Origin of the sequence: Psychrobacillus sp. BL-248-WT-3 (assembly GCF_012843435.1) — a bacterium.
GTDB lineage: Bacteria > Bacillota > Bacilli > Bacillales_A > Planococcaceae > Psychrobacillus.
In genome coordinates this window covers 1-54,916 of sequence record NZ_JABAFC010000025.1, presented here as the reverse complement: position 1 = coordinate 54,916, position 54,916 = coordinate 1, and the positions used below count along the sequence as shown (strand labels likewise).

Below are 54,916 nucleotides of genomic sequence, written 5' to 3'. Positions count from 1 at the left end.
TTCATTCCGGACACGTCCTCTCTATTTATAGGATAGAGACTTAACTAACTTGTGTCCATACATCCATACTAGCATCAAGAGTTAGGCTTATGGATAGTACTTATGGAAGGAATGTTTGGGGCAGGGGTAAAGGTCACTTCTTTCCAGTCCAGTCAATGGAAAGCCATAACTTTCGGTAGTGGGATTAGAACAGAACTCTTTCCTAAAGTATACTTAGACCCTAACAATCTATGGGTAGAAGAATATGAAGAGTTAATTGGAACAACAATCAATTCGGATACTTTTGAGACCCTTGAAGGGATGAAAGTCTCGCTAATTGAAGAAAACGTGGGAGAAAATATAAAGTACCATGCGTACGCAAATGGTTTAATCATTAAAGAAACAATGGATGGTGGAAAATCTAGCTATGAAGTTGTCTCCGAAGTAATATATAAAGAAAACGATCAAGCCGATGAACCGCAGGAAAATAAAGTCCTCGATGGTATTCAGTTGGGATTAGATATATTAGGACTGATACCAGTTGTGGGAGAAGTAGCGGATGGTGTAAACGGGATAATCTATACCGCTAGAGGAGATATGCTAAATGCAGGACTTTCCTTTGGATCGATGATTCCATTCGTGGGTTGGGGCACTACTGGAGCTAGATTTGCAATAAAAGGAGGCCGAGCAATAGAAGATGCTCGAGACGTCAATCGAGTTACGGAAAATGTTAAACCGGGATCTCAGGGGATGGATGACACTACATCATACTTTAGGGTTCAAGGTGGAGAAATGCCAAATGCAAGCCAAGTAAGGATTCAAGTCGACAATAATGGAAGAATGATCATTCCTAACAAGGATGCAAACTTAAACGTTAGCGCAGGGACTAGGGAACATGCCGAATATTTCTTGGAGAAAAGAGGCGCTGGTGCTGAAATTGTAGAGATTGAAGTGCCAAGATGGTTTGACGATTTTGTGCAAGAAAGCGCAATACCACAGTTTAGATATAAAAACAATCCACTTAATCAGGGAGGGACAGCATCAAAAGTGGTTGACCCTAGTACACCGGGAACATCATTTGAATTTCCCTCACCATGGATTGAGTGGCTTGAGGAATATGGTAAGATAAAGAAATAAAATACGAAACACTTAATACAACTGGGAGATGATACATTGTTTAACAAACCCAAATATGCTGAAAACATAATAGTTTTAGTTAAATACAACACATCATATAGATGGTTTGTTACAGATAAGGAAATATGGTTTCTAGATTTAAATAAATTAATATCTTCTTATCTGGAGAAAGGATTTGAAATTCCTAATCCTGATGACTTTTCTGACAGGTTTGATATGGCAGTAGTAAATGAAGATAATGTGGAAGATTTTCTACATGAAATCAGAGAATTAGAAGTAAGTAATGAAGAGTTAAGAAAAAGTTTAGTGCATAGAGAATATAGTCATATTTCAGATATGATACCTTCTTTATATGTTGATTTTGATGATAAGAAGCTTACTTCTTTTTATCCAGAACCGGCATCCTATGAATTATATGTACCGAATGGGTGGCTAGGGAAGTATGAACAATTCATGGAAAACATTCCGGTAGACTATCAATATTGGATAATCACTGGCGAAAATTTATTTCAAAAGGAGAATGACGATGAATAAAACAGAAACCTTTACTATAATGAAAGAAATGTTTGGGAAAGAGGGAAGTGAGGAGCAAGTAGAAGGGCTTACACTTATAATTGATGGTAAGCTGAAAGAAGTCTTTGATACTATCATCGATAAATCAGATGACTACAATAATTATACTGACGTACTTAGTAGTATAGTTGTACACGGGGTAAATGGAATTATTAATGAGCTAAAATAATTGCATGCTATAAGAGTTTATTGGGTCAAGTTGAAAAATAGTTAATAAATGAGATTATACAAAGAAACAAATAGCAGGGTGATTATGGTCAAATACCATCATTATCAATCTGCTTTTTTTTCTTTTTCTTCCATGGATTTAGAAAGATAAGGAATTATAAAGTTTAAAGATCATAAAATAAAACCTTGATCAGCCAAAGCTTTTCAAGGTTTCTTCCTTCTATTTATGCCTTTCTATTTGCAAAGTTAATTGGACTGCTACTTACCCTAAATTCTTTCAGCCTTCTTTTCGAAATACCAATGTAATCGATATTCACAAATCTCCCTCGTCCAATTAAAGATGATTTCATTCACATGTTTACTCACATCAAAGTTTAGAGCAAATTCTCCATCTACATATCGAATTTTCCCTTTTGAAGAATTACTCCATTTGGTCATAGGCATGCGACCAATTAAGGAAGCCGTTTTTTTATGATCTGGTACAATGGAATCGATTTTTCTTCTATATTCCTTAGTGGTTAGAAAATCAATAAAGTAGGGAGCAACAGTCTCTGCAGTGACTGGCTCAAACCAGTGATTTACCCCACGCGATAACATGTAGCTCAGGAGTACCATCTTATAGCTTTTAGTCATAGCTGTTTTTTCTACTTCTTCAACCCATTCCTGATAAAGGTTATACGCCTTTAGTTCTTGTTCGGTTAACTCCTCAGCATCCTTCAACATACCTACATAGGAGCCAAACTCACTTTTGACTTGGGTTGTTATGATTCCTGATTTTAAATGGTATTCTAGGTAGGAAGGACGGGTTCCTAGTTCCTCTTTTAATCGGAAGTATTCATAAATCATTCGTTGCTTGTGGCTAGCAGCTTTTTTCTCCATTTCTTTAATAAGGTCAATGATCTCCGTTTCTAATTCGATAGAGCAATATTCAGGTATAGCAGCTTGTATTGTATACAGGTTTGGTTTATCCATTTGCTCTGCTGAAAAGATAGACAGCTTCGTGTCTGCATTCCTATAATTTCCTATTAAATCAATAATGACACAATGCGTTTTTCCGTCAGCAAGACGCAAGCCTCGACCAATCTGTTGCGTGAATACTGCAACAGATTCAGTGGGACGGATAAAAAGAAGAGTATCAACTGTGGGAATATCCACTCCCTCATTAAATAAGTCTACGGTAAAGATGATATCTAATAATCCATTCTCCAGTTCTTTCCTCGCATTTATACGTTCCTCTCGAGGAGTAGCACCGCTTAAGGCAACTGAATTATATCCTGCTCCAGAAAAATAATTGCTTAAGAAATTAGCTTGTCTTACAGAAGAACAAAATCCAATCGTTTTACTTTGTTTACGGAGCTTCCAGGCCTCTAATATTTTCTTAGCCATTTCTTCACGTAATTGAAAGCGAGCTAATTCGTCCTCATCGTATCTATTTCCTAGCCAACGAATTTGAGAATAGTCCGTTTCATCATAGACCCCATAATATCGGAAGGGAGCTAACCAGTCCCGCTCTATCGCATCAATGAATGGAATGCGAATGGCTACATTTCCATCACAAATACTGTAGACATCCTTATTATCTAAACGGTCTGGAGTAGCTGTGATACCTAATAAAAATTTGGGATTAAAATATTCGATAACCCGCTCATAGCTTGGTGCAGCAGCATGATGAAATTCATCGACAACGATTAAATCAAAGTCATTTGAGCTGAATTGATCGAGGTGATACTGCTGGGAAAGCGTATGAATAGAAGCAAAAATAAAATCTGCATGTACATTCTTTTCAACTGCGTTGTACATGCCGGCTGACTGGTTAGGGTGGACATGTAGAAAAGAGTTTTTTGCTTGGTATAATATTTCCTCTCGATGTGCGATGAAAAGTACCCGTTTAAACTGTTCTGCGAAAAAAGCAGCCAAATAGGTCTTGCCTAAACCAGTAGCTAGAACGACAAGAGCCTTGTCATAATCATCTTCTATCGTTTTCTTTAGCGCTTGCAGTGCCAATACCTGAGCGGGGCGAGGAGTAAGCTTACTTGGCCCAGTCGTGTATTCTTCTTTGGGATCAATAACCATCGACTCTCCATTAACTGTACCGAACATGATCTCCTGTTCCTCATTTGCTGACCAGGTATTACTAATCGCTAAATCCTTGTTCACTTTGTTATAGGCCTCTTGGTAGCCTGATAAAGTTTCTGTGTTTAAGGGAATAGTGGAGGCTGAATAAAAAAGCTTCATAAATTCATTTGTTGCTTCCTCAAAAACGGTTCCACTTACTACGGCAGGGGCGTAAAGATTCCATTCTATCCCATTATGTAACGCAGAGGAGGATAAATTAGAGGAGCCAACAATCAGGTGACTATCTTCATTGGAACGAAACATATAAGCCTTTGGATGAAAGGAAATTCCATTACTTCTATAGATTCTAATCTCTGCATGATGAAGTTCCTCTAGTAAGAGCTTCAGTGCTTCGGGCTGAGTAATGTATAAATAGTCACCAACTAGTAGCTTAAGCTCTGCTCCACGTAAACCTGCCTCCTTTAAAGAAGGGAGTACATGCCTAACGCCTGATTTCATAGCAAATGCAGTAATCCAGTAAATACTAGTCGCATCGAGAGTAAGACTCTTCAAGTCCTCAATAAGATTAGATGTGATCAGCCTTAGCCTACTCATCCTCAACCTCTATTAAATAGATTCCTTCTTTAAATCCTCCGCGCTTCTCTTTTTTGGCAAGACGGATTTGCTCAAGCTCCTCATATGTAGCTTCATGAATAGGAAGAGCTGCATGGATTAATTCTAGTATATCTGCAAGCTCTTCAAGTGCGTCTTTGCGGTTATCCGTTGCTTCAAATTCCTTCACTTCTTCATATAATTTGTTTTTTATTTCGGTTAAATGCTCGGATTTATCTAAAATGCGCGTGGAAAACTTACTTCCAGATTTCTCGATTACCTGAGGGATTAGGTCACGTACTAGCTTGTTGTATACTGGCATAATTGTTCCTCCTTACTATTGATTTAGTTTGCTGCTGTTGATATTAATCTTAAACCTTTCGTCTATATCTTTACAAATGAATTATATAGTAGAGGTCTCCTTAACCTATTACCTGCTGCCTGTAATAGGACGGGCTAATATTATGATTGGCCTTAAACAGCTTAGAAAAGTAGTTGGCGTCATTAAAGCCACTTTTTGCTGCTATTTCGTTGATAGTTAGGTTGGTCTCCTGAAGTAGCTGCATGGCATGGTTGAGTCGCTTCTTAGTAACGTATTGCTTGAAGGTCAAAGCGTTTGTTTTCGAGAAAAGCATACTTATATAACTAGGACTGATTCCTAGAAAATTTGCGAGTTGGTCAAGGCTAAGCTTATCGTCTGTATAATGGAGGTCGATGAAGTCCAGTGCGGCATTTACATAGTCGAACTGGCCTTTTTCTTTTTGTTTTTCCACCTGATTCATTATGTCCTGACAGAGGAGGACGATTTCCTGGATAATCGTGTAAAGGACTGGATGATTTAGAATGAGTTCAAAGAGTTGGTTGTAGCGATGTTCCAAATCTATTCGTTTTTCCATTTGGTATTTAAGCATGAATCTCCGTATTTGTGCGAGAATGCTAGTCAAATGGATGCGTATAGTGTCTGGATGATAATACGTTTTAATGGTAGAGATGCTATATAAAAAATGCTTGATTGTCTGTACGTCATTTTGCTCTAGGCTCGATATCCAAAGTCGTTGCTGTTCCATTGTTAAAAATGGGTCCAAACTTTGAAAGGTAGGAAGTTCGCTCACAAGAAAAACCTGCCCAAAGCCATGCTGAAAACGTAGCTTCAGGGTTTCCTTTATAGCTTGGTACATGTCCTTTACGGATTTTCTCGGTAGATCATAGATAGCTATATTTAAGTTGGTATTCTGTGTGTTAGACCATTCCCTTATAATTGCCTTTGTTTTTTTACGAAGCTCCTCGAGTGTTTCTTCTGTTGAGAATGCCACAATACGCTTAGAAAGGGGAAAGAGAGTCAAATGATTTAGGGATTCTAGCCAATGGAAAAGCTGTTCATTCTGTTCCAAAATCTCAGCCTCCAACATCAGACAAAATGTAAACTCTTGCTCTATCTCATATTGATCTAAAAATAAGGAAGGATAAATCGAATGCTCTCCTATTAAAGGTAGACTCTCTTGTTGCACTCTTAATTCATTTCTAACTGCATGAGTTAAATATTGTTTAAGCAAGCTTAAGTCTATTGGTTTAACCAGGAGAGTGAGCGCTCGCATGGAAAGTGCTTCTAAAGCATGCTTAAAAAGTGGCTCTGCAGTGATCCCAATGATGTGATGGGAATTTAGCGATAATGCTTTTCTTAATCGTTTGGAATCACTCTGAGCAAGCAACTCCATTTCGAGTAAAATAACCTCTGGGTTCTCGGCCTCGATTTGCTCCACTGCCTCGTTAAAATTTCCTGCCTCTAAAACAGTCATAACATCCAACTGATATCGCTTGATAAACCACTGGATACCATTTCTTTCCGTTTGATCCCTGTCAATAATTAAGAGCTTCAATCTGTTACACCCCCTACTAGTTGTACTTATTTAACTTTGAATTAACATTGAGGTATTTTCTTATCATTTTATTCATTGATTCATAAAATCATAAATTATTCCCTGTTTATCTTTATAAAATTCCACCTTATCTAATAAAATTCCTTTATTTTAAACCTGGATTATATATATCTTATTTTTTCTAAATTTTATAATTGGTAAAACAGAGGGATGTGTTTAAAAGACCCCTTTCATTAAGCGTATTTTTATCATATTAAAGGGAGTGTTGTGTGATGGAACATGTTATGCAAAATATTAAAGCACCAACAGGAAATCAGCTTTCCTGTAAAGGATGGACGCAAGAGGCTGCTATGCGTATGCTCATGAATAATTTGGACCCCGAGGTTGCTGAAAATCCGGATGAGCTAGTGGTGTACGGGGGAATAGGAAAGGCAGCTCGAAACTGGGCGAGCTATGCGCAAATAATCGAGTCGCTGAAAAAGCTAGAAAACGATGAAACGCTACTGATCCAGTCTGGTAAGCCGGTAGCTGTGTTTCGAACGTATGAGCATTCACCACGTGTTCTCATTGCAAACTCTAACTTAGTTCCAGCTTGGGCTAACTGGGAGCATTTTTATGAGCTAGAGGACAAGGATTTGATGATGTATGGCCAAATGACTGCAGGTAGCTGGATATATATTGGTGCTCAAGGAATTTTACAGGGTACTTATTTGAGTTTTGTAGAGGCAGGTAAAAAAGTGTTTGGTAGTGCAGACCTCCGCGGAAAACTAATTTTAACAGGTGGTATGGGTGGTATGAGTGGTGCTCAGCCCCTTGCCGGGAAGATGGCAGGAGCAGTCATTCTTGTTGTAGAGGTAGACAAGAAACGCATTGAAAGAAAAATAAAAGAAGGCTATTGTGATTACTTAGTAGAAGATTTAGATGATGCCTTAAAAATGGTGAAACAGTTGCAGAACAAGAAAGAACCAGCATCCATCGGGTTAGTTGGAAACTGTGCGGATATTTATAGAGAGATATATGAGCGTGGAATCGTTCCAGATCTAGTGACAGATCAAACAAGCGCACATGATCCGCTAAATGGATATATCCCAAATCATATGTCTTTGGAGGAGGCACTAAAGCTTCGCAAGGAAGATCCGAAGGCATATGAGCATAAGGCGAAACAGGCTATGGCTGATCATGTTCAAGCGATGCTCGATTTCCAAAAAGTTGGATCAGAGGTATTTGATTATGGTAACAACATTCGGAAGTATGCACAGGAGATGGGTGTAGCGAATGCCTTCGACTTCCCCGGTTTTGTTCCAGCGTACATTAGACCATTGTTCTGCGAAGGAAAAGGCCCGTTCCGCTGGGCTGCATTGTCCGGGGATCCAGAGGATATTTTAAAGACAGATGCACTGGCAAAGGAAATGTTTGCAAAAGACGAGGCGCTTGTAAATTGGATTGATATGGCTCAGAAAATGGTGAAGTGGCAAGGTCTCCCGGCTCGAATTTGTTGGCTAGGCTACGGTGATCGCCATCGCTTTGCTTTAAAGGTAAACGAAATGGTCGCTTCAGGAGAACTCAAGGCTCCCATTGTGTTCGGGCGAGACCATCTAGACTCAGGCTCTGTTGCATCCCCTAATCGAGAAACAGAAGGAATGAAGGACGGCTCTGATGCAGTTTCAGATTGGCCGATTTTAAATGCACTAGTGAATGTGGCTGGTGGAGCAAGCTGGGTGAGTGTACATCACGGGGGCGGAGTAGGAATGGGATATTCCCAGCATGCTGGTCAGGTGCTTGTGGCAGACGGCACGGAGATGGCAGCAGAAAAAATTAGCCGAGTACTCATATCGGACCCTGGGCTAGGAGTTGCTCGCCATGCGGATGCTGGGTACGAAATTGCCATTAAAACTGCCCAGGAGAAGAATGTTCATATACCAATGCTAAACATAAAAGGATGAGGATACATGACATTACTAATCACAAATGCCAACCAATTAGTTACTCTAGCATCTGCTAGTAAAAAAGCACGCATAGGAAAAGAGATGAGCGAGCTTGGCATCATAGAAAATGGAAGTATATTAATAGAAGGAGACCGAATCATTGCTATCGGAACAAAAGAAGAGCTTCAGGAGCAGCATCCTCAGCTCATCGAGCAAGCACAGGTTATAGATGCATCAGGCCATATAGTTATGCCGGGTCTAGTAGACGCCCATACTCATCTCGTCTTCGGAGGAACTCGTGAAAATGAATTCCAAATGCGTCTAAACGGTGCTACCTACATGGAAATCATGAATGCCGGGGGTGGAATTCATGCGACAACGAAGAAAACGAGAGAATCATCGTTCGATCACTTATACGAGAAAACATATAACCATCTATATGATTTTCTTCGCCATGGGGTAACGACGGTAGAAGCGAAAAGTGGCTACGGGTTGGACTGGGAGACCGAGAAGAAACAGCTACTTGTTGCAAAGAAGCTTCAGGAAAATCATCCGGTCGACGTTGTTCGGACGTTTATGGGAGCCCATGCGGTACCTGCTGAGTACAAAGCAAATCCTGATGCATTTGTGGATCTGCTTGTGAATGATATGATTCCAATGGTTGTGGAGCAACAGTTAGCAGAGTTCAATGATGTTTTCTGTGAGAAGGGAGTATTTACTCCAGAGCAGTCTCGTAGGATTTTATTGGCAGGCAAGGAGCATGGGCTTATTCCTAAAATTCATGCCGATGAAATTGAACCATATGAGGGGGCGGAGCTAGCAGCAGAGGTTGGAGCTATTTCAGCCGAGCATTTATTGGTAGCATCAGATAAAGGAATACAAGCAATGGCGAAGGCTGGAACTGTTGCTGTTTTATTGCCAGGGACAGCATTTTTCTTGAAGGCTGCCTCTGCACGAGGAAGACTGATGGTGGATGAAGGGGTACCCGTTGCCATTTCCACTGATTTTAATCCAGGATCTTCCCCAACGATTTCTTTGCCTTTCATCATGAATTTAGCGTGTATGAATATGGGTATGACAATGGAAGAGGTAATCACTGCGACTACTATTAACGCAGCCTATGCGATTAATCGTGGAGATGAGATCGGTTCTCTAGAGGTGGGTAAGAAGGCAGACGTACTTATTCTAAATGTAGCAAACTATCAGCAATTGCAATACTTCTACGGGATGAATCATACAAAAACTGTTATCAAAAATGGAAAAGTAGTTTTGGACAACGGAGTGATTACCGATGGACTATAATAAAGCTCCGATAGAGCACTCGCCATTTGATTGGCAAAGGACAGTACATCAGGATATGAAGGTAAAGGATTGGATAGTTCCTCAGTGGCAAAGTGAGAAAAAAGATTGGAATGTAGTGCTTCTAGGAGCACCGCTTTCCAGATCCTCTATTAGTGTTTCAGGAGCCTCCGAGTTTCCAAATGCCTTTCGCCAATCGTGGGAAAAGTTCTCAACCTACTATATTGATGAAGATATAGATATTCGTGAGTTAACCGTAGCAGATATCGGAAATGTAAAAATGCATGTTACCGATATTTTACGCTGTCACCAACATATCGAGGATGCGATGGAGAGTGTCGCAGAGACTTATCCAAATGCACTGAAGGTGACCATCGGTGGAGACCATTCGGTAACGGCAGCAACTATTCGTGGACTAAAGAAGGTAATGCCAGAGAAAAAGATTGGTATTTTACAATTAGATACTCATTTGGATTTACGTTCGACAGATGATCACGGTCCGACGAACGGAACCCCCATTCGTCAATTAATAGAGGGTCGAGTGATTGAGGGAAAGCATGTCTATAATATTGGATTGCATGGATTTTATAACGCTCCTTCTCTAATCGAGGCAGCAAACGATTATGAGGTTCATCGTATTCGTTTAAAGGAACTGCGTCAGAAGGGTATCGAGCAAACGGTACAAGATATACTATCCGTTTTGATGGAGCAGGTAGACTTTATTTATGTAACGGTTGATATGGACGTTCTGGATATTTCATACGCTCCTGGTGTCCCAGCCTCTACTCCAGGTGGCATGAGATCTGATGAGCTATTCGAAATTTTGTATGAGGTCGGGAAATGCGATGGAATAGGAGCGATCGACTTTGTATGCATTGATCCAACGAAGGATAATTCGGTGGAGGCAACTGTAAAGACAACCACCTATGCCTTTTTAACATTTTTAGCATCTTTTTATCAGCATCGAGTGAAGAGATATTAGGCCTTATAAGGCTTAGATGAAGCACAGTCGGATAGAGAACTGTTTTAAAGAAAGCGTTTGGCTGCCTCTAGTCAAACGTTTTTTTGAAGAGACCCAGCAGCGTGCCATCTTTTTAGATAGGGGTAGCTCTAAGTGTTTCTTCGTTATATATTCAGTCATGAATAAATGGATTTCTTTGAATAATTATCTGAAAAATTAATCTTTTTTATATAATTTCGCGTATAATAATAGTAAATGGGACAGGGAGGAATTGTATGATTAAAAGGATATCCACTGCGTTTACCCAATATAAAAATAAAATTTCAAGGTTTACAGAATCCATTTTTATTCTAGGAGAGAGGACAAAGGAAGAAGTCACGGAAGAGAGTCGAAGAGCCATCCGGCATATGAAAAGGATGTATCAGTATGATTGGTATGTAGATTTCAAGAGTCAATTTGAACAGGATTGGGATCATCACCCGGAGATTTTACAATTTATGAGCGGAGTAGACGTTAAATCTTTAAACAACGAGGAGAGCAAGAAGAATTTTTTAGAAAGCTTTCATCAGCTATTGGAGAATTTAAAATGGACATAATAAGCTAATCCAAAAAGAAACGAGATTTCGTTATTCTTTTTGGATTTTTGTTTGTACAAATAATGAGGAAAGAGTAGCGTAGGACGATCGAAATCATTCTAGATGAATCATCACAGAGCCCATACGAAGGGAGAAAGTGCCCCATAAAGCGAGTCGTAGCGCCCGTAAAAAGGAGAAAATCGCCCATAAATTCAACTAGCGCCCGTAAATATGCGCAGGGCGCCCATACGAGGGGAGAAAGTGTCCCATAAAGCGAGTCAGCGCGCCCATAAAGAGGAGAAAATCGCCCATAAATTCAAATAGCGCCCGTAAATATGCGCAGGGAGCCCATACGAGGGGAGAAGGTGTCCCATAAAGCGAGTCGAAGCGCCCATAAAAAGGAGAAAATCGCCCATAAATCCAAATAGCGCCCGTAAATATGCGCAGAGCGCCCATACAAAGGCAAGAAGTGTCCCATATCCATAAAGCAATACCGTTACGTCCATAAAATCGATTACCAACCCAGTATCAAAGGAGGCGATATCCCTTGATACAGCGGTGATCATCTAAACAATCAACCTTAACCCAAAATCCATGCTAGACATAGGTTTAATAAAAAAGACTGGTGGTATTTGTAATTAACACTACCAGTCTTTTGATATTTTTATGTTGTGGAATTAATAGACATTTGATGAATTATTTCTCAATCTAGTATGATATAAAGTCTTTCCTTTCTCTGAATTTTTTAGTTGTTTTGAACGAAAACTTCTATTTTTTTATTTAGAGGGTTTGTTTTTTGGAGTTTTGGGGCAATACTCTAAAGAGTTTACGAAAAGAGGTACAAAGGAGGAACTTTATGTTCAAGGTTAGGACTATTTTATTTGTAGTGCTATTGATGTTGACCACAAACACAGTAGCGCATGCAGAGAGTCTATTCTCCCCTATAACTCAAGAGGATGAATCGATTTTTCTTACCGACACTTCAGACCACAGGAATCTAGTAGACAAAAAAACTGACTTAGAGAACGATATGGACGACTTTAATATACATTTTGATGATTTATATGCAATGAAATTGCTTATGAAGCTTCGTTCAGAGCCAGTAACTTATACGGTTGCCGAGGGGGACAACCTCTATAGAATTGCCCTTGCAAATGATTTGTCACTCAATGAACTTATGGATATGAATAATATAACAGGAGATTTAATATTTCCGGGAGACGAACTCATTGTAAAGCAGGGGACAGGAGACTTAGAGGACACACCGAAAAGACAAGTAATGGGAGTTACTGCTCCACCAATTGAACCAGTAGCTCCAAGTGCAGCTTCAACACCGAATACAGCTTCTACAAAAGTTGCTACATCAGCGCCAGTTGTAACAGCAGAACCTAAAACAGAAGGCTCTGTTGAAATGACGATGGAAGCCACAGCATACACAGCCTACTGTACAGGATGCTCAGGAACGACTGCCTATGGAATTGATCTAAGGGCCAATCCAAATGAAAAGGTAATAGCCGTTGACCCTCGTGTTATACCCCTGGGGACAAGGGTATGGGTAGAGGGCTATGGTGAGGCAATCGCTGGAGATACTGGCGGGGCTATCAAAGGGAATAAAATTGACGTATTTATCCCATCCTATGATAATGCAATACAGTGGGGTAGAAAACAAGTTAAACTCATCATATTAAACTAACGTAAAAAACCCATGTAATTTTACATGGGTTTTTATAGTTACATACTATATAAAAAGTACTTGAGAAGATGAATAGAATAAAGGATAATGAAAAATTAATATGACTAATAAAGGGTGGCATTCAAATGGATGAAATACAAATAAATAAGCATCGAAAAACACAGGAAAATAAAGGCCGACTGCTAGTAAAATGTCCAGACAAACCTGGAATAGTGGCAGTATTATCGACCTTTTTATACAAGTATGAATGTAACATCATTGAGTCTAGTCAGTATTCAAGTGACCCAGAAAACGGAACATTCTTTATACGGATTGAATATCACGGTGGTCAGCTGGCTGAAAGGGCTGCAAAAATGGAGAGTGATTTTAAAGAAATTTCACTTGAGCATGGAATGGAATATAAGTTTTCCTATCCTGCAGAACGCATTCGTTCGGCAATTTTTGTATCCCGAGAAACTCATTGCTTAATAGAGCTTTTATGGGAATGGCAAAATGGGGACCTCGACACAGATATAGTGGCAGTCATTAGTAATCACGAAACTGCACGTCCAATGGTAGAGGCACTAGGAATCCCCTATCATTATATTCCGGCTAATAAGGATATTCGTAAGCAGGTGGAGGAAGAGCAAATCCGCTTGATGCAGCAGTATGATGTAGACTTACTTATTTTAGCTCGATATATGCAAATACTAACTCCAGATTTTGTTTCTCATTTTGAGAGTCGCATCATTAACATTCATCACTCCTTCCTACCTGCCTTTATAGGAGCAGGTCCTTACGAACGTGCGTATGAGCGTGGAGTAAAGCTGATTGGTGCCACTTCTCACTATGTAACGAACAATTTGGATGAGGGCCCAATTATCGAACAGGACGTAGAACGGGTAGACCACCGGGATGATGTAACGGAACTTAAGAAAATTGGACGTAAAATCGAAAGACGTGTACTTGCGAGAGCTGTAAAATGGCATCTTGAAAACCGAGTAATCGTAGAGGGCAATAAAACCATTGTATTTCATTAATAAAGAAAGCTTCGAGGTATTGAACTATTTCAATACTCCGAAGCTCTTATTTTTTACATGAAATTAATTAAATCACTTTTTTATTTATAGCAGTTAGTTAAGTTTTTCGGCCTATATATTTCCTTTAGCTAGCCATGGTAAAAATCCATCTAGGAATCGTTCGGTTGCTGGCATGAAGTAGGAGCCAAAATGATAGTCAGGATCTAGGGTAGTAATAATCCAAGTTCCATTAGTGCTCACCTTGTCAACGTAAAGGACAGCACCACCATCCTCGGTCGTAATAAGTTTGTGAGAACCTTCCACTGGCCAAAATACACCGTGCTGGTGCCACGTAGCATCTCGCAAAGTTATATAGTTGAACAAATCATACTCCGGGTCAGCTAGCACTAATCCACTATTTGCATCCTTTTCAAGCCACCACCAAAAATTAGTTTCTCGTTCCTCCCATTTTTGGTTTGGAAGCCATTCCCAAGGCTGCGGTCCAAAGGCTACAACGATTCCTCCCGCATTTGCAAAAGCATGGATTTTCTCCTTCGAAGCCATCAATAAATGTTCATTTAGCTGTGAAGGTACAAACAAAACATCTATCCCTTCCAATGAATCATTTTGGAAATCTGGGAAGTAGATTAGTCTGTCTATATATTGTTTATATTTTGGTTCATTGAATGTTCTATGATGAGGTGCATGTCCACTATAAATTACAGCAATTTTTCTCATTTGGAGCTGACCTCCTTTTGTAGTGCCTTATATTCATCTTGAATCCATTGTAAGAGCTGGATGCTGATACGATCCGTTGATTTATTTTGCATGCGATGAGCAAAGAGATCACGACCAGAATGAACTAAAATTGTTCCCTTCGTTGACTGGCGATCAATATATGTAATAGGCATTCCATCGCGGAAAGTTAGAAGCACCTCTGCACCATTTGGAACAGGGGAGTGAGTCACTCTTGCGAAGAAGCCGGCCACTCCTTTGTTGTAGGTCATATCATCGGTATCTACTCCCTTAAAAATAGGATGATCTATTTTCTTGAAAACATGATAATCTTCATGGCTTTCAATCGTTCTAGGTGTAAAGATAGGACAGCCAGGAAGCCATTCTCTAAATAAGTGCCCACCGAATATGACAACTTTCCCTGCTTCTAAAAATTCTTCTATAACTGCTTTATGTTTATATAAGTACTCTTGATCTGCAAAATCGTGCACGACTATACAATAGTACGGCTCTAACGGATGCTCGGTTAATTGATATTGATCGATAATCGTAAAATGTTCGTTCATAAAAGAATTGGTACGGTTGGACAATCCAAACGCATGACCTGGATCCAAATAGAGTATGTTATTTATGTTAGTCAAAAAGAGCCCTCCATCGCTTGAAATAATTGATAACTATTCTCATTTAATTGCATCATAACATATGCACCTTAAAAATAAAAAGGCAAAATTTTACTATATTACATTCTGAATATTGTTTTTTTATTAAGCATTCTTGACCTTTCGGGATATTTATTATAAGTTAGTTAGGTATTGAAAATGATTCTCAATGAGAATGGAGACAAATATAATGATGAAACGACCATATAGATACATAATTGCCTCTGCTTCTATCGCATTATTATTAGCAGGCTGCGGTAATGATAATGAAGTAAAAAATAAGGATTTAGAGGCTAGTCAAGAAACAAAGATAATTGTAGACGAATTAAATAGAGAGGTAGAGATTCCTGGAAAGCTAGACAGCATTGTAATGGGAGGGATACTACCGTACTTCTCCACATGGTTTATCGCTACCAATTCTACTGAAGAGATTGCAGGTATCCATCCAAATTCTTATAATGCAGCTTCTCACTCTATTTTAAAGGAAATTTCTCCATCTATACTAGATGCTAAAACGAACTTTATTGAAAATGGGGAAGTAAACGTAGAAGAGCTACTTTCTTTAGATCCAGATGTCTATTTTGAGATTGCTAACCAAGAAAAAACAGTGAAAAAGCTTGAAGATACAGGAATAACAACTGTTGCGTTAGACACTGCAACCGATTCACTTAATCCGTTAGATACATTAAATCGTTGGTTAACTTTAACAGGAGAAATTACTGGTATAACAGATCGTCCTGACGAGATTATTGCTGAAGGTGAAGAAAACCAAAAAATGATTTACGACACGCTCGATGAAGCAGGTGTCAAAGAGAAGGACATGCCACGTGTGATGGTATTGCAATACCATAATGATGGAGAGATTTCTGTGGCAGGAACGGGAATGCACGGAAATCGTTGGCTGAACTCCACTGGCGGAATAGATGTAGCAGCCGAAGAGGTCGATGGTATTAAAGCAGTAAATATGGAGCAAATTTATAAATGGAACCCTGATATCATTTATATTACTAATTTTACGGAAACTCAGCCTGAGGACTTGTATAACAACGTTTTTGAAAGCCAAGACTGGAGTGAAGTAAAGGCCGTTCAGGATAAAAAGGTTTATAAAATGCCGCTCGGTATCTATCGCTGGTATCCACCAAGTGGAGATGCACCATTGATGCTAAAATGGATGGCACAAAAAAATCATCCTGAGCTATTTACGTATGACATGAACGAGGAAATAAAAGACTATTACAAACGCTACTATGATTATGATTTAACGGATACACAAGTGGAAGAGATCTTATATCCACCATCGGAAGCAGCAAAATACTAATACAAAGGTGTCTATATAAATGAAGTCTAAATTGATCAAGATATTACTTTGGACATTGCCTATTATAGTTGGGCTGATTTCGATTGGGGTAGGTCGGTATCAAATTGATTTCATCGTTCAAATCCAAATACTGCTCTCTCAAATAGTACCTATGGAGCAAACATGGACAAACATGGAAGAAACAGTGGTCATGAATGTACGCCTACCAAGAATTTTATTGGCTATGCTAATTGGTGGTGGATTGTCCATCGCTGGTGCAGCATTCCAGGGAATGTTCGCGAATCCATTAGTCAGTCCCGATATTCTAGGTGTGTCAGCTGGGGCTGGATTTGGAGCTTCGATTGGAATTTTACTGTTTGGTAATAGCTTCACGATGCAAATCATGGCATTAGTAATGGGTATGCTAGCGATTGGCTTCACCTTTCTAATAGGTGGAGTAAAGCGAGATATGCCTATATTTATGCTAGTTCTTGCGGGAGTTGTCACTAGTGCATTGTTTCAGGCGTTAATTTCGCTTGTGAAATTCCTTGCTGACCCTGAGGAAAAGCTCCCGGCAATTACATATTGGCTAATGGGAAGTCTTGGTACTGCCAGCTATAGCGATTTAATGATTGGTGGTCCAATTATTTTGGTTGGAATTCTGATATTATATGTCCTTCGTTGGAGACTAAACATCCTGTCACTTTCAGAGGAAGAGGCATTGTCATTAGGGGTATCTGTTAACAAGCTAAAATGGCTAGTTATTTTAGGAGCAACGTTGATCACTGCAGCAGCAGTGTCCATTGCCGGTATTATCGGATGGGTAGGGCTGATCATTCCGCATATCGCTCGAATGATTGTAGGAAGTAACAACCAATATGTCCTTCCAGCATCTATTTCCATTGGAGCAGTGTACTTGTTATTCATCGATAATCTTGCTCGTAGTCTAACGGCAGCTGAAATTCCACTTTCTATTTTAACAGCTATTATTGGAGCTCCGTTTTTTGCATATTTACTCCGTAAAACAGGAGGTGGCTGGAATTGATTTTACAGGTGAAGGATGGAAACTACTTTTATAAAAAGGTGAAGGCTCCTGATTCTCAAAATTTTTTGTATATGAATGATATTAACTTTGAGCTTCGTCCTGGAGAAATTCTGTCCATTCTTGGTCCAAATGGAGCGGGAAAGACGACACTGTTAAAATGTATGATGGGCTTACAGGAATGGAAAAGGGGAGAAACTTTACTAGATGGTAAACCACTTTCTAAGATGAATTCCAAGGAAGTTTGGACAAAGATTGGTTATGTACCTCAGGCATCCAGTATGACATTCAGCTATTCCATTTTGGATTTAGTGACAATGGGGAGAGCAGTATATATTCGTTCCTTTGCCCAGCCATCTAAAAAAGACTATGCTTTGGCTTTAGAAGCCTTAGACTCAGTAGGCATCAAGCATTTAGCAGAAGAATCCTGCACATCTGTCAGCGGAGGGGAGCTACAATTAGCGCTAATCGCCCGGACCCTAGTGGCAGACCCAGAGATTTTAGTACTAGATGAGCCTGAATCCCATTTAGATATGCAGAAGCAAAAGGTTATCCTACAAACAATAAAAAGACTAGCTAAAGAAAAGGGCTTGGCCTGCGTCATAAATACTCATTATGCAAATCATGCATTTTATCTAGGAGATAAAGTACTTATGGTTGCGAAAGAAATGCCTGTAATAACTGGGAGTGTTTCTGATATTATGACGGAGAAAAATATTTTAGATTATTTCCAAATCGCTGTAAAGCGTCTGAGACACGAACTGGACGGACAAGTTTATGAAACGGTAGTTCCTACGTATTTCGGCAATGATCTATAGGACGACTGGACAGCAGAGCATAAAGGACAAAAGAGTAGACGTTTACATGTCTACTCTTTTTATTGGAAGAATCTATGTACGCGATAATAAATTATTGCATATCATAAAGTAATTCATAAGTAATAATAACCCTAGAGTCATATGTGGAAAAGTAAGGCATATTTGACCAGCAATAAGTTGAATGTATATTGATTTGTGTATATAATATCAATAAATAAGCAAGTTAAAGGACTGGATACTGCAATATCCAGTCCTACAATATGCAGCCGCAGAAAGAGCGGTTGGTCCTAGGTCAGAAATAACCGTCAAACCTTTGCCAGGGGACGGTTATTTCTTTTTTATGAAGAAAATAATCAATGTCACTACGATAGAAAAAGCTGTTAGGAAGACAGCACTTAGCTGCATTAACAAATTGATCGATTCGTAAATTGTCATTGGCATCACCCCTTTGAAAGAAGTGACCGCCGCCCAACCTGGTATGCAATTGCACTTTCTATTATAACATATTTACGAACTAATGTTCTATTTTATTTGTGTAATACTTGTTTAAACATTAAAAAACCGCCATGTGGCGGTTTTTAAATCTCTATCTGCATTGGTCTTTTCGCGCGGATATCTCCGAGCAAAAATTTACCATATGGGATAACATTTTGAATGATAATAGAAATAATGATTGGAATAACTGTACATAATATAGTGTAACCGACAACTCCATATTCAAAGTAATCGTTCAAAATCATGTCCGTAAAAATATGTAAGTACATAATAGCTATGGAATGATTTTCAATTTTTCGAAGCCATTCCAGTGAAAGAATTTTAGTTATTCTTTGGAAAAAGCCTACGATTACAATGATAAAGGAAATCGGGATAATTAAATCTAATAGCATATGATCATAACGAAGAAATTTCATGCTCAGTTTGTAATTTATCAATCCATTTTGATCTAGTAGAATCATTCCAAAAGCTAACGCTCCTGCGCTGAATAGCCAAGGCTTAGTCACATTCATCCACAGTGATTTACCGTAGTAGCCTAAAGAAAAGTATACTACTGCCATCAATACGACATCTAAATTCCATACCATTGGGATAGATTGTGCTGATTCTACTGCTGATTCACTGATTACTTCTCTAGCAAAAATACTTTGAAGATGCGCTGCAATATAGCAAAACGCAAGGAGACTTATTTGTTGTACTTTGCTTAAATATTTTGTCATCCACATAAATAATAGATAAGTAAAGAATAGAGTGGTGACAAACCAGAAAACTCCGTAAGCACCCCGTACGAATCTACCGGCAATGAATAATTTCCATAAATCATTTAAATACCAAGAAAAATCATGGTTTCCTTGGTATATTTCCATACCATATCGAATACCTGTAATCGTTAAAAGGAAAAATAGATAAGGTACCATTAGTTGTAGAAATCTTTTCTTTACTGTTTTATTAGATGTTGTATCTTCTTTGATTTCTTTGAAGAAGATTCCACTCAATAGAAAAAATGCTGGCATATGAAACCAGTAAATATACTTTGATAGAGGGAAATCTAGTTCTCCAGGGTAGTGTCCTATAACAACGAGGATCATTAAAAAACCCTTTGTTACGTCTACCCATGTGACTCGTTTCTTGTTCATGATGTTCCTCCATAGCCGTCTCATATGTTTGTATAGCCACTTTTTAGTGAATATAAACTTAAGGAGAGAAAAAAATAATAGAATGGAGGCTTGATAAAAATGACAACTGTTGTTTGTTTTGGTGATAGTATCACCGCTAGAAAGGAAGGTAATCCAAGTCCGGCGCTTACGTATAAGCTAGCTCAGAAATTACCGAACTATAATTTTATCAACGCCGGAGTCTCGGGCAATACTACTGAACAGGCGATTGAACGTTTCGCTGCAGATGTAATTGCTAAAAAACCTGACTATGTCACAGTTCTTTTTGGTTCGAATGATTCTGCCACATATCGTTTAGTAGACTTAGAATTATTCAAGCGTAATATAACCACCTTTGCGAAGGTCATTGGTCCAAGTAAGACGATTCTTATTTCACCGCCTCCAGTAGATGAATCTTTTCAGGAGAATCGCACTAATGAGTCCTTGCTACAATATACAACCGTTGTAAGAGAGGTAGCTGAAGAGACAGGTAGTCACTACATAGATTTTTTTACTGCTATGTATTCAAGAGAAGATTACAAAGAGCTATTAGTTGGCGAAAAGAACGATGGTCTTCATTTTGGGGAAGCAGGCTATGACATGCTGTCCGATTTAATCGCTCAAAAACTTATCGAGATAAACTTGAATCATCCTAAAAAGGGTTTATTGGAAAAGGTAATCGGCTTGTTTTTTGAAAAAGAAAAATAACGTATGTTATTACTGGCATTGGGAAACTCTATACATGAGTATCCAATGAAGGAGTGATAGCAATGCTTCAGTTAAACACAGAATTAGAAGGTAAGACAGCATTTTTTGGAGATTTACATGACCGTATCTCGAGTTTAGGTTATACAATCGGAGGAAACTGGGATTACCATAAAGGTAGCTTTGATTCTATCCTTTGCCGCGAGGAGGGAGAAACCATCTATCTTCGCATCCCATTTACAGTGACTCAAGGAGAGCTTGATGATTACGAGGCACACATTAAATTCCAATCTCCTTATTTAATAAAACATGTGGTCAATGTAGGTCTGGATAAAGATGAAAATTCGTTGCTAACTACTACGGGATTTGATCAGTTTCAATCACCCGTAGATCAAGACGGTAACATTACCGACAAGAACCGCTGGGAGCATGCTGGCGAGCAGGAAGTAGAAAAAGTGCTTCGATTATTGCATTAACATTAATAGAAGGGCTGTCTCACATAGGTGAGGCGGTCCTTTTGTTTATTGGAATAGGGATTCGCAAGCCGGTAGGGGATAGGGAAGGAGACGTGGAAGAGTCTGCGATTGATTGTCGTAAAAGATGTGAGGATTGTAGTAATCCAGAGGTTGATTGTCGCAAACTACCGGTGATTGTAGTAATCTAGGCTTTGATTGTCGTAATCGGAGCATTCAGCTATATCTTAGAGCTGTTCTTCATTTAAAGAGTTCTGTACATATAAATGTCCTAGAGTTACATTATGAGCGGTTATTCTTTATAATAGAGTCAAATAGATTTGTACTTGAAAGGAAAGCGATCGATGATGTATGAGCGATTGATTGATTCGGAGCTGGAGACGGAAGTTTTGGCCCGACAGCTAGCTGAGTTATTACAGCCTGCAGATGTCCTGACATTAGAGGGAGATTTGGGAGCAGGGAAGACAATATTTACGAAAAGTGTGGCGAAGGGTCTTGGAATCACAAGAAACGTGAACAGCCCAACGTTTACCATATTGAAGCAATATGAGGGTAGGCTACCTTTAAACCATTTGGATGTTTACCGTTTAGCGGATAGTGATGAGGATCTGGGCTGGGACGAGCTTTTTTACGGTGATGCAGTAAGCATTATTGAGTGGGCTCATTTAATACAAGAGGATTTGCCGCCTGAACGATTGGCAATACAGATTCATCGACTGGACAATGACAAGCGTCGATTTACGTTTGAGCCTTTTGGGAAGAGATATGAACAATTATGTGAGGAGCTTTTTGAATGATTTGGTTAGGAATAGATACATCTCATACACCGCTTGCGGTAGCAGTCGTAAAGGACGGGCAGGTGCTTGCAGAATATAAGTCCTCAGTGAAGGTAACTCATTCCATTGGAACGATGCCAGCAATAGAGGAGCTTATGAAAAAAGCTAATATTCAGCCTAACGAGCTAGATGCGATTGCGGTGGCAAAAGGGCCAGGCTCTTATACGGGAGTGCGAATCGGTGTGACAATCGGAAAGACGCTCGCTTGGACGTTAAATATTCCAATTTACTCGGTTTCAAGTTTGCAGGTGCTTGCAGGGAACGCACCATATTTCCAAGGGACGGTGTGTTCCATTATGGATGCTCGACGTGGAAATGTATTTGCGGGAATTTATACGGACGGTAAATTAGTGAAGGAATCTCATATGTCTATGGCAGATTTGCTATCTACTTTGGATGAGATGGGGCACCAGGTTTTATTTGTCGGAATGGATGTAGCTCTTCATTGGGAACAAATAAAAGACGTGCTTGGCGATAAAGTCCACCAAGCAGGAGCATCATTTTCATTACCAAGTGCTGCAGTCCTAATAGAAATTGCGCAAAGAATGGAGCCGGTAAGTGTACATACTACGGTACCAGAATATTTGCGAATAACAGAGGCAGAGGCAAACTGGATGAAAGAGCAGAAGAAAAATGGAAACTAAAACGATTACCTATCGCAAAATGACTATAGAAGACATAGACCAGGTGCTTTTAATAGAAGAAGAGGCATTCGCACATCCATGGACTAGAGAGGCATTCGAGCATGAAATGACGACTAATCTATATTCCTACTATTTAGTAGCGGAGATAGAGGAAAAGGATATTGTCGGCTATTGTGGAATGTGGATTGTCATGGATGAAAGTCATATCACGAATGTGGCAGTAGCAGAACGTATGCGAGGCCATCGAATTGGGGAAGGCTTAATGCGTGAGGCGATCCGTATTGTAAAGGAACAACAAGGAGTACTTATGACGTTAGAGGTACGCGTATCCAATACGGTTGCAAAAAATTTATATTACAAGCTTGGCTTCCAGGATGGAGGCATTCGTAAAAATTATTATACAGATACACAAGAGGATGCTCTTGTAATGTGGGTGGAATTCAAATGACAAAAGATCAATATATTTTAGGAATAGAAACAAGCTGTGATGAAACAGCGGCTTCCATAGTCAAAAATGGAACAGAAATAATATCCAATGTCGTAGCATCACAAATAGAAAGTCACAAGCGCTTTGGTGGAGTGGTTCCAGAGGTTGCTTCTCGTCATCATGTGGAGCAAATCACACTGGTTATAGAAGAAGCTTTAAAGCAAGCGGACATGACTCCTCAGGATTTAGATGCAGTGGCAGTAACCGAAGGCCCTGGGCTAGTAGGTGCCCTATTAATAGGAATAAACGCTGCAAAAGCATTCTCGTTTGCAAACGGTCTGCCTTTAGTAGGAGTTCATCATATTGCGGGGCATATTTATGCAAATGCGTTGGTCCAGCCGATGGAATTTCCGTTACTTGCTCTAGTAGTATCAGGAGGGCATACCGAGCTAGTGTTGATGAAAGAAGACGGTCAATTTGAGCTAATCGGAGAAACACGCGATGATGCAGCTGGAGAGGCTTATGACAAAGTAGCTAGAGTCTTGAATCTCCCTTATCCTGGTGGTCCACACATAGATCGTCTAGCAAATGAGAGCGATCAAGCAGTGCCTTTCCCAAGGGCTTGGCTAGAGGAGGGCTCTTATGATTTTAGTTTTAGTGGCTTAAAATCTGCAGTCATCAATTATCAGCATAATGCGGAGCAAAGAGGGGAAGCAATCAATCCTAACCATCTTGCCGCGGGCTTCCAAGAGAGCGTAATAGAAGTACTCACTACTAAAACGCTTCGTGCAGCCAGGGAGTTTAATGTGAAGCAAGTAATTGCTGCTGGTGGTGTAGCAGCAAATAAAGGACTGCGAAAAGCATTGGAAGAAGCATTCCAAAAAGAGAATATTCCTTTTTATGTGCCTCCGATCAAATTGTGTACAGACAATGCAGCCATGATCGCAGCTGCTGGTAGCTCTAAATTTTCAGCTGGGCAAATAGGGGATTTAGCGATGAATGGTCGTCCTGGGTTAGAATTAAATAGCTGGAACTAAACGAAATCCTCTTTTCTTCGACAAGAAAAGAGGATTTTTTACCATGTATTATTTCGGTTGTCAATAGAGAACATTCGTACTTATGCACAATTTGTTGATAACTTGTTAGTAAGTTGTGTGTTTTCAATATATTGTGGTTATTTATACTCACAACTTGTGGAAAACTAAGTTTTTAATCTGTGGACAATGTGGATAAACCTGTTGATAGATTGATATGACAGTACTTTTGATGTTAATAAATATGTGGAAAAAGATTTTTAGGAAAAAGGGGCTTGACCTATATATGCCATCGTTCGACAAAATACAACATGGGTATCTGATATCCTGTTAGAACGATTAGACAACTTTGTACCATAAACCGACTCGATCAATTTAATAATGGGTTGGCTTGTCCCATTAATCTGACTGTTTTCTTTATAAATTGAATAGTTAATCCCAAAAATAAATAGTTCGACATTATATATTTTTCCCCATATAAAAAAAGGTAAACCGAGTCAATCGGCTTACCCTGTAATTTCTTCTAATTGTTCCTGTAGCTCCAGCCATTCATTGGAGATGGTGTCTTGCTTTACCTTAAGGTTATCGAGCTCACTCTGTAATTTTTGGACTGCCTCATGGTCCTGGAAGACTTCTGGATCACATAGCTTTTCCTCGATTAATGCGATTTCTGAATCGATAGCAGGAATTTGTTCCTCGAGCTCATCGATTTGACGTCGAATTTGTCTTTCCTTTTTCTTCGCTTCTTTATCAATCGTCGAGGTATTTACCTTTTGAACGACTGTATTTTGTGCAATCGAGCTTTCCATTGCTAACTCCTCGAGCTCTTCCTTTTTCTCTAGATAATAGTCATAGTCACCTAAAAACAGTGTTGCTTCTTTGGAGGAGAGTTCAATTACCTTTGTTGCAATTCGGTTAATAAAATAACGGTCATGTGACACGAAGATAATTGTTCCAGGGAAATCGAGCAAAGCATTCTCTAAAACCTCTTTGCTATCCAAATCTAAATGGTTTGTAGGCTCATCAAGAACTAGCGTATTTGATTTCAATAGCATGAGCTTGGCAAGTGCAAGTCTAGCCTTTTCTCCACCGGATAGCGTAGAGACTGTTTTTTGGACATCGTCTCCAGAGAACAGGAAGCGACCTAGTACATTGCGAACATCCTTTTCATTCATGAGAGGCCATTCATCCCATAGCTCTTTCAAAACGGTTTTATTGCCGGAAAGAGCTGCTTGTTCCTGGTCATAGTAACCAAATTGCACATTCGTCCCGTATTGAATATGCCCGCCAGCAGATGGAAGCTGCTTCATAATTGTTTTCAGCAAGGTGGATTTACCGACGCCATTCGGTCCAACTAATGCAATCCGGTCCTGCTTGTACACAGAAAATGAGATGTTAGAGGAGACGGTTTTATTGGAGTAGCCAACAGCAACATCCTCTAAGCGCAGAACATCATTGCCACTTGGGCGGTCGATGGTAAAACCGAAGTTAGCGGATTTTTCATCGCCATCAGGTGCATCCATCCAGTCTGTCTTCTCGATTACCTTTCTTCTAGACTGCGCCATCTTGGTTGTGGAGGCACGAGCCAGGTTACGGCTAACAAAATCCTCTAGCTTTGCCTTTTCCTCTTGTTGCTTCTCATACTTCTTTTTATCCAGCTCATAATTTTTTGCCTTTTGCGTTAAATAGGCACTGTAGTTACCAACGTATCTCGTAACATTATGGCGAGAAACCTCGTACACTAGATTTACTACCTGATCTAGGAAGTACCGGTCATGGGATACGATTAAAATGGCTCCACTATAATTTTTCAAATAGTTTTCTAAGAAGCTGAGTGTTTGGATATCCAAATGGTTTGTAGGCTCATCGAGTATAAGTAAATCGGGCTTACTTAATAGCATTTTAGCTAAAGCTAGGCGTGTTTTTTGTCCGCCAGATAATGCTTGTACAGGCTTGTCATAGTCGTCCGGGAAAAACTGCATCCCATGTAAGATAGAGCGGATGTCAGATTCAAAGCGATAGCCACCAGCCTCGTTAAATGCAAGCTGAAGCTCGTCATATGTAGCAGCTACTTTAGCGTAGGCTTCTGGATCCTCATAGACAGCAGGGTCAGCCATTTGGGCTTCTAATGAACGTAATTCTTTTTCGGAGTCTATTAAATGACTGAAGATAGATTTCATTTCCTCCCAAATGGTCAGCTTGGATTCTAAACCGGCATGCTGCTCTAAGTAGCCTAGTCTAATATTTTTTGGCATGATAATGTCACCGGAATCATAGGACATTTCTCCGGCAATTATTTTAAGTAAGGTAGATTTCCCAGCACCGTTACGACCGACTAGTGCAACTCGGTCACGGTCTTGAACCTCTAGCTTTACGTTTGTTAATATATCTTCCCCATTAAAGGATTTAGTTACTTGGTTTACTTGTAAAACGATCACGATTATTTGCACCTCAATTCTATCCTAAGTGTAATAGATAGGACTTGTCGTTGCAACGTTCTCCCTTTACAATGAAAGAAAGGTAACGTGAAAAAATGAATTTGCCTTATACATTAGGAGGATACTTATGAAACGTGATGTACCTCGCATTCCTCAAGCGACAATGAAACGACTTCCTTTATATTATAGATTTTTACAAAGCTTTCACAATGCAGAGCATAAACGTATTTCATCCCAACAGCTAAGTGAAGCGATGAAAATCGACTCGGCGACCATCCGTAGAGACTTTTCTCATTTTGGTGCATTAGGTAAGAAAGGCTATGGCTACGATGTACCACACCTTCTAGAATTCTTCCGGAAGACACTGGACCAAGACGAAGCGGCTAAAGTTGCCTTGATAGGTGTTGGTAGCTTAGGTACAGCTTTTGTTAAATATAACTTTCAAAAAAACCATAACACTAGAATAGTAGTAGCATTTGATACGAAGGCACCACTCGAAGGAACGATCATCAGTGATATTCCAGTTTTTCATTCCAGTGTAATGCTAGAAAAACTTAAGGAATATGGAATTGAATTAGTAATCTTCACTCTACCAAGCCGTTCTGCTCAAGAAGTGGCAAACCTCCTAGTTGGCTCGGATGTAAAAGGAATATTAAACTTTACGCCTGTTCCTATAAGCACACCAGACGAGATACGCGTACATACGATTGACCTTTCCGTAGAACTTCAAACACTAATCTATATGATTCGAAACGATATCTAGAAAAGCGTAGGCGCCTATCCCTGCCCCGACAGGCAAATGGGGGAGTCGACAAATAAAAACTAGCAAGGATATCAAACTTCTCCATTCATCTGAAAAAGCCTTCGACTCTAATTTAGTCGAAGGCTTACTTTGTATATTCGCTTTTCAGGAGGGAATAAATGACAAGGTCGATATAGCGTCCCTTTTCAAATTCATGTTCCCTTAGAACACCATCTCTGTGAAAGCCTAGCTTACTTACTAGGTGAAGGGAGGCATCGTTTTCTGACGTGATTTGAGCTTCAATTTTGTTTACATTTAACTCTGAAAAGGCAAAGTGAATAACAGCCTTTAGTGTCTCCGTCATAATTCCCTTTCCCCATGATTCAGGGGAGAGGTCATAGCCTATTTCTATCCGATTGTGTTCAACCTCATAGTTTAAATAGCCACACGTACCAATCACTTTTTTGTTTACCTTCTCTTCTATTACCCAACGCAAACCAGTTTGCTCCGAAAATATTTTCTCGTACCAACTAATCTCGCCTTTTGCATCTTCAATAGAAGTAAACGGATCGAGTGGCATATGCTGCACAACATTTTCATTGGCATACAATTTTAAAATGTAGTCTGAATCTTGTTCAGTTGCCTTTCGGAGAATAAGTCTTTCTGTTTCTATTATAGGAAACTTCGTAAATGAAAAAGTCATAATGATTCCTCCTTATTGCAACATTTCTGCTAATCTTTCAAAGAAGTTAATTATTTCTTCATTATATAGTTGTGCAATTACTACGAATCCATTTAAAAGCATATGGGCAATAATAGAAGTGATGATTCTTTTAGTTTTATAATAAATGAATGCGAATATAAAACCAGACACAGCATATATTAGTATGTGCGTAAACTCAAAATGGATGACTGCAAAGGACAGTGAGCTTATAAGTGCTGCTACAAAGAAGTTTGTTTTAGGTAATAATGTTCCGAAAATGATACGACGGAAGATGAGCTCTTCTAAGATTGGGGCAAAGAATACGATAGAGAAAAAAACAAAGGGCACCGAACTAGCTAGTTCCATGAAATCTTGTGTATTTTCAGAACCGGGCTCGATTCCAAAAAACTTGATCTCAATATTAGCAGCAAGGGCCTGACCGTACAAAACCATTATGAATCCCAAAACTCCCCAGGCAACTGATTTGAGTGTGCTCGAAGCTAGTCCCTTTAAAGGTCGGATAAAGCTCTTGTCTTTTCGGATGATAAGTAAAGTGATGATTGTTGCAGTCCCCATTCCGATGAAAGTCCACCAGCCGTTAGCCAGTAACATAGGATTTTCCAGGTTATAGTATTTAAAAACCATAAATAGCAGAGAAGCAAAGATGATTCCGGAGAGCTGCATGACACAGTAGGTGATTAATATGTATAAGGCTGTTTGTTGTTTTTTCATCTAAATATCCTTTCCGTCTTCTATAAAGATTCTATTGCATAGCATACTGGTAATTATTATATGTGCTAGCCTTATTGTAATGGAAAACTAAAATAAAATCGCTTGTTAGCTATTTTATTCTTGGATAGTTTTAGTATTTAAAAGGGACTTGCTTTCGCACAAGGGCAAGGTGAAATACTCATGATCTAAGAGGAGAAAAAAGATAATAAAATTTTAAAAAAAGTTTAGGTTCTGACTTGCAAAATTTCCATAGTTTAATTATTATTATAAGTGTGTTAGCACTCAAAGTGTGAGAGTGCTAATAAATATTAAATTCAACTTATTTTAGGGAGGTAGTTTCACTTGTTAAGACCATTAGGTGATCGTATTGTAATCGAATTAATCGAAGCTGAGGAAAAAACAGCATCTGGCATCGTACTTCCAGACTCTGCTAAAGAGAAACCACAAGAAGGTAAAGTCGTTGCAGTAGGTACTGGACGAGTACTAGAAAACGGAAACCGCGTTGAATTAGACGTAACAGAAGGGGACCGTATTATCTTCTCTAAATATGCTGGAACTGAAGTAAAATATGAAGGCCACGACTATTTAATCTTACGCGAAAGCGATATTCTTGCTGTAATCGGCTAATAAAAGAAATTAAAAAGAACAATTAGGAGGGCATAATAACATGGCAAAAGAAATTAAATTTAGTGAAGACGCTCGTAGTGCAATGCTGCGTGGAGTAGATAAATTAGCAGACGCTGTTAAAGTAACATTAGGGCCAAAAGGTCGTAACGTAGTATTAGAGAAAAAATTTGGTTCTCCACTTATTACAAATGATGGTGTAACAATCGCAAAAGATATCGAGCTTGAGGATGCTTTTGAAAACATGGGTGCAAAATTAGTAGCTGAGGTTGCTTCTAAAACAAATGACATCGCTGGTGATGGTACAACAACTGCGACAGTTCTTGCACAATCTATGATCCGTGAAGGACTTAAAAACGTAACAGCTGGTGCTAACCCAGTTGGTATCCGTAAAGGAATCGACTTTGCTGTAGCTGCTGCTGTAACAGAGCTTAAAGCAATCTCTAAACAAATCGAAGGTAAAGATTCAATCGCTCAAGTAGCTGCTATTTCTTCTGGTGATGAAGAAGTTGGTGAATTAATCGCTGAGGCAATGGAGCGCGTTGGTAACGACGGAGTAATTACAATCGAAGAATCTAAAGGATTCACAACAGAGCTTGATGTGGTAGAAGGTATGCAATTCGACCGCGGATATGCATCTCCATACATGGTAACGGATTCAGATAAAATGGAAGCTAACTTAGACAACCCATATATCTTAATCACAGACAAAAAAATCTCAAGCATTCAAGAAATCTTACCAGTGCTAGAGCAAGTAGTTCAACAAGGTAAACCACTTTTACTAATCGCTGAGGATGTAGAAGGGGAAGCGTTAGCTACTCTAGTAGTAAACAAATTACGTGGTACATTCAATGCAGTAGCTGTTAAAGCTCCTGGATTCGGTGACCGTCGTAAAGCTATGCTTGAAGACATCGCTATTCTAACTGGTGCAGAAGTAATCACAGAAGACTTAGGCTTAGACTTAAAATCTGCGAACATCACTCAATTAGGACGCGCTTCTAAAGTAGTAGTAACAAAAGATAACACAACAATCGTAGAAGGTAACGGAGATACGAAAAACATCTCTAGCCGTGTTGCTCAAATCCGTGGCCAATTAGAAGAAACAACTTCTGAATTCGATAAAGAAAAACTTCAAGAACGTCTTGCTAAGCTTGCTGGTGGAGTAGCTGTCGTGAAAGTTGGAGCAGCTACAGAAACTGAGCTAAAAGAACGCAAACTTCGTATTGAAGATGCACTAAACGCAACTCGCGCAGCTGTAGAAGAAGGTATCGTATCTGGTGGTGGTACTGCACTAGTAAACGTATACAACAAAGTAGCTGAGCTTGCAGAAACAAAAGAGGGCGACGTAGCAACTGGTATCCGTATCGTTCTTCGTTCATTAGAAGAACCAGTTCGTCAAATCGCTAACAACGCTGGTTTAGAAGGATCTATCGTTGTAGATCGCCTAAAACGCGAAGATATCGGCATGGGCTTCAACGCAGCAACTGGCGAATGGGTTAACATGATCGAAGCAGGTATCGTAGACCCAACTAAAGTTACTCGTTCAGCTCTTCAAAACGCTGCATCTGTAGCTTCTCTATTCTTAACTACAGAAGCAGTAGTAGCAGACATTCCAGAACCAGCAGGAGCAGGCGGCATGGGTATGCCTGACATGGGCGGAATGGGCGGCATGATGTAATAAGCCTTGTTAACCCATGATTCATAAGGGTTACGATGTGAAGTGAAGTTTAGAGATTAACATATAGGATCGTTTAAAAATAGAAGCTTCTCATTAGTTGTAATAACTAGTGGGAAGCTTTTTTTATTTCTTGCTACTTTTTCCTTCATTTGTAGAGAGTACGTTAATTAGCTGATAAAAGGAATTGAAATTTAATCAAATAGTTTAAACAAAAGAAAAAAGGGCACTTAAAGTAGTAAGGAAACAAATTTCAAAAAACAGACAGGAGGAATAATTGATGACACAAATTGCTACGTATAACAACGGAATGACTAATACCGAGGAAGAAAAAAATGGAAAGCTTTTAAAGGGCTTGGTAGTGGGGGCTGTTATCGGTGCGGCTATTGCAATGCTTGATTCCAATACACGAAACAAAGTAACATCCACAACTAAAAACGTGAAAGACTCAACATTGGATATGTATAGCCAAGTTAGAAACAATCCAGGAGAAGTGAAAAACGATCTACAAGAGCGACTGAAATCTGCCTCTACGGTTCTGAAAGACGCAATAAACGACGCACAATCTCTATATGAAAAAGTGAACGAGAACATTCTTGCACCAGTTAGTCAAGTAAAGGAAGATTCAAGTGGGATTATTTCAAGTGCTAAAGAGATCACGTCTGATATAAAAGAAATAAGTGGAAAAGTGAAAGAAGCGGGAGAAGAAGTGGTAGATGGCAGTAATGGAAACAATCACACTAAAATTTAATATCTAAACTAAAACAGCACTTACTTTATTCTGCTAGAGTAAGTGCTGTTTTATTAATTAATAGCTGGTATCAGAATTTCAACAGTAGAATCTGGATCATTCACATTACCATTGAATACATATACAGGCTGATAATAACCTTTAGTATCATAAGTATAGTCTATGCGAACATCCGTTATCGTTAACTTATCTCCTTTTTGTAGAGGATTGAATAAGCTAAACTCCCCATTTAGTAATGCCTTATATGCTTCCTGTTGGGATATAACTTCCTTCTCCCTAACCAATTTATTATCACTCACGTCATAAATGATGCTATCAGGAGTTTGTTTATCAGAAAGGTTAACTACGATAAATCCTTGAGAAAAATCCTCACATGTAGATTGTACATTCTCTCGCTTTTCTAAATCCCAACGAATGGTACGTTCATCTTGCTTCTGATAGGTAGCATTACTAGGGAATAAACCTTCATTTTCTAACCAATCTTCCATAGACCGTTTTTGCTGTTCTATGTCTACTTTTGGAACCTCTTCGCTATAAGCATCAGATGAAAAGGACCATGAACCATTGGACATGAAATAAGTTAAGTAATAGAATTCACCTTCCTCATCTATCAGCTGTAGCTGGCGATTTTCCCCTTCCATTCGTATACCACCGTGCTGTTGTAAAGCAAATTGATCGGAGATGGATTGTGAGACTGTTTTAAAATTATTAATATCTCTAACATCTGAATTGTGGTACATACAAGCATTAGTCGATTTGTTAGATAGCTGTGTCTCTAGTTGCACATCAATTTGCTCCATACTTTGTTTTTGTACAGGCTTAAATGCCAGGTTTCCAAACTCTTGTGCATTATATACAACACTTGCTATACCGAATAACAGAACAAAAATTAGTGGAATAGCAAATGCTTTTACAATTGGAGCTAGTTTTAACTTTCGTTGCTCGATGCTTGTCATGATGGCCATTACTAAAAAGTAACCTGCTAGACTTCCGATTGTATTATGCAGAAGGTCGTCAAATTCAAAGATCCCTTTACCAGAAATGTACTGGAATATTTCTATACAAAGAGTAAATACAATCGAAATAATGAATACTCTCCAGAACCGTTTCATTTTTGGATGGATCAACGGCAATAAAACACCTAATGGAACAAACATTAACATATTAAAGAGGATTAACTGTAATTCAGGCATGGACCATTTGTTCCAGGCATTCACATAGCTACTGAACAGACTAGGATTAAATTGGCCAGTAAACATTGCAGGCCTACTTAAAGTAGTGATCCCTAATACGACGGTTCCCCAGCAAATCAGTAAAGGGATTAAAATAAATTTGGACAGACGTATTAGTTTTTTCCCCAGATAAACCTTTTTAAAAAGGAAAAACCCAATGATTAAGGCAATGAAAATAAAAATAGAATATTTTACATACGGCAAAAGACCAGACACTATACTTATTAAATCCATGAGAACGTAACCTCCTAAAATTAATTGGTAAGTTTATGGTAACCAATAAATCTTAAGGGGATATTAGGATAAATCTTAAGGTTTTATGAGTATTGAAATATAAGGAATTCTCAAATTACGTGATACAAATCTGGATGTCTATTTAAATATTTCTAGCTTATTTGTCATTTTTCGTTCATATATGCTCCTATAGCTCTGAAAAGATAAAGGTAGGGACTCTGCCGTAAATAGATCTTCATAAAAGGTAGAGGGATTATTTGATCCATTATCGTCGTTGTTTTTTTCTATAAGACCCCATATTTTTGGAGAGAGAGAAGATACTTTAGGTAATGCAGGAGATAGTGTTGTTTTTAAAGGGATAAATTCCGTATGGGCAGCATCATATTTCTTAAATTTAGGGTTAATGCGTATAAAGTCCTCCTCCGAGTTAAAAACGATGTTTGTTTTAAGTACCTCTTTATTATTCTCCATTAATTTATTATATGTTATATCGTACTCAGATCCGGAATCATCGTTTTTCCACGCGATAAATTGGACTGCTCGCGGTAGGTCTATAAATACATTGTTTTGAAAGGTAGGGTTAAGGGCGCCACTAGCCATAATTCCTCTATTCGAGTTGTATTCACCTGGGTCAACATTTTTGATGATATTATATTCTATTGTTGAGTTGCTCCAGTTCATGACGCGTATGGCATCCTGACGCATTTTTTCTATTTTATTATTTCTAATAACAATATTATCGTGATATTTACCACCCGAATATTTATGAGTACCGATTGCCCGGTCTAAGTCATAGAAGACATTGTCCTCTATTAGCATATTGGTGTTTGGTGTCTTGTCGAATTTACTCCATTTAGAGCTCCAGCCATTCGTCAGCTTGTCAGGGGTATCGATATTAATGGCTTCTTTTATTTCAGTTGGAGAGGCTTTTGAATTCATAAACTTGTTGTTGGATATAACAGCGTTCCTTGTGGCATCAATTTCGATGAAATGACCAGAATACATGTTAGTAAAATGGATATTCTCAATTTTAATGTTTTTATTATGTCCTGCAATAATAGCAATTGCATCCTTATCAAAATTTAAATCCATGGTCGCTGTTCCTGCTCCAATGAACGAGATATTTTTTTCACCTTCGTGCTTACCATAGACACCTTCCTCTTTTCCTAATGAAGGTCGGATAAGATGGAAAAGTGATTTATCGGCATCGAGCTCAGAGGTGCCAGTTTTATCACTATTAACAAGCTTTGCGCCATCTTCTAATTTAACCGTTACATTAGAAGGGACAAAAAGTACATTGGATACTGTGTAAGTGCCCTTTTCTATGATGAGTGTCCCACCGTTTATTTTTTCAAGCTGTTCCAGATAGGAACGTAGTAAATAATAATGTTTCGTATGAGAATTGTATGTAGAATAGCTCTCGAACTTATGATTGTATGTATCGCTGGATGGGGTAATCGTATATGTTTCTGCCTTAGCTTCAATAGGACCTGTAGGAAAGACAACCCATAGTGCCCAAATGACTAAGGTCAGTAAAAGTTTTTGCATGATTTCTTTCTTCCTCCTGGCAACTGCTTATAGTCTAGTCTTTGAATTTTTCTAGATTACTAGACTCTATAAAGTATTTACCCGAAATAAGAAATAATAATCAGAGAGTCATTTTAGCGAAGTGAATTGCACGTGGGAAGGGGAACAAAACAACACGGATATTTTTCATCTGGGAGAAGTATATTTATTAGGTGAAGGAAATAAGGAGTATGTATAAAGTGATGAGCTGGGAAGTGAAATTCCTAGCTCATTTTTTTCTTCGGTATTTTAGGAGAGCGTTTTAGTCATTATTAAATCTATCTGTTCTTCATCACCCATATAAAAGGAGTGATCGCTGGTTTGAACAAACCCCATGTTCTTATAGAAAACAATTGCATTTTCATTCTTCTCCCATACACCTAACCAAATTTTCTTTTTATCGCTTTCCATTGCGATTTCTATCGCCTTGTTGAGGAGAAGTTTTCCAAGTCCTAGCTTTTGAAACTTATTCTTTACATATATCCTCTCTATTTCAAGTGATTCCTCATCCATCTTTTCAGACTGTGCCTCATCAACATTGACCTTTAAGTAACCGGCAACTTCATTGTTATGATAAACAAAAAAGAATTGCGAGGAAATATTGGATAATTCTTTTTCTAATTGTGTTAAATTAAATGCTCGTTCTAAATAAGTATTCATATTTTCAGGTGAATTTTGATGCTTAAATGTCTCATCAAATGTTTCATAACTAATTTCTTGAAGCGTATGCAAATCTTCAAAGGTACATTTTTTAAGAGTTAAAGTCATTTATATATATCTCTCCTTTAAGTTCATTTGAATAAAGCTGTTTGTTTAACATTAGTGTAGCATCCCTAAGACGCTTCAGAAATAGTAAATACTCTTTTGGGAGGGGGGGATGACTTATCCTTATCCTACGAAAAGTGTGAGATAGAGACAAAATCAATTAAAAAGCCTTCAAGCAAAGAAAGCTTGAAGGCTGTTGACATGATTAATTTTTTGAGTTGATCGTCTGTTTTTTCCCTTTGATAAAGAACGATAAAATCAAACCAACTACTGCTAATGCAATAGCATATTTGAAAGACGTTTGCACGCCATAGATAAATGAATCGATGGAAGGAATAGTAGTACCTTCCTCCTTCATGAATGAAGTTTGAGCAGTGGACATGATTGTAATTGCGACTGCTGTACCGATTGCACCAGATACCTGCTGAAGCGTGTTCATTAATGCAGTGCCATCTGGATATAAATGACGTGGTAATTGGTTTAAGCCATTTGTTTGAGCCGGAGCCATAACAAGCGATACACCAATCATCATAACACTATGAAGCACGATTATCGTAAGTTGAGAAGTTTGTTGGTCAATTTGCATAAAGAATACGAACGCAATACCGATTAAAATAAATCCTGGCATTACAAGAACCTTTGCACCATAGTCGTCAAATAGCTTTCCGACAATAGGTGAGAAAATACCGTTAATAACACCACCAGGCAATAGAACAAGTCCTGCTGTGAATGTTGCTAAAGCTAAGCCTGTTTGTAGGTAAAGTGGAAGCAAGATCATGGTAGAAAGAATACACATAAAGGCGATAAATACCGCGATTAGGCCAAGTACAAACATAGGATATTTTAGTACTGCTAGATTGATCATTGGTTTTTCCATGTTCAGCTGGCGCCAAGTGAATAGAGCTAGACCGATTATACCTGCAGCTAATGCAACAATTACAATAGTACTCCCCCAGCCATTTTCTCCTGCCACACTGAAGCCATACACAATTCCTCCGAATCCAATACTGGAGAAGAGAACAGATAGTACATCAATCTTTGGATGAGTTAGTTCATTCACATTTTGCATATAGAAATAGCCGAAAACTAAAGCAAATACAAGGAATGGCAGTGTCGTCCAGAAAATCCAGTGCCAAGTTAAGTATTCTAAAATTATTCCAGATACGGTAGGGGAGATTGCTGGTGCAAACATAATAACAAGTCCCATGATACCCATTGCGGATCCACGTTTTTCGACTGGGAAGATTAATAGAACCGTATTAAACATCAAAGGTAATAGAATAGCAGTACCAACTGCTTGTACAATACGTGCCATTAATAAGAAGGCAAAGGTTGGCGCAAGTCCTGCAATTATTGTCCCTACGATAGAAAATGTTAAGGAGGTTAAGAATAGCTGACGAGTCGTAAATTTTTGGATTAGCAATCCAGAAATCGGTACAAGTATACCTAGGGTCAGCAGGAAGCCAGTTGTCAGCCATTGAATCGTTGTATGTTCAACGCCTAGCTCGACAGTTAGTTGTCCTAATGCCATGTTTAGTGCTGTTTCACTGAAGAGACCTACAAAGCCCGCTATTAAGAATGCAGAAAGTATAGGTAATTTTTTAATTGGTTGTGACATGTAAATCCTACTCTCTATTATAAATTACTGTTTTGGTGGTACTAAATTGGGTATTTGTTTGGCGATAGCTCTTAATGGATCACCAGAAGCACTTGTGACGCTCAACAATATCCCACCTTCAAATAATGCGTTTAATGTTATGGCAAGATTAGTTGCACATTCTTCCGACATACCATAATCGATAAACTTCTCTTTCACTAATTTTTGCCAGCTTTTAAAAACGTGGTCACAGGCTAGACGAATCTCATTGTTTTTAAGAGCCATTTCTCCTGCAATATTACCAATAGGAACACCATATAATTCATGCTTTTGCTCAATTTGCGTAGCAATCATATTCAATTGATTTAATAACATTTCAATAGGATCAGCAGATTTGTTCAATAGATTTTTTGTATCACTTAGTAACAAATCTCCTGTATATTGGATAGCAGCAAGAAGTAGCTCTTCCTTACCGTTCGGAAAGTGATGATAAAGGGCGCCTTTAGTTGTGTTGCTTTCGTTGATAATAGTGGAGATTTTTACCGCTTCAAAACCATAACAACTAAATAAGTGGCCTGCAGTCTTGATAAGGTGCTGTTTAGTTTCCATCCCTGGGGGCATCTTATTTACTCCTTTCTAAAACAGAACGGTCGGTTTGTTTTTTGCACAAAGACTAGTATATAGACTATTGAAAGACAATGCAAGATTAAAAGAACAGAAGAACTAGATATCATATGTAAGCAAAATAAAAGAACTCTAATGTAGCATCGCTGCACCGGAGTCCCAAAGTTTTATATTATAATGTACCTCTGTCTACTTGCTCCTTCAGGATTTGTAGGTTTCCTAATACGTTTTTGGAAACCTCTAATGTCTCTTCGATGGCATTAGCTTTTTCGTCCGCAAGCTGGTAAATGATTTCATTAAACAGTAGCTCCATTTCATCTAAAATGGCTAAGGTCGCCACATTGTATAATCGCACATTTTCAAACTTAGCTGGTTCAAAGATGGCGGTATCCAGGTAGGGTTTAAAGTTATCAAGCATCTCTGGTAAGTTTGTATGCATCCGATTAAATCCAACACGCAAACTTTCCATTAGGACCTCCATTTCTACTAGAGGCTCTAGAGCACTGGCAACGGCACTTTTAACTCTTTGCTCATAATCTGTGAATATACTCATCAACAAGCTGATTGGATTTCCATATATCGCGATATTTTGAGCGGCCTTTACTGCGACAATAATGGCAGTCAATGCAGCTTCTATTAAAAGTACAATACGTTCCAGTCTAGAAAGGATAGGTCTTAATATCGTTGTTCCTACAGTCACAATTGTATTATGAGCTAATTCTACTTGGACTTCCTTCATTTTCATTCCGATTACTAAATAAGAAGATTCCTGAATTGTTTTAATTTCTGTTTTTTGAACAGCATCTACACGTTCTCCTGGTGTGGCTCCCGAGTGGATAGCATCAGCTAGGCTCACATCTCGATTAATAAAAGAATTGGCAATGTCGTTAACCTGCGCTTCATATTCTGTTAACTGAGTGTACACCTCTTCTTTGTTTATCTTTAGGACGTTATAATGTGCCGCAAGCTCCCCTACAACAGCATCAACGAAATTGTCTGTGCCTCCTCTAAATAGTTCAGGGATTTCGTTATAAAGGATATTGTGGGCACTAGCGACTAGGTAATCTACATCTTGCTTGAGTTGGTTTAAATAGTCTCTAGCCGGAGCAAAGAGCGTTTCTACACTTATGTTAGTGGAGGTAATAAACTCAATAAGTTCTGCAGGCTTTGAGTTTAGAATGCTGTTTAAGATGAGACAACGTTCCTCAGCCTTATTCAGAAGGTCGATTAAGTCATCGATTGCCGCTTTGATAATGGCCCCTGTCTCCGCTATTCCCTTAAAAAGTGGGTCTACAGCTATTTCCTCCAACTTTTGTTGGAATGTCTCTTGAAGTGTGGTGACACGCTGACTAAATTTTGCATTCTCATCTTCCACAATACTGACTGAGTTACTTATATACTCTTGAACATTGGTAATTCGACCCTTTACTTGGTCTCTAATACCATTGGAGAGTAAAATCATGTTTTCTTGGTTAATCTCAATTTTTTCGCTATAGCCTCCATAAATAGGCTGCCCTGTCCAAATACTCGTTACAATATGATCGTCGGCCCCAATATGGATAAATCCATGTCCAGGCTGTCCCTTTATGCCAACTTCAATGACAAAGTTCCCATCTTTATCTGGATCTACGTAGCCCGTATGATTCGGGGCAATCATGGAAAGGAGGGGAACCCCATTATTGATGCTATACTTTTTCCCAGGTATTCTATTACCTAATCCTAGCGATTCCTCTGTACTTGTAAGAAAGTCAAAGCGGCTATAGTAATTGGTTATATTATCGTACATCATTGTAGGATCTACTAAACCAGCAGGAAGGATGGCTGGATTTAAAGTGACAGCCTTCACCTGAGGATTTTCAATAGCGACAGCATTAGTTAATCCTCCACCTAGGGAGTTACCTGTTACGGAATCTACTTTACCAAGGTTAGTATTTACCCAGTCAAAGTAGTCTTGTGCATCACCTACTTGTGCAGGGGGAGTGTCAGCGAGTAGCTTTGCATTCGTATCAATCCAATCCTTATTGTCCTCGCTCCCAATATAAACTACCGTCAATTCCTTCGTTTCATGGTTTTGTACAGTAACAGCATCTAGCCCAGAGGACATCCCATATTGGGTATCTACTACTTTAAAAATTTTATCGTTTACGGTTATAATTTTACCGGTTTGATAATGTCGGTAAGCATGAAAACCAGCTAATTCTACTAAATCTTGGTCAGTTGTCTGGACGTTAGAAACAGGATTAATAGTAGTCACCTAGATTTTCACTCCTATTCTTTTCTAATTTCATTCAAGGCAGTTTTGTTTAATGAGCTTTTTTTGGAGCCGTCAGCATATTCTGCGTTTATCAAGTTATCATGTAAAATGACGGAATAAGAGCCTCGTGGTAGGCCTTCCATTTGCTCGATATCAGAAACTATTTTGTCATAAAGCACTTCATCTGGGTCAGTATCTGATTCTTTCATATATAAAGTAATCGTAATAAGCATTAGATTTGAATTTAAATCATACTTTTTCATTGAGCTCTTTAACTCTTCTTTGCTAATGGTAGGATTTTCTATATATTTGTTGTAAAGCTCGGTAAAGTATTCACCAGCAGCGCTTGTATAATAATAGGGAGTTGCATATCCATTAGCTCCTACCTTTTCAACTGCCTCCATACGGGTACCTACTAAAGGATTTTCTTCAGTGAGTTTCTCTAAGTAGTTATCAAGTGTAGAAAATTCCTGATCATGGATCATCGCATAAAGCCCAGTAGTAATGGCATCTTCTATCTGTCCCTCTTGAGACCATACTTTATCTACTTCTACTTTTTCATTCTCAACATCAATAGGTACAATAGCAAATGTATAAAAATGAGGTTCCCTTATAGATTCCACGAATACAGAGGCACCATCCACAGCTCCCACAATGTTATGGATTTTCACTTCTGTTTTATAGTTGTTTAAAAAGAAGTCCTTTACCGCTTGTTCAATTTCCTCTCGATTTGCTTCAGCTATTTTATCTGTTTCCTCCCCGTCCTGTAGGGCATATTCCTCCCCAGTGTAATCTTGAACACTAACAAAGCTTGAAGAATCTAAAGCCACATCTCCTTTACCAATTATTTCGGATTCCTTTTTGCTTTCTACTTCCATATTGCAGCCTCCTAATAAAAGTGTTGTGCTAACAATTGCTACGGCCATTTTGTTATTCTTCATTTTAATCCTCCCGCTTTAATGCTCAAACTATCGGTTTTTATTCATTGTAATCAAACCTTAGTAGATATGAAAATAATAGCTTCCTATTTTATTTGAATTTTGAGAAAATGAGCGAAAGGGTCTATGGATAACATAAAAAATGAGGACTTTGGTTGAATAAGGGTTAGATCTGCCTATCCTCTTTATACTGGGGAAGAACATATAAGGAATAGGAGATAATTAGTGGGAAATATATAAATCGTTAGAAAAAGTGAAACTTTTCTGTGAAGTTTCTGTCTGATAGATTATAGGAGGGATTATATTGAAGAAACTTCTCATATTAATGCTCCCGTTTATTTGGCTAGCAGGATGCGATTCTAGCACAGAAAAGGATTTAGCTGTTGATGTTCCAGTCCCTGAAGAGCAAGCTAGCGAGCATGATGGAACGAAGGAAGCCTATCTAAACAAATTAGACGAGATTGAAAGTAGCCTAAAGGAATTCGATAAGGTATATGAATCTGGTACACAGGCGGATATGAACGAGGCTAAATCAGAGACTTTTGAAAGATGGGACGATGCATTAAATGAAGTTTATGATGTACTTAAAGACCAGCTTTCTGAAAGTGACTTCGAGGATTTAAAGAAAGAACAAGAAGACTGGATTGTGCAACGTGATCAAATAGCAGAAGAAAAATCACAGGAAGCTGAAGGTGGAACACTTGAACCATTCCTGTATGCGAGTGCTCTAGCCGATCTCACTAAAGAAAGAAGCTATGAGCTAGTAAATAAATACATGAAGTAAATTAACCGCCTCTCGTTTGAGTGGCGGTTAATTTACTTCATGTACTGGCACTTATACTAATTCATTTAAATGAATAGTTAAAATTTTAGGAAAATATATGTTTCTAATTTCCATATATTAGTTTAAAATATAATTATTACCGTAAAAGGGGGACTATTTTTGAAGAAAATGGGAATTATTTTAACTGCTTCCGCGTTATCACTGGGAATGTTATCAGCTACTGCAAATGCATCATATACGACAGGAACACAGCCTTATAATGTTGTGTCGCAAGTTGCTGCTACAGACGTTTTGGTGTCTAAAGAGGAATTACTTAAAAAGTTTAAGGCTAGCTTTCCAGGTGTTTTCGACTCAATCAAGCCTAGCGAATTCTACATGCATTCCTACGATAATCCATATGAAAATACAACTAGGCATAGTATGTCTTTTCATAAGCAGGAAAAAGGGAAGGAGATCTCGGGCAACATAGGTTTTTATGGGGATAATTATGAGATAGAGTCTTTTCAATATGAACCAGTTGCCACTGCAGATTCTTTATTTCCAGGCAAAGTATCTAAAGATGGAGCTAAACAAATTGCCCATGATTTTATGAAAAAGTATATGAAGGACGGTAGCTACCAATTAGAAGAAGGACTTGAAGATTTTTATTATAGTTCACAAATTTTAACTCGACCAATTCGCTATACTTTCTCTTTTAACCGAATGCAGGATGGTGTCGCTGTTGGGGATCAACAAGTTAATGTGACTGTACTAGGAAATGGAGAGGTTGTAGGATTTAATCGGGCTATTCCAAGCAAGTCTTCTACCTTCGATGATGTAAAAAAGGGTAAAGATGCTGAAGTTATTCTAAATCAGATAAAGGATAATTTGACGGCTAAGCTGCAATATCAAATTACCTATCCAAACGAAGGTAATAAGCCTGATGTGAAGTTAGTTTATAAGCCTGAAATACTAAGTGTAAATGCTATTACTGGGGATTGGTTTAATTCCTATGAGTTTTTAAAGGAGTATCCTGCTCATAAAGGATCTGAAATGATTGTAGACAAGGCATTGCCTGTCAAACACAATGGCATTACAAAAGAAGCGGCTAAGAAAACAGCAGAGAACTTATTGAAGGTAGATTCAAGTAAGATAAAATTAACGATTCAATCGGTAGAGGAAATGAAAAATTATAATGGACAAGAAGTGATCAGTGTTCACTACATGTATCATTTTTCTAATGGCTCAGGATCTGGGTCTAGTATAGAATTCGATAAGAAAACAGGAGAGTTAGTTCGTTTTCATAGTATGCAGCAAGAAATTAAGGAAATGTTAGACGAGAATAAAGATCAGAAGTCCCTATCATATGAGGAAGCATTAGCTAAGGCTGTGGAGTATGCAAAAGAGTATTCGCCTTCTTATCTTCATGAGTATGCGCTTCCTTCTGAGACCAGCTATGCCGATCCAATGAGTGGTTATTACTTCATTTTCCCTCGCATTGTTGATGGAGTATTGGTAGTGGGTGATCAGATAAATGTAAATATTCACAAGGACGGTTCATTAAGTAGCATAAGCATAGATAGACCTCTGATTGACGAGTGGCCATCAAAAGACAAAGTTATTTCTGAGAAAGAAGCAACAGAGACTTTTAAAAAGTCCGTGATGCTAAAGACAAGCTATATGAAAGAATATATGAAGCGAGAAAATAATCACTACTATTTAATTTCTTCTCCATTGTTTAATGAAGAAGAATTTCAGGTTTTAGAGGCAAGCACTGGTAAATGGTTTAACCAATACAACAGAGAGGTACTACCAGAGGTTTCTCATCCAAATGCAGCCGCCGAATTAAATTACTTAATCCAATCTAAAGTGTTAACGGTAAAAGATGCAAAGTCTTTTAATGGAGATGCTGCAGTATCTAAAGGGGAAGCTATTAGGATAATGATGAATTCCTTAACATATATGTACCATGGCTATCCTATGGATGACTCCGAGAATGCTAAACAAACCTTTACTAATATCGATTCGAAGCATACTTCCTATCAGGCTGTTGAAAGAGCAGTAGAACTTGGTGTAATAGCTGCAGACAAATCAACCTTTGATGTGGATAGTCCTATTACTAAAGAGGAGCTATCTATATGGTATATTCGTGCATTAGGCTTAGAGGAAGCAGCTAAGCAAACCAAGATATACAAAAATGATTTCGCGGATAGCAAGAAAATTAAAGATGAATATACCGGCTATATTGTGTTGGCGGATTCTCTAGGACTATTAAAGGCAGAGAAAAATCAGTTTAACCCTACCAAGCAAGTGACCTATGCGGAGCTAGCTGTTTCTACAATTCGTTTGGGCCATGAGATGTCTAAAAAGGGAAGAGATTATAGATACGGCTATTAATCTAATGTTAGTAGGATGGATTTCAAGCGAATGATACTGAACCTTGCAGAGGGGGAGAGAAACCTTGCGGAGACGGAGGAGAACCTTGCACAAACGAGGTTGAACCTTGCGGAAAAAGGCTAGAACCTTGCAGAAACGCGACCGAACCTTGCGCAAACCTTAAAACTAGGCAAAGACGCTTATATCTGCACCTGCTTAGTAATAAATCATTAAATTAGAAAAACTCACCAATATTAGCTTGGTGAGTTTTTGTATTACTTCAGTTTTAAATAAAACCAAATGGCATTGATGAAGGTTTGTACCTGACCTTTACTAGAGGTGTCATCAAAGGATGTTAAGAAAGGATTGAGCAATGGCTGAAGCACGCTTTTGCGAACTCGTTCTTTGTTGAGCTCCGAAATAATGGCCTCATAGAGATCCTCTTGCTCCATCGTAAAATTCTCTTCCTCTTCAATGTTCTTTGCCATTTTCATGAGCTCGCTTAACTCTACTGGCTTTCGATCTATATTCATCCTCATTAAATGGACGGAAGAAGGTTCAATTAAAGAAGTATTATGTTGAAGCATATAGGGAATGATAAGACCGATATATTGGAGTAGGACTGCTACAATTCGATGAAGTGAAAACGTTGCATTTGTTACACGTTTTGTAAATAGTAAGTGCTGGAGCATGCCGTGAAATAGTATAGCACTTTCAAAGGCATTTTCAGAAATTTCCTCTCCAAATACAGAAATAAACCGAATCGCTAACCACTCTAGCTCGAATATACGATGCTGCATCACAAGTTTTTTTAGATCTATTTCATTGGAGCTAAGAATTGCATCAAAGAGAGCATATAGGCTTCTTTCTTCATTTAACTGAATAATACTATATATTTGTTGAGCTAAAATCTGTTGGTCCTTTTCGTTTTTCCCAACTTGGATTTGCATACGAAGCTGACTAGCATCATATCGTAATCCTTCTAGTATTTCTGCGATACAATCATTTTTTGAACTAAAATAATTATAAAAGGTTCCTTTTGAAATAGCTGCTCTATCAATGATGTCCTGGATAGAGGTTTGTTGTATTCCTTTTTCTACAAATAGCTTTAAGGCTACATCTGCAACATGTCTTTTACGTTTATTCATAAATCCTCCGATAGTAATCTGATGATGGCTTTAGTATATATATTGTGAACACAAAGTTCAACTAAATTTAAACTAGGTGTACAAATATATTGAAAAAAATGAACTAATGGTTTAATATAATTCGAGTAATGAAGTAAATATAGAAAAATAGAATAGGGGAAAACGAAAGATGAGTGGCACTGAAAATAAAAAAGCTACGTATTTAATGCTCGCAGTACTCTTTGTTGGAGCATTTGTATCGTTTTTAAATAACTCCCTTTTAAATGTAGCACTACCTTCCATTATGGTGGACTTAGATGTGGAATATTCTACTGTCCAATGGTTGGCAACTGGTTATATGTTAGTGAGCGGAGTGCTAATACCTGCATCAGCCTTTTTAATAAGAAGGTTTTCGAATAGAACATTATTTCTTACCTCCATGGCCATATTTACGTTAGGTACTGCTATGGCAGCAGTTGCTCCAAACTTTGGCTTCCTTTTAACAGGGCGTATGGTTCAAGCAGCTGGTTCCTCTGTAATGGGGCCTTTACTGATGAACGTAATGCTTGTTGCCTTCCCACGTGAAAAACGAGGAGCGGCTATGGGGATTTTTGGATTAGTTATGATCACAGCCCCTGCAATTGGGCCGACATTATCGGGGTTCATAGTACAATACTATGACTGGCGAGTTCTTTTCATCATGATTTTACCGTTAGCCGTTATTAGCTTGTTACTAGCTGTTTGGAAGCTAGGGAATGTTATGACAACTGACAAAACTGCAACAATTGACTTTGCCTCAATAATCCTTTCAACATTCGGTTTTGGTGGTCTGTTATATGGAGTCAGCACAGCAAGCACAGCTGGCTGGGATGATCCAATTGTATTAACCACACTAATCGTGGGATTAGTAGCAATAGTTATTTTTGTAATTCGCCAGTTAAAGTTAGAACAGCCATTGTTAGATTTACGCGTATATAAGTATCCGATGTTTGCTTTAGCATCCATTATTTCAATTGTTAATGCAGTTGCTATGTTCTCGGGTATGATTTTAACACCAGCCTATGTGCAAAGTGTACGCGGTATATCTCCCTTAGACTCTGGACTACTAATGCTACCTGGGGCAATTGTTATGGGAATTATGTCTCCGATAACAGGGAAACTTTTCGATAAGTTTGGTCCCCGTACTTTAGCATTAATAGGATTGGTTATTACAGCAATTTCTACTTTTGAATTATCTAGACTACAAATAGATTCTACCTATTTATTTATTGTTATAATCTACACAATACGGATGCTAGGGATGTCTATGGTTATGATGCCAATCATGACAAATGGTTTAAATCAGTTACCAACACGTTTAAACCCGCATGGTACAGCTGTTAATAACACAGCTCAGCAGGTTGCAGGTTCCATTGGTACGGCAGTGCTAGTTTCTATAATGAACTATGTAACCACCAAAGAAGGGGAAAGCCTAATGGCCAACGTTGACCCTGCTACACTGACAGAGCAAACCATGGGCTTACTAGGTCAACAAGCTCTATTAGCAGGGATTCAATACTCCTTCCTAGTTGCTTTGGTTATGAACATAATCGCGTTAGTCTTAGCATTCTTCTTGAAACGAGTAGATGTAAGCCCAGAATCATTACGTAAAATAGAAGAAGAACACCAAGAACCAAAAGCTTCTAATTAATTTTATTTAAAAAGGGCTAAGACAAATGTCCATTAAAAACGTAAAATCGGAAACTCGATTTTACGTTTTGACTTTTAGTTGTTTGAAGAGGAGAGGACCAATCCCGGGTAAATAGCGAGTCGAAAGCCCACCCTCTGTAACGGAAAACACTCCAATCAAATATAGATAGAAACCCCGAATTTTACTCATCGTAAAACTTCGGGTTTTTTATTTTGGAAGTATATCTTTCATTTTTTCTTTTATGCGTGTTTTGAAAAAATAAAAAATAAATATTTAATAAAATGTCTAATTAAAAATAAAAGTGGGTAATAGATTAAAAGAAGTTGTGAAAAAAATAATAGCATATTCCCATAAAATTACTAAAGAGAGAGTGAGAGTTGGAAAATGTTTAATACGTATGAGGTTAAACCTTATTTTGATGAGATGCTAAAATCATGTGGAGAACCAAAACTACATTATCAAAACTTTTATAATATACTTAACCGATTTTCTGTAGAAGAACTAAAAGAAAAACATGAAACAGCCCAACTTTCCTTTTTAAGACAAGGCATAACCTTTACAGTTTATAACAATAATACGGGAGCAGAACGTACTATGCCTTTTGATTTCATTCCAATTATCATTCCTCCTGAAGATTGGGAGACAATTCAAAAGGGAATGATACAACGCACAGAGGCTTTAAACTGTTTTTTACAAGACATTTACCACAAACAAAAAATTATAAAAGATGGAATTATCCCTCGTGATTTGATAGAAAATAATAAATATTACTATCACAAGCAAATTAAAAATATTAAAATACCATTAAATAACAACATATTTTTAGCTGGTATAGATTTAATTCGTGATGAAACGGGTAAGTATTTGGTGCTTGAGGATAATTTAAGAAACCCATCTGGTCTATCTTATGTATTCCAAAATCGATACGTTATGCGTCAGGTCTATCCCGAATTTTTTGCTAACCACTCCATTCATGCTTTGGAACAGCAAATAACCTATATCTATGAAGCAATCGTAGAACATGCTCCAGAAGGAGTAACTAACCCTAAGGCAGTACTGCTTACTCCAGGAATATATAACTCTGCGTATTACGATCATGTATTTTTAGCTCAACAAATGGGATTGCAGTTGGTCGAAGGCCGTGACCTAACAGTAGTTGATAACATTGTATATATGAAAACAATCCGTGGACTTGAAAAAGTAGATATTATTTATCGTAGAATTGATGATGACTTTTTGGATCCTTTAGAGTTTCGTGAGGATTCTACTCTTGGAGTTCCTGGTTTAATAGATGCATATAAATTAGGCAATGTGGCAATATTAAATGGTATAGGAAATGGTGTTGCTGATGATAAAGCAGTGTATACCTATGTTCCTGATATGATTAGATATTATTTAGAGGAAGAGCCAATTATTGATAACGTGAAAACCTATCGTCTGGATAATATAGAGCAGAGGGAATGGGTGCTTCAGCATTTATCAGAACTGGTCGTAAAAAATGTTGGTGCCTCAGGTGGCTATGATATGTTAATAGGTCCACATGCTACTAAAAAAGAAATAGAGAGATTTAGGGAAAAGATTTTAAAGACACCGGAGCAGTATATTGCGCAGCCGACTATTCAGCTGTCAAGAGCACCTGCGTACCAAGGAGAAGCGTTTTATCCATGTCATGTAGATTTACGAGTGTTTGTCATTAGAGGAGAGGATACACATGTATTTCCAGGTGGTCTTTCACGTGTAGCATTAAAGAAAGGCTCGCTAGTAGTAAACTCCTCACAAGGTGGTGGCGGTAAAGATACATGGGTCATGAAATCAGGGGGTTTTAGTTCATGTTAAGTCGTGTAGCAGATTCTTTATACTGGATGTCTCGAAATTTTGAGCGAGCGGAACAAAATGCAAGAATTTTAGATGTTCATTTAACTCAAATGGTTGAAACCTCTAGTGATGAATCATTTAAAGAGACACAGTGGAAGCTATTATATGAAGCGTGTTCTACTCTAGATGAATTAGAGGCATTGGAAAATAAAAAGAATAGCAAAGAGGAAGACCTAATATTCTACTTGGCATTAAGTCATGAAAATCCAAATTCGGTTTTCAATTGCGTACGTATTGCTAGAGAGAATGCAAGGGTTTGTCGTGATCACATACCTAATGAACTGTTTGAAGTGTGGAATGACGTCTTTCTATATACAAAAGATGCTCAAAATATCCCTTATTCTCTTCAGAACATGAGGTTATTTCTAAGCCAGATTAAAAAGGCTTCTTTCACTATTCAAGGAATTATTGAGTCAAACATGTCTCGTGGTATAGCTTACCATATGATGAAAATAGGAAATTGGTTAGAACGGGCTGAAAAAACTGCCAGAATTTTAAATGTAGTGTGTGAACATACAAGTGAAGCAGAGCTTTCTTATAAAAGAGATGAATATTATGCGTGGCTATCAGCACTTAGAATGCTGAATGGCTATGAGGCCTATTTGAAGGTGAATAGACCAAAAATGGATCCACGAACAATTCTTGCTTTTCTTATTGTAGATGAAACCTTTCCTAGATCCATTCATTACAATATGAATAGTGTGCAAAATGCAATCGATAATTTGGGAGGACATAAGGCTAAACACTCAGAAAAGCTCCATTATCTTTTACAAAGGCTTCATCAAGACTTTGATGAAATGACTATTCAGGAGTTAGACTCCGAAGAAATGATGGAATTTCTGAATCGTTTTCAAAACCAATGTAATGAAATTGGGCAAACTTTCTCTGAAACCTATTACTTAATTGAACCAGTTTCTACATCTTCTACACTCCATATTCAAGTACAGACACAGAGTGACAATGATTGGATGAGTGGATCTCAGGTTTCAAATAATGAAAAAGCGTCCTCTTTAAAGTACAAAATTGAGCATACTAATATTTTCGATTATGAAACGATGGTCGATCAAAGTATGAATTCAATTCGTTTAAAGCCGAGAACAGACGAATGTCAACGATTGCTTTCCTACCGCGCAGAAATTAATCCTGTTGCCTTAACGAAGGAACACGTGGATATATGGGGAAACACAGTAGAATCATTTTTTATAGCAGACCATCATCGACATTTAGAGGTTAAGACAACCTCTATTGTAAGTATTCAAAGAAGTCCGTGGGTTCATCGTATTGATTATTCGCCTGAAATGTACGCAATTTTTCATTCGAATCTTTTTAGAAGTCATTATTTAGCTTATTTAAGTAACACTGCTTACACTTATTTGACACCAGAGCAAATAGAAAAGGTGGATAATGAAATAGGAGAAATGGTAAATCCGGTTAAATACTCAATTGATTTAATGGGATATTTGTTCAATCATTTCACATACGATGGCTCATCTACTACAGTTACCACTAAGGCGATTGAATCCTTCGACCTTAAAAAAGGTGTTTGTCAGGATATATCGCATGTGATGCTCGGAGTGTTAAGGACAAAGAATATACCAGCTCGGTATGTTAGCGGGTATTTGTATGTTGGAGAAAACTCTGCTTTAGTTGGTGATGCTGCTAGTCATGCATGGGTGGAGGTTATGGTACCTGGAATCGGCTGGGTAGGACTTGATCCAACGAATAACGTGGAAGCGTTAGAAAACCATATACGTGTAGGTGTTGGACGGGATTACAATGATGTTAGCCCTGTTCAAGGAGTATATAGAGGTGGAAGTCATTCGCTAGATGTGAAAGTATCTGTAAGTTTAATCGAGCAATAAGAAAGGCCTCAGCTTCAAAGTTGAGGCTTAATTAATGAGGCTCGACAGACCTATTTTTAAAAACAATGTGTTTAATCGGAAAGATTAAGGGAACATTTTAAATAGAACAAATTTACAAAGGAGGACAAAAAAATGAAGCATTTAAAAGCACTTCTTATTAAATTTCTGATGATAGCAGTAGTCCTTTTAGTTGTTTTGACTTTAATCTTTGATGTCCCATTCCTGGATTCTATATGGACTAGCTTAGTCTTAACTGTTTTAGCTTACATTTTAGGAGACTTCCTATTGTTCCGCCTAGCTGCTAATCGTTCAAGCCAAAATGTTCGAAATATGATTGCCACAGGTGGAGATATTATTTTAGCATTCTTAACCATTTGGTTTATGCAAATTGCATTAGTAGATGCTGACGGAAATCTAGCGCTTGGAACACTTATTGCTGCATTAGTTATTGGTGGAGGCGAATGGTTCTTCCACAAATATTTGGATGGAAATGTATTTTTCAAAAATAAACGTACAACAGCAGATGTCGCTGCCGATTATGGAGATTAACAAAAAAACCCTCTTTTCTAAGGGGGTTTTTGTTATGGTTTGTTATTCTATTCAAGAAGAAGTGTTCGGGTTGTCTAAAGAGTTATTTCAACGGTAAGCTGCTAATTGTTTTCGATCTAGCTTTCCTAAAGTGGTATAAGGTAATTGGTCAACAAAGATTATATCCTTTGGAAGATGAATACGTGGAATCCTTAAGCTAAGCCACTCTAATAAAGTTATCTCTGTTAATTGTTCGCCTTCGTTGTTCAGTTCAACGTATGCTATTAGTCTTTGACCATATTGTTCGTCAGCTATGCCTAAAATGGCCACTTCTTTTATCAAAGGATGATGTATTAATACTTGTTCTACTTCTTTAGGGTATATGTTGACCCCTGCAGAAACTATAAGATCGTCTGTTCTCCCACACAAGTAGTAATATCCGTTTGTATCCCTATATCCCATATCTCCAGTCCCCATCCAGGAAGCTTCTTTGTTTTTTATAGACCATCTGTTCTTTGTACATAGCTGTCCAATCTGTCCTTCTTTTAGTTGATTCCCATTTCCAATCACTTCTAGTTTCCCCCCTTTAACTAATCGGCCAATTGTGTCAGGAGAGTATTGCAAGTCTTTCGGTGTAGCAATCGTATTTAGACCAGCTTCGGAAGTGCCATAAAGGTTGTAGAGAATGGGTCCTAGCTTATTGTTGACCTCTTCTACTAGCTTGGCATTAAGGTGTGCTCCCCCTGAAGCAATACATTGTAGAGAGGTTAAATAATCAGGTTTATGCTTAACCAATTTATGAATCATAAGAGGTACAACTGTTATTATTTCGACTTTATGTCTTCTAATGATTTGACTAGCCTTTTCTGCTTGAAAGTACTCTGAAATGATTACTTTTTTCCCTAGAGCGATAAAGGTAAGCAAAATTGCGATACCATACCCATGATAGAGAGGCGTTGCAATATATGCCGTACGATATTGCATTAGCCTCAATCGTTCTAACACAGTTAAAAAGGGATGTAAGTAGTTGATTAAAGAAGGTTTATGGACTGCTTTTTTAGGTGTCCCAGTTGTCCCACCTGTTAGCAATATGAGCCTACCTTTTGACGATCTTTTCATCGATGTAGCTTTTAGTCTGATATCTTGATGAATGAAATGGTTAATGTAACTACTTTCAATTGCCAAGTGGAGTAGTTGAAGATCTTTTAATAGTGATCTGGCTTCTTCATCATATATGTATAAATCGAAATGATAGGTGTCTACTAATTGCTTAAATTGAATGGTACTCATCGTTGGATTCATCAAATAAACATTAGTTCCTAAGCGGGAAGCAGCAAAAATAGAATGAACAAAATGATGATGATTTTTGCTTAAAATAGCTACATTTTTACCTGAACTTAAATGCCGGTTGTCTTTCAAGTAAATAGAAGCAACCTCACAGTTCCTTGCTAATTGGCTATATGTAATACTTTCAGTGTCAGTTACTATGGCTATCTGATTGCCAAATCTTTTTTCCGCAAGCCGTACTAAAACCATTAAGTTAATACCTTCTTTATAAATCGTAAAGATTAAACGAAACAAGCCAGAAGGAGAGAGGAGCCCTATCTTCCATATTACTTGCAATAAGGAAATAATCATTTGTTAAGCCCTCTTTTCTGAAGGAGTTTAGGCAATACATAATCCCATCCTCTTCGGCCGACTAATGAACCTATTTGACCGAAAATCAGCCACCAAGGTTGAAAAATTTTTCTTTTTGTATAAAGGGAATTTGCTATAATCTTTGCAACATGTAAAGGACTCATGGCAGGTGTATTACGATAGGCAAGGGTAGGCTCAATCATTGGAGTCCTAACTAATGGTAGGTAAACCGTGGTAGTTAAAATACCCTTTCCATTTATTTCGGGAGACACGGAGCGGAACCATGTATCAAATGCAGATTTAGATGACTGATAAGCGGCCCAAAAAGGTATAGGAAGAAGCAAGGCATTAACTGTCGACACATTTACAATATGCCCTTTATTTTTTTCTATTAAAGGTATGGTGGACAATAGCAGTTGCACGGGAGCGAAGTAATTAATGGCCATCGTCCTAGTGAAATCATGATAACGATTTAATGACTTATCAATCGAACGATTAATGGACAGGCCTGCATTACTAACGATAATATCCAGTCCATTGGGGAGCTGATGCAAAAAGCGTAGTAATCTTTCCATATCTTTATCTTCTCTCATATCTGCCGAAATAATGCTTACCTTAGCTTTGTAGGATTCTATTTCTTCTTTTATTAGCAATAGTTCTTTTTCGCGTCTTGCTACCAATACAAGGTGTACGTTTATATTCTTTAAAACAAACGCAAGCTCTCTACCTATTCCAGAGCTAGCTCCAGTAATAAGAACTGTTTTAGCATCAAGCTTATCTTCTAGCCTTCTTTCATCCAAATGAATAGAAGGGAAGAGTATTTTTTCTACAATAGAATAGTTAACCATTTTAAACAGCCCTTTATGATTAGAAAATTTAGTTATATACATTTTAACACCTAAACCAAACGCAAAATACAAAAATCGGAAAATTTAGAATCTAATTATTAGCTTTCTATGTTTTAATATGATATTATTACCTCGAATTAGAGATATATTGAACTGAGGTAAGTCGTTAGTTTATAGCTTTACCTGAAAGAGCAAGTTTTGTATTTAAAATGTTTGGGCAAAATAAATAAGAGCAAAGGTAGGAGGAAAAGATATGTTGAAAATAGGTATTATTTTAGGGTCTACCCGTGAAGGTAGATTAAGCCCACAAGTGGGTAACTGGGTGAAAGAAATAGCAGACAAGCGTGGAGATGCTCAATATGAAATTATTGATATTGCTGAATTTAAACTACCATTACTAGGGGAAGCTGGTGGCGATGCTTCAGGAGCGGCAGCTTGGTCAGCGAGAGTAGCTGATTGTGACGGCTTTGTATTTATCGTACAAGAATATAATCACTCCATTACAGGAGCACTAAAAAATGCGCTCGACTATCTTCGTGTGGAGTGGAATAACAAAGCGGCTGGCATTGTATCTTACGGTTCAGTTGGTGGGGCACGTGCAACGGAACATTTAAGAGGAATCTTAGGAGAATTATTAGTAGCAGATGTACGTGTACATCCGGCTCTTTCATTATTTACGGACTTTGAAAATGGAACGGATTTCAAACCAGCAGCCGTTCAAGCAGACTCAGTAAATCAAATGCTAGACCAGGTCATCCCATGGGCAACAGCATTAAAAACTATTAGATAACAAGAAAAGCGCAAGCACCTATGTCTGCCCCGACAGGCAAATGGGAAAAAGCGAGGAGGCAGTTCCTCAGCCACCGGAGCTTTTATCCATTTGACCCGAGGGACAAGGTGCTGAAGCTAGACATAGAAGAAAAGCGTAAGCACCTGTTTCTGCCCCGACAGGCAAATGGGGAAAAGCGAGGAGGCAGCTCCACAGCCACCGGAGCTTTTATCCATTTGACCCCGAGGGGCAAGGCGCAGTAGCTAGACAACAAGAAAAGCGAAAGCGCCTATCCCTGCCTCGACAGGCAAATGGAAAAAAGCGAGGAGGCAGCTCCACAGCCACCGGAGCTTTTATCCATTTGACCCCGAGGGGCAAGGCGCAGTAGCTAGAC

Annotated in this window: 49 protein-coding genes; 30 read left to right on the top strand and 19 right to left on the bottom strand. The window is 38.3% G+C overall.

The features are described from left to right. Nucleotides 1-102 precede the first annotated feature (102 nt). The 3 genes from HF876_RS12990 to HF876_RS12980 are packed head-to-tail and all read left to right on the top strand — an operon-like array spanning nucleotide 103 to nucleotide 1,858. Nucleotides 103-1,116: a hypothetical protein gene (locus HF876_RS12990; protein ID WP_169360484.1), complete on the top strand. Its 1,014-nt coding sequence runs from the start codon at nucleotides 103-105 to the stop codon at nucleotides 1,114-1,116. Nucleotides 1,117-1,152: 36 nt separating this feature from the next. After that, nucleotides 1,153-1,650 carry a hypothetical protein gene (locus tag HF876_RS12985; RefSeq protein ID WP_169360483.1) on the top strand — a complete coding sequence of 166 codons (498 nt, stop codon included), beginning with the start codon at nucleotides 1,153-1,155 and terminating at the stop codon, nucleotides 1,648-1,650. Further along, complete coding sequence (locus tag HF876_RS12980) at nucleotides 1,643-1,858, top strand: hypothetical protein (protein WP_240949760.1); 216 nt, start codon at nucleotides 1,643-1,645, stop codon at nucleotides 1,856-1,858. The genes HF876_RS12985 and HF876_RS12980 overlap by 8 nt, the downstream gene beginning before the upstream one ends. 266 nt (nucleotides 1,859-2,124) lie before the next feature. Here the strand turns inward: HF876_RS12980 and HF876_RS12975 are convergent, their stop codons facing one another. From HF876_RS12975 to HF876_RS12965, 3 genes are all read right to left on the bottom strand, one after another. Next, nucleotides 2,125-4,527: a DEAD/DEAH box helicase family protein gene (locus HF876_RS12975; protein WP_169360481.1), complete on the bottom strand. Its 2,403-nt coding sequence runs from the start codon at nucleotides 4,525-4,527 to the stop codon at nucleotides 2,125-2,127. Continuing rightward, nucleotides 4,520-4,846, bottom strand: coding sequence for a nucleoside triphosphate pyrophosphohydrolase (locus HF876_RS12970; RefSeq protein ID WP_169360480.1), 327 nt, complete (start codon nucleotides 4,844-4,846; stop codon nucleotides 4,520-4,522). The genes HF876_RS12975 and HF876_RS12970 overlap by 8 nt, the downstream gene beginning before the upstream one ends. A gap of 100 nt (nucleotides 4,847-4,946) precedes the next feature. Then, nucleotides 4,947-6,401 (bottom strand): response regulator transcription factor, encoded by a 1,455-nt coding sequence (locus HF876_RS12965; RefSeq protein ID WP_169360479.1) that lies wholly within the window; start codon nucleotides 6,399-6,401, stop codon nucleotides 4,947-4,949. 272 nt (nucleotides 6,402-6,673) lie between these two features. Between HF876_RS12965 and hutU the strand changes: the two genes are divergently transcribed. The 6 genes from hutU (at nucleotide 6,674) to purU (ending at nucleotide 13,873) form a co-directional block, all read left to right on the top strand. Beyond that, a complete protein-coding gene (hutU, locus tag HF876_RS12960; protein WP_169360478.1) occupies nucleotides 6,674-8,344 on the top strand; it encodes a urocanate hydratase in 1,671 nt (556 codons plus the stop codon). A 6-nt stretch (nucleotides 8,345-8,350) separates the two neighbouring features. After that, nucleotides 8,351-9,628: an imidazolonepropionase gene (gene hutI, locus HF876_RS12955; RefSeq protein WP_169360477.1), complete on the top strand. Its 1,278-nt coding sequence runs from the start codon at nucleotides 8,351-8,353 to the stop codon at nucleotides 9,626-9,628. After that, nucleotides 9,618-10,607, top strand: coding sequence for an agmatinase family protein (locus HF876_RS12950; protein ID WP_169360476.1), 990 nt, complete (start codon nucleotides 9,618-9,620; stop codon nucleotides 10,605-10,607). The genes hutI and HF876_RS12950 overlap by 11 nt, the downstream gene beginning before the upstream one ends. Before the next feature lie 254 nt (nucleotides 10,608-10,861). After that, the gene (locus tag HF876_RS12945) at nucleotides 10,862-11,182 is read left to right on the top strand and encodes a hypothetical protein (RefSeq protein WP_169360475.1); all 321 of its coding nucleotides are present in this window, start codon (nucleotides 10,862-10,864) and stop codon (nucleotides 11,180-11,182) included. 835 nt (nucleotides 11,183-12,017) lie between these two features. Next, nucleotides 12,018-12,854: a 3D domain-containing protein gene (locus HF876_RS12940; RefSeq protein ID WP_240949759.1), complete on the top strand. Its 837-nt coding sequence runs from the start codon at nucleotides 12,018-12,020 to the stop codon at nucleotides 12,852-12,854. A gap of 125 nt (nucleotides 12,855-12,979) precedes the next feature. After that, entirely contained in the window at nucleotides 12,980-13,873 is an 894-nt protein-coding gene (gene purU / locus HF876_RS12935; protein ID WP_169360474.1) for a formyltetrahydrofolate deformylase, read from the top strand. Between the two features lie 111 nt (nucleotides 13,874-13,984). Here purU and HF876_RS12930 read toward each other — a convergent pair whose 3' ends face one another. Then, nucleotides 13,985-14,590: a hypothetical protein gene (locus tag HF876_RS12930; protein WP_169360473.1), complete on the bottom strand. Its 606-nt coding sequence runs from the start codon at nucleotides 14,588-14,590 to the stop codon at nucleotides 13,985-13,987. Further along, nucleotides 14,587-15,228: a phosphate starvation-inducible protein PhoH gene (locus HF876_RS12925; protein ID WP_169360472.1), complete on the bottom strand. Its 642-nt coding sequence runs from the start codon at nucleotides 15,226-15,228 to the stop codon at nucleotides 14,587-14,589. The genes HF876_RS12930 and HF876_RS12925 overlap by 4 nt, the downstream gene beginning before the upstream one ends. A 211-nt stretch (nucleotides 15,229-15,439) precedes the next feature. On the opposite strand from HF876_RS12925, the gene HF876_RS12920 reads away from it, so the two are divergent. The 3 genes from HF876_RS12920 to HF876_RS12910 are packed head-to-tail and all read left to right on the top strand — an operon-like array spanning nucleotide 15,440 to nucleotide 18,403. Beyond that, the gene (locus tag HF876_RS12920) at nucleotides 15,440-16,564 is read left to right on the top strand and encodes an ABC transporter substrate-binding protein (RefSeq protein ID WP_169360487.1); all 1,125 of its coding nucleotides are present in this window, start codon (nucleotides 15,440-15,442) and stop codon (nucleotides 16,562-16,564) included. Between the two features lie 19 nt (nucleotides 16,565-16,583). Beyond that, nucleotides 16,584-17,588 (top strand): FecCD family ABC transporter permease, encoded by a 1,005-nt coding sequence (locus HF876_RS12915; RefSeq protein ID WP_169360471.1) that lies wholly within the window; start codon nucleotides 16,584-16,586, stop codon nucleotides 17,586-17,588. Beyond that, nucleotides 17,585-18,403 (top strand): ABC transporter ATP-binding protein, encoded by an 819-nt coding sequence (locus HF876_RS12910; protein WP_169360470.1) that lies wholly within the window; start codon nucleotides 17,585-17,587, stop codon nucleotides 18,401-18,403. The genes HF876_RS12915 and HF876_RS12910 overlap by 4 nt, the downstream gene beginning before the upstream one ends. A gap of 578 nt (nucleotides 18,404-18,981) precedes the next feature. On the opposite strand, the gene HF876_RS12905 is transcribed toward HF876_RS12910, so the two are convergent. Further along, nucleotides 18,982-20,034 carry an acyltransferase family protein gene (locus tag HF876_RS12905; protein ID WP_169360469.1) on the bottom strand — a complete coding sequence of 351 codons (1,053 nt, stop codon included), beginning with the start codon at nucleotides 20,032-20,034 and terminating at the stop codon, nucleotides 18,982-18,984. Between the two features lie 99 nt (nucleotides 20,035-20,133). On the opposite strand from HF876_RS12905, the gene HF876_RS12900 reads away from it, so the two are divergent. The 7 genes from HF876_RS12900 (at nucleotide 20,134) to tsaD (ending at nucleotide 24,174) form a co-directional block, all read left to right on the top strand. Continuing rightward, on the top strand, nucleotides 20,134-20,760 hold the full coding sequence (locus tag HF876_RS12900; protein WP_169360468.1) for a GDSL-type esterase/lipase family protein: 627 nt from the start codon (nucleotides 20,134-20,136) through the stop codon (nucleotides 20,758-20,760). A 62-nt stretch (nucleotides 20,761-20,822) separates the two neighbouring features. Next, a complete protein-coding gene (locus tag HF876_RS12895; protein ID WP_169360467.1) occupies nucleotides 20,823-21,233 on the top strand; it encodes a YugN family protein in 411 nt (136 codons plus the stop codon). A 41-nt stretch (nucleotides 21,234-21,274) separates the two neighbouring features. Beyond that, nucleotides 21,275-21,421, top strand: a complete 147-nt coding sequence (locus tag HF876_RS12890; RefSeq protein ID WP_169360466.1) for a hypothetical protein — start codon at nucleotides 21,275-21,277, stop codon at nucleotides 21,419-21,421. Between the two features lie 153 nt (nucleotides 21,422-21,574). Further along, the gene (tsaE, locus tag HF876_RS12885) at nucleotides 21,575-22,027 is read left to right on the top strand and encodes a tRNA (adenosine(37)-N6)-threonylcarbamoyltransferase complex ATPase subunit type 1 TsaE (RefSeq protein WP_169360465.1); all 453 of its coding nucleotides are present in this window, start codon (nucleotides 21,575-21,577) and stop codon (nucleotides 22,025-22,027) included. Next, nucleotides 22,024-22,710: a tRNA (adenosine(37)-N6)-threonylcarbamoyltransferase complex dimerization subunit type 1 TsaB gene (gene tsaB, locus HF876_RS12880; protein ID WP_169360464.1), complete on the top strand. Its 687-nt coding sequence runs from the start codon at nucleotides 22,024-22,026 to the stop codon at nucleotides 22,708-22,710. Before tsaE ends, tsaB begins: the two co-directional genes overlap by 4 nt. After that, nucleotides 22,700-23,158 carry a ribosomal protein S18-alanine N-acetyltransferase gene (gene rimI / locus HF876_RS12875; protein ID WP_169360463.1) on the top strand — a complete coding sequence of 153 codons (459 nt, stop codon included), beginning with the start codon at nucleotides 22,700-22,702 and terminating at the stop codon, nucleotides 23,156-23,158. The genes tsaB and rimI overlap by 11 nt, the downstream gene beginning before the upstream one ends. Next, nucleotides 23,155-24,174 carry a tRNA (adenosine(37)-N6)-threonylcarbamoyltransferase complex transferase subunit TsaD gene (gene tsaD / locus HF876_RS12870; protein WP_169360462.1) on the top strand — a complete coding sequence of 340 codons (1,020 nt, stop codon included), beginning with the start codon at nucleotides 23,155-23,157 and terminating at the stop codon, nucleotides 24,172-24,174. The genes rimI and tsaD overlap by 4 nt, the downstream gene beginning before the upstream one ends. Before the next feature lie 503 nt (nucleotides 24,175-24,677). Here tsaD and HF876_RS12865 read toward each other — a convergent pair. Next, nucleotides 24,678-26,609 carry an ATP-binding cassette domain-containing protein gene (locus HF876_RS12865; RefSeq protein WP_169360461.1) on the bottom strand — a complete coding sequence of 644 codons (1,932 nt, stop codon included), beginning with the start codon at nucleotides 26,607-26,609 and terminating at the stop codon, nucleotides 24,678-24,680. Nucleotides 26,610-26,736: 127 nt separating this feature from the next. Between HF876_RS12865 and HF876_RS12860 the strand changes: the two genes are divergently transcribed. Next, nucleotides 26,737-27,372, top strand: coding sequence for a redox-sensing transcriptional repressor Rex (locus HF876_RS12860; RefSeq protein WP_169360460.1), 636 nt, complete (start codon nucleotides 26,737-26,739; stop codon nucleotides 27,370-27,372). 124 nt (nucleotides 27,373-27,496) lie between these two features. Here the strand turns inward: HF876_RS12860 and HF876_RS12855 are convergent, their stop codons facing one another. Together HF876_RS12855 and HF876_RS12850 are read right to left on the bottom strand one after the other, a co-directional pair. Continuing rightward, nucleotides 27,497-28,054, bottom strand: coding sequence for a GNAT family N-acetyltransferase (locus HF876_RS12855; protein ID WP_205964102.1), 558 nt, complete (start codon nucleotides 28,052-28,054; stop codon nucleotides 27,497-27,499). Nucleotides 28,055-28,066: 12 nt separating this feature from the next. Next, on the bottom strand, nucleotides 28,067-28,786 hold the full coding sequence (locus HF876_RS12850; protein ID WP_169360459.1) for a CPBP family intramembrane glutamic endopeptidase: 720 nt from the start codon (nucleotides 28,784-28,786) through the stop codon (nucleotides 28,067-28,069). 342 nt (nucleotides 28,787-29,128) lie between these two features. Here HF876_RS12850 and groES point away from each other — a divergent pair, with 342 nt between their 5' ends. From groES to HF876_RS12835, 3 genes are all read left to right on the top strand, one after another. Continuing rightward, nucleotides 29,129-29,413, top strand: coding sequence for a co-chaperone GroES (groES, locus tag HF876_RS12845; RefSeq protein WP_169360458.1), 285 nt, complete (start codon nucleotides 29,129-29,131; stop codon nucleotides 29,411-29,413). Between the two features lie 40 nt (nucleotides 29,414-29,453). Further along, nucleotides 29,454-31,088 carry a chaperonin GroEL gene (groL, locus tag HF876_RS12840; protein ID WP_169360457.1) on the top strand — a complete coding sequence of 545 codons (1,635 nt, stop codon included), beginning with the start codon at nucleotides 29,454-29,456 and terminating at the stop codon, nucleotides 31,086-31,088. Between the two features lie 277 nt (nucleotides 31,089-31,365). Continuing rightward, entirely contained in the window at nucleotides 31,366-31,836 is a 471-nt protein-coding gene (locus HF876_RS12835; protein WP_169360456.1) for a YtxH domain-containing protein, read from the top strand. 53 nt (nucleotides 31,837-31,889) lie between these two features. Here HF876_RS12835 and HF876_RS12830 read toward each other — a convergent pair whose 3' ends face one another. The 7 genes from HF876_RS12830 to HF876_RS12800 all read right to left on the bottom strand — a co-directional run bounded on the left by HF876_RS12830 (nucleotide 31,890) and on the right by HF876_RS12800 (nucleotide 41,049). Next, nucleotides 31,890-33,302 (bottom strand): VanZ family protein, encoded by a 1,413-nt coding sequence (locus HF876_RS12830; RefSeq protein ID WP_169360455.1) that lies wholly within the window; start codon nucleotides 33,300-33,302, stop codon nucleotides 31,890-31,892. Nucleotides 33,303-33,440: 138 nt separating this feature from the next. Beyond that, nucleotides 33,441-34,850: a right-handed parallel beta-helix repeat-containing protein gene (locus HF876_RS12825; protein WP_169360454.1), complete on the bottom strand. Its 1,410-nt coding sequence runs from the start codon at nucleotides 34,848-34,850 to the stop codon at nucleotides 33,441-33,443. A gap of 267 nt (nucleotides 34,851-35,117) precedes the next feature. Further along, nucleotides 35,118-35,636: a spermidine/spermine N(1)-acetyltransferase gene (gene paiA, locus HF876_RS12820; RefSeq protein ID WP_169360453.1), complete on the bottom strand. Its 519-nt coding sequence runs from the start codon at nucleotides 35,634-35,636 to the stop codon at nucleotides 35,118-35,120. 202 nt (nucleotides 35,637-35,838) lie between these two features. Further along, nucleotides 35,839-37,251 (bottom strand): DHA2 family efflux MFS transporter permease subunit, encoded by a 1,413-nt coding sequence (locus tag HF876_RS12815; protein ID WP_169360452.1) that lies wholly within the window; start codon nucleotides 37,249-37,251, stop codon nucleotides 35,839-35,841. Between the two features lie 24 nt (nucleotides 37,252-37,275). Next, nucleotides 37,276-37,851: a TetR/AcrR family transcriptional regulator gene (locus HF876_RS12810; RefSeq protein ID WP_169360451.1), complete on the bottom strand. Its 576-nt coding sequence runs from the start codon at nucleotides 37,849-37,851 to the stop codon at nucleotides 37,276-37,278. Nucleotides 37,852-38,026: 175 nt separating this feature from the next. Next, nucleotides 38,027-40,108: an SA1320 family protein gene (locus HF876_RS12805; protein ID WP_169360450.1), complete on the bottom strand. Its 2,082-nt coding sequence runs from the start codon at nucleotides 40,106-40,108 to the stop codon at nucleotides 38,027-38,029. A 14-nt stretch (nucleotides 40,109-40,122) separates the two neighbouring features. Further along, complete coding sequence (locus HF876_RS12800; RefSeq protein WP_169360449.1) at nucleotides 40,123-41,049, bottom strand: DUF1672 family protein; 927 nt, start codon at nucleotides 41,047-41,049, stop codon at nucleotides 40,123-40,125. 301 nt (nucleotides 41,050-41,350) lie between these two features. Between HF876_RS12800 and HF876_RS12795 the strand changes: the two genes are divergently transcribed. Both HF876_RS12795 and HF876_RS12790 read left to right on the top strand, forming a co-directional pair. Then, nucleotides 41,351-41,830: a lysozyme inhibitor LprI family protein gene (locus tag HF876_RS12795; RefSeq protein ID WP_169360448.1), complete on the top strand. Its 480-nt coding sequence runs from the start codon at nucleotides 41,351-41,353 to the stop codon at nucleotides 41,828-41,830. Between the two features lie 168 nt (nucleotides 41,831-41,998). Beyond that, nucleotides 41,999-44,206: a YcdB/YcdC domain-containing protein gene (locus HF876_RS12790; protein WP_240949761.1), complete on the top strand. Its 2,208-nt coding sequence runs from the start codon at nucleotides 41,999-42,001 to the stop codon at nucleotides 44,204-44,206. A gap of 254 nt (nucleotides 44,207-44,460) precedes the next feature. Here the strand turns inward: HF876_RS12790 and HF876_RS12785 are convergent, their stop codons facing one another. Beyond that, nucleotides 44,461-45,333, bottom strand: coding sequence for a TetR/AcrR family transcriptional regulator (locus HF876_RS12785; protein ID WP_169360446.1), 873 nt, complete (start codon nucleotides 45,331-45,333; stop codon nucleotides 44,461-44,463). A 169-nt stretch (nucleotides 45,334-45,502) separates the two neighbouring features. Between HF876_RS12785 and HF876_RS12780 the strand changes: the two genes are divergently transcribed. The 4 genes from HF876_RS12780 to HF876_RS12765 all read left to right on the top strand — a co-directional run bounded on the left by HF876_RS12780 (nucleotide 45,503) and on the right by HF876_RS12765 (nucleotide 51,288). After that, complete coding sequence (locus tag HF876_RS12780) at nucleotides 45,503-47,002, top strand: DHA2 family efflux MFS transporter permease subunit (RefSeq protein ID WP_169360445.1); 1,500 nt, start codon at nucleotides 45,503-45,505, stop codon at nucleotides 47,000-47,002. Between the two features lie 384 nt (nucleotides 47,003-47,386). Next, the gene (locus HF876_RS12775; protein ID WP_169360444.1) at nucleotides 47,387-48,838 is read left to right on the top strand and encodes a circularly permuted type 2 ATP-grasp protein; all 1,452 of its coding nucleotides are present in this window, start codon (nucleotides 47,387-47,389) and stop codon (nucleotides 48,836-48,838) included. Continuing rightward, the gene (locus tag HF876_RS12770) at nucleotides 48,832-50,739 is read left to right on the top strand and encodes an alpha-E domain-containing protein (protein ID WP_169360443.1); all 1,908 of its coding nucleotides are present in this window, start codon (nucleotides 48,832-48,834) and stop codon (nucleotides 50,737-50,739) included. Before HF876_RS12775 ends, HF876_RS12770 begins: the two co-directional genes overlap by 7 nt. A 132-nt stretch (nucleotides 50,740-50,871) precedes the next feature. Then, the gene (locus HF876_RS12765; RefSeq protein WP_169360442.1) at nucleotides 50,872-51,288 is read left to right on the top strand and encodes a DUF2512 family protein; all 417 of its coding nucleotides are present in this window, start codon (nucleotides 50,872-50,874) and stop codon (nucleotides 51,286-51,288) included. An 87-nt stretch (nucleotides 51,289-51,375) separates the two neighbouring features. On the opposite strand, the gene HF876_RS12760 is transcribed toward HF876_RS12765, so the two are convergent. After that, complete coding sequence (locus HF876_RS12760) at nucleotides 51,376-52,905, bottom strand: AMP-binding protein (RefSeq protein WP_205964101.1); 1,530 nt, start codon at nucleotides 52,903-52,905, stop codon at nucleotides 51,376-51,378. After that, nucleotides 52,902-53,753 carry an SDR family NAD(P)-dependent oxidoreductase gene (locus HF876_RS12755; RefSeq protein ID WP_169360441.1) on the bottom strand — a complete coding sequence of 284 codons (852 nt, stop codon included), beginning with the start codon at nucleotides 53,751-53,753 and terminating at the stop codon, nucleotides 52,902-52,904. The genes HF876_RS12760 and HF876_RS12755 overlap by 4 nt, the downstream gene beginning before the upstream one ends. Before the next feature lie 253 nt (nucleotides 53,754-54,006). Here HF876_RS12755 and HF876_RS12750 point away from each other — a divergent pair, with 253 nt between their 5' ends. After that, on the top strand, nucleotides 54,007-54,543 hold the full coding sequence (locus tag HF876_RS12750; RefSeq protein ID WP_205964100.1) for an NADPH-dependent FMN reductase: 537 nt from the start codon (nucleotides 54,007-54,009) through the stop codon (nucleotides 54,541-54,543). Nucleotides 54,544-54,916 lie beyond the last annotated feature (373 nt).

Bases quoted from the DNA above. Each gene is read 5' to 3' on its own strand.
- HF876_RS12785 (WP_169360446.1), bottom strand. From the start codon at position 45,333: ATGAATAAACGTAAAAGACATGTTGCAGATGTAGCCTTAAAGCTATTT.
- HF876_RS12855 (WP_205964102.1), bottom strand. From the start codon at position 28,054: ATGACTTTTTCATTTACGAAGTTTCCTATAATAGAAACAGAAAGACTT.
- HF876_RS12780 (WP_169360445.1), top strand. From the start codon at position 45,503: ATGAGTGGCACTGAAAATAAAAAAGCTACGTATTTAATGCTCGCAGTA.
- HF876_RS12850 (WP_169360459.1), bottom strand. From the start codon at position 28,786: ATGAAAAAACAACAAACAGCCTTATACATATTAATCACCTACTGTGTC.
- HF876_RS12950 (WP_169360476.1), top strand. From the start codon at position 9,618: ATGGACTATAATAAAGCTCCGATAGAGCACTCGCCATTTGATTGGCAA.
- HF876_RS12980 (WP_240949760.1), top strand. From the start codon at position 1,643: ATGAATAAAACAGAAACCTTTACTATAATGAAAGAAATGTTTGGGAAA.
- HF876_RS12905 (WP_169360469.1), bottom strand. From the start codon at position 20,034: ATGAACAAGAAACGAGTCACATGGGTAGACGTAACAAAGGGTTTTTTA.
- HF876_RS12945 (WP_169360475.1), top strand. From the start codon at position 10,862: ATGATTAAAAGGATATCCACTGCGTTTACCCAATATAAAAATAAAATT.
- HF876_RS12940 (WP_240949759.1), top strand. From the start codon at position 12,018: ATGTTCAAGGTTAGGACTATTTTATTTGTAGTGCTATTGATGTTGACC.
- HF876_RS12930 (WP_169360473.1), bottom strand. From the start codon at position 14,590: ATGAGAAAAATTGCTGTAATTTATAGTGGACATGCACCTCATCATAGA.
- HF876_RS12830 (WP_169360455.1), bottom strand. From the start codon at position 33,302: ATGGATTTAATAAGTATAGTGTCTGGTCTTTTGCCGTATGTAAAATAT.
- HF876_RS12970 (WP_169360480.1), bottom strand. From the start codon at position 4,846: ATGCCAGTATACAACAAGCTAGTACGTGACCTAATCCCTCAGGTAATC.
- HF876_RS12800 (WP_169360449.1), bottom strand. From the start codon at position 41,049: ATGAAGAATAACAAAATGGCCGTAGCAATTGTTAGCACAACACTTTTA.
- HF876_RS12835 (WP_169360456.1), top strand. From the start codon at position 31,366: ATGACACAAATTGCTACGTATAACAACGGAATGACTAATACCGAGGAA.
- hutU (WP_169360478.1), top strand. From the start codon at position 6,674: ATGGAACATGTTATGCAAAATATTAAAGCACCAACAGGAAATCAGCTT.
- tsaB (WP_169360464.1), top strand. From the start codon at position 22,024: ATGATTTGGTTAGGAATAGATACATCTCATACACCGCTTGCGGTAGCA.
- purU (WP_169360474.1), top strand. From the start codon at position 12,980: ATGGATGAAATACAAATAAATAAGCATCGAAAAACACAGGAAAATAAA.
- hutI (WP_169360477.1), top strand. From the start codon at position 8,351: ATGACATTACTAATCACAAATGCCAACCAATTAGTTACTCTAGCATCT.
- HF876_RS12860 (WP_169360460.1), top strand. From the start codon at position 26,737: ATGAAACGTGATGTACCTCGCATTCCTCAAGCGACAATGAAACGACTT.
- HF876_RS12770 (WP_169360443.1), top strand. From the start codon at position 48,832: ATGTTAAGTCGTGTAGCAGATTCTTTATACTGGATGTCTCGAAATTTT.
- groL (WP_169360457.1), top strand. From the start codon at position 29,454: ATGGCAAAAGAAATTAAATTTAGTGAAGACGCTCGTAGTGCAATGCTG.
- HF876_RS12765 (WP_169360442.1), top strand. From the start codon at position 50,872: ATGAAGCATTTAAAAGCACTTCTTATTAAATTTCTGATGATAGCAGTA.
- rimI (WP_169360463.1), top strand. From the start codon at position 22,700: ATGGAAACTAAAACGATTACCTATCGCAAAATGACTATAGAAGACATA.
- HF876_RS12975 (WP_169360481.1), bottom strand. From the start codon at position 4,527: ATGAGTAGGCTAAGGCTGATCACATCTAATCTTATTGAGGACTTGAAG.
- HF876_RS12915 (WP_169360471.1), top strand. From the start codon at position 16,584: ATGAAGTCTAAATTGATCAAGATATTACTTTGGACATTGCCTATTATA.
- HF876_RS12750 (WP_205964100.1), top strand. From the start codon at position 54,007: ATGTTGAAAATAGGTATTATTTTAGGGTCTACCCGTGAAGGTAGATTA.
- tsaD (WP_169360462.1), top strand. From the start codon at position 23,155: ATGACAAAAGATCAATATATTTTAGGAATAGAAACAAGCTGTGATGAA.
- HF876_RS12775 (WP_169360444.1), top strand. From the start codon at position 47,387: ATGTTTAATACGTATGAGGTTAAACCTTATTTTGATGAGATGCTAAAA.
- HF876_RS12810 (WP_169360451.1), bottom strand. From the start codon at position 37,851: ATGCCCCCAGGGATGGAAACTAAACAGCACCTTATCAAGACTGCAGGC.
- HF876_RS12900 (WP_169360468.1), top strand. From the start codon at position 20,134: ATGACAACTGTTGTTTGTTTTGGTGATAGTATCACCGCTAGAAAGGAA.
- HF876_RS12760 (WP_205964101.1), bottom strand. From the start codon at position 52,905: ATGATTATTTCCTTATTGCAAGTAATATGGAAGATAGGGCTCCTCTCT.
- HF876_RS12920 (WP_169360487.1), top strand. From the start codon at position 15,440: ATGAAACGACCATATAGATACATAATTGCCTCTGCTTCTATCGCATTA.
- HF876_RS12815 (WP_169360452.1), bottom strand. From the start codon at position 37,251: ATGTCACAACCAATTAAAAAATTACCTATACTTTCTGCATTCTTAATA.
- HF876_RS12790 (WP_240949761.1), top strand. From the start codon at position 41,999: ATGGGAATTATTTTAACTGCTTCCGCGTTATCACTGGGAATGTTATCA.
- HF876_RS12895 (WP_169360467.1), top strand. From the start codon at position 20,823: ATGCTTCAGTTAAACACAGAATTAGAAGGTAAGACAGCATTTTTTGGA.
- tsaE (WP_169360465.1), top strand. From the start codon at position 21,575: ATGATGTATGAGCGATTGATTGATTCGGAGCTGGAGACGGAAGTTTTG.
- HF876_RS12990 (WP_169360484.1), top strand. From the start codon at position 103: ATGGAAGGAATGTTTGGGGCAGGGGTAAAGGTCACTTCTTTCCAGTCC.
- HF876_RS12825 (WP_169360454.1), bottom strand. From the start codon at position 34,850: ATGCAAAAACTTTTACTGACCTTAGTCATTTGGGCACTATGGGTTGTC.
- paiA (WP_169360453.1), bottom strand. From the start codon at position 35,636: ATGACTTTAACTCTTAAAAAATGTACCTTTGAAGATTTGCATACGCTT.
- HF876_RS12755 (WP_169360441.1), bottom strand. From the start codon at position 53,753: ATGGTTAACTATTCTATTGTAGAAAAAATACTCTTCCCTTCTATTCAT.